The organism is Francisella sp. Scap27 (genome assembly GCF_013394105.1).
GTDB lineage: Bacteria > Pseudomonadota > Gammaproteobacteria > Francisellales > Francisellaceae > Francisella > Francisella adeliensis.
Window position 1 is genome coordinate 692,057 of sequence record NZ_CP041326.1, and the last position, 57,671, is coordinate 749,727.

The window sequence follows — 57,671 nt, forward strand, 5'->3', positions numbered from 1 at the left end:
ATCAATATTAAATGTTTTTTCATCAACATCAACAAATATTGGTTTAATATTGTTTGCTACTAACGAGCTCGTAGTTGCAACAAATGAAAATGGTGTGGTAATAGCAAACCCTTTAATTTCCAAAGCCCTATAAGCTATCTCTAATGCTATAGTTCCATTTGACACTAAAATTATATTCTTAACACCGAGATGTTTTGCCAAGCGATGCTCTAGCTCCTCAACCAATTGCCCCCTATTAGTAATTTGCCCAGAATCATATATTTGATCGATATATTCCTTATATTTTTTAATACTCGGCAAATATGTTTTTGTTACATTTATCATTCAGAAGCTAAAAACCTTTTTTTAAACAATTAATCTTATGCATTAATTTTATCACTTTCTAATCAGTATAGCTAATTACTTCAAAAGCTTTGTTACTCTTGATTTAACAATTCTTAACAAACTTCTACTCTTCTCTGCCTCTAATAATCCTTCAAGTAATTTTATATATTCATTACACTCTTTAATAGTAGAGTCTCGAGACTCTATTTCAATATCTTTTGATTTAATATTTTTGGCTATTGGGCTTTCGTCACTAACAACAACTTCAGCTAGCATACTTATAATTTCCTGAGCTTCTTCAACCTTATAGTTATTCAACAAAAGGCTTGAAAATTTGATAGGAGAAATTTTTTTCACATTTTCATAAAACATCTCATAAAATTTTGACCTATACTTATCATCTAAAATATTTGCTGTTTTAGATGAAGCTGCTAAGTTTTGCATAACTTGCACATCACTTGAGTTCTTATGCCACTCTCCCTGCTCATTAACTCGCCACACTGACATTACTTCATCAAAATACTTAATGGGCCCCAATGTCATAAAAACTAATGACATATAAACATCTCCCCCACATTTCTTATAAAAGTACTTATCAATCAAACACCTAACGTTAGTGTCATAACGGTAAACCCAAGAACTTGTCTGAAAATAACAGCTACCTAAATATTCTTCAAATGTATACTCTGTCTTCCCTTCAGGTGGAACTGACACAAGTTCTGCCACCTCACTACCTCTAAGATATCTACTTGCATGTGCAGAACCCATGAATACTGGGTTTTGCTCAAGAAAATCTATTTGCTTTTGAAGCTTATAAGGAGTTGTCCAGTAATCATCTCCATCACAAAAAGCTATATATTTAGCTACACGGCCTTTCATAACCTGAGGCAATTTCCCAGGAATCATTCCAAGCCCCTTAGTCATTTGATTCTCTATTTCGTATATGGGTTTAATAATTCTTGGATATTTCTCCTGATATTCTCTAATAATTTCAGCAGTGCCGTCTGACGATGCATCATCTCTTATTATCACCTCAAAAGCAAAGTTTGTCTCCTGCATGAGCAGACTGTCCAAAGCATCTCTTATGAAGTTTTTTTGGTTATATGTTTGACACAGTATAGATACAACGACCTCTCCACCCCAATTTTTAACAACATCTTTCTCTCTTTTAAAAGCCAATTCAACACCTCCTCTTACCTATCACTAACCTGAGTTATTTGGTCCACCTACCAATTGCTTGCCTTTATTTACTATATTATTGATCAAATTATGAGTTCAACATCCAAGCTTCACAAACCTACTATATGACTATTTTCTAACAAATGAATCTCATTGCTATCAACCTAAACAACATCCTACAATAATACATAAATAATTAGAACTAGTATAGGCTTTAAATGATTAGTATAGCTGATAAAAACTGACTAAACACCAAGTATTATTTAGACAATAAGGATGATTTTACTAATAAAAACTAGTATTATTTACTCTATAAAAGAGATGAGTTTGCAAAAAACATTACTTTCTGCAATTTACAAGCGCTTTTGATAAAGCTAAGGTATAAAATATCATGAAAAAAATAGCTATTTTACAGTCAAACTATATTCCATGGAAGGGATATTTTGATCTTATAAATATGGTCGACGAATTTATTCTATATGATGATGTACAATATACTAAAAATGACTGGCGAAATCGAAATAAAATAAAAACATCTCAAGGACTGCAGTGGCTCACTATCCCAGTCTACCATAAAAACTTAGAGCAAAAAATAAATGAAACACAAATAGCAAAAAATAATTGGAGTAGAAAACACTGGAACACAATAATAAACAATTATTCAAAAGCAAAATACTTCAAAGATTATAAAGATATATTTGAAGATTTTTACATGAACTGCAATGAAAACCACCTAAGCCAAGTTAATTATAGATTGATCACTATAATTAATAAAATACTCAGTATCAAAACTAAAATAAGATGGTCAAGTGAATTTAACCTTGCTGGTGGCCAAACTGAAAGACTCATAAACATATGCAAACAATGTGAGGCTGATATCTATATAAGTGGTCCAGCAGCTAAAGATTATTTTGAAGAAAATCTGGCTCAAAAAGAAAACATAAAAGTCGAATGGATGAATTATAGTAGATATAGGGAATATCAACAGCTACATCCACCATTTGAGCATGGAGTAAGTATTCTTGATTTAATTTTTAATGAAGGTGATAATGCTAAGAGCTATTTAAAAAGTTTCGATTTGGAATATAAAAATGATAAATTTTAACATACCATACTCATTTGAAAATAATTTTGATGAGAAGCAAACCTGTGGTGACAATAAGTTTACTAAGCTATGCCATAAATGGTTTGAAAACAACTTTAAATGCAAAAAAACTCTACTAACAACATCATGCACTCATTCTCTAGAAATGGCAGCTATTTTACTAGACATAAAAAAAGATGATGAAATAATTATGCCTTCATATACCTTTGTATCTACCGCAAATGCATTTGTCTTACGAGGTGCGAAAGTGGTGTTTGTTGATATTCGTCCAGATACCATGAATATTGACGAAACAAAAATAGAAGCAGCAATTACATCAAAAACTAAAGTTATTGTCCCAGTTCATTATGCTGGAGTTGCTTGTGAGATGGACATTATCATGAATATAGCTAAAAAGCATAATCTCTTCGTTGTTGAAGATGCTGCTCAAGGTGTTATGTCTAGCTACAAAGGTAAAGCATTGGGCACTATAGGAGATATTGGTTGCTATAGTTTCCATGAGACAAAGAACTATTCTATGGGTGAAGGTGGCGCGATTATCATCAACAATGATAAATTCATTGAACGAGCTGAAATCATAAGAGAAAAAGGAACAAATAGATCTAAATTTTTTAGAGGCCAAGTTGATAAGTATAGCTGGGTTGATATAGGCTCGTCTTATTTACCAAGCGATATACTAGCTTATTACTTATACACTCAACTTCTAGTAGCTAATCAAATTAATGATAAACGCTTACTATTATGGGAAAACTATTACAATGGTCTATCGCCTCTTAGTGAAAAAGGATTCATTCAATTACCAACTATCCCTTCTAGTTGTATTCATAATGGACATATGTTTTACATAAAAGTAAAAAAAGCAAAAATAAGAAATAAATTAATCAAATATTTGAAAGGTAAAAATATAACAGCTCCTTTTCATTATATTCCACTACATAGTTCTGAATATGGTAAAAAACTGACTACATTTGCTGGTGAAGACATTTACACAACAGTAGAGAGTGAAAAATTATTAAGACTCCCTTTATACTATGACCTTAAATCACAAACGATCAAGTGTATAATTAATCAAATAGAGAGTTTTTTTAGCTAAATAAAAACCTAATTCACCCTATACTTGGAACAGTTTTGAATCTCATTTTTTATTATACCTTCAAGCTGATTTGGAGTTATACAGTTAGTGATAGAATATTTACTTTTGTTATTATACAAAACCCAATATACTCAAACATTTGAAATTTCAACTGGATTTTTTTATAAACTCTACTAGTTATCTTTTTCACCCTATTTCTTTATCTTTTCTCTGACATATTAAAAAGATTGTTGATTTAATCATTTATTTCTGATAGCTTCTAACATTTTAAAATAGTAAGCTTTCATTAAAGCTTATGCATGAACTTTTACTGTAGAGAAGTAACTAGCTCTAGAAAAATTAAACTTTCTTTTTAATGTAGCAAGCACCTTTCAACTTTGTACCTAGTTTTTGAGATGAGTATATTTCTTCGTTTTGCCTTTTAGTAAGAGGTTTATTCCTTTGTGCTTTTTGTAATCTACGACTCCTAATCTTTAGTGCTTTTAGCATTCTTTATTTGCTTTAATGTCATAAGCTTTATAGCTAGTATAGAAGCTGCATCCATATTGTTTAACATAGTTTTGAAGTCTATGAGTTTCATAAGCTTCTGCTGACTCCGTATGTACTATTTGTATAAACCCATGATTATCATCAGCACTTGTAAATACTTGATAGCCATAATGGCTTTTTTACCTTTTTTAATCCACTTAGCACCTTTATATTCACCGTATAAAATATCTGATGTACTGCCTTGATCTTCAGTTCTATCTTCTAAAGGGTTATCTAGATACTTATTCGGACGACCAGCCGACTCTACCAATCTAGCATCTATAATTACTCCCCTAGTATTATCTATGCATAAGCCTAATTCATTAAGCGGCTTATTAAATGTCTTGAATAGTTTCTTAAGCTTATTCTTTTGAATTAGAATATTTTTATTTATTTATAGTATTACTGTAATCAGGTAGATCATCCGTAGGAGCAAAGCCTGTGAAATAAAGGAACTCTAATCTTAGTTTACGCTACTTGCTAGCTCTCTATCACTTAAGCTATACCATTGATCTAATAACACAGTTTAAAAATCACCAAACTGTTATAACTAGGCTTTCCTTAGTTCGTTATATCTTGTATGTAAGTACCTTTAACTATTTTATTGAACTTACTAAAGTCTAATAACTTATTTAATTTCACAAACTTATTATCATCACCAAGAGATTCTTCTAAGCTTAAAAAGAAAAAATCCATAATATAAAATATAAATATTTACCAGCATAGATTATTGTAAGGAAATTATACTTAACCAACTTTAGAAAAACACAATTATCATAGAAATATAATGAAGTCATCACAAATAAAAATCAATAATCTGCTTAAACATTTTCTACAATTTTGTGTTTACATAATGAATCAAAGATGTCAAAGTTTGTACTTGCTCTATATCAGTATCTGGAATTTTAATATCGTATTTTTCTTCAACTAATAGAAAAACTGTAACTGCATCCAAAGAGTCAAGGCCCTGCTCTTCTAAACTCAAATCATCAACTACATTTTCTAGATCAAACATTACATCTGCTTCTTTTATTACATTTATTATATCTTCTCGTGTTACCATATTATTTATTCCTTATATTTTTTTAATTATAGCACTAGCCCATGAAAGGCCAACACCAAAGCCTGATAGAATTATCAGATGATTATTACTATCAGTTATTTCTTCCTCTAAAATTATAGGTATCGATGAAGATATTGTATTACCATAATTATCCATACTAAATGGCACCTTAAAGGCATCAATCTTCAACCGTTTTTGTATTGTATCAACTATATACTTACTACCTTGATGAAGTATATATTTGCTAACATCTTCATCTAGAATGTTATTTTTATCCATTAGAGATTTAATATGTCTTGGTATCATTGTAGCAGTAAATGTAAAAACAGCCCTACCATTCATATACAACCTATCATTACAACATATCAGCTCCTTATAGTTACTACCGTCGGTGCCAAACATAACATCACCTAAAGAGTACTTAGGATTTTCACTAACATATGTAACGGTCGCAGCATCTCCGAATAACAATGCTGTATTTTTATCATCTTGGTTGACTATTTCAGAATATGGATCAGCTGTAAATAATAAGCCATTCTTTAGATTATTATTTTTCATAAATGAAATTATATTAGACAACCCATATACATAACCACTACACCCTAAAGAAATATCAAAACAAGCGCAATTCATCGATAAACCTAACTTATTATGAACTATAGCTGATGTGTGAGGAATATTGTAGTCAGGGTTTTGTGTCACCACAATACAGCAGTCTATTTCACTTTTATCAATACTATTTTTTTCCACCAATGCTTCAAATGCTTTAACACACAAGTCTGATGATTTTTCATCCTCATGTTTAACACTATGATACTCAACACCTATTTTATCTACTATAAATTTATCATCTATATCAAATTTTTCTTTCTTGTTGTAGTTTGATATTCTTTGATTAGGCACATAGCTTGCAATTTCTTCAATTCCTATCATACAGTATTCCTTTTATACCAAACTAAAATATATAAACCCTACAGATATATTATCTATAAAAATTTCCGTCTTAATAAGCTTAAAGTTAAAATTACTTCTAAAACACAACTTAATTTCACCATCAGAGACTATAGCTTTATTCAACTGAAGTCTAGAAAAATACCACTTCCCATGAGCATCTAAATAAATGTTTTCTAGTAAATGCTTATTTAGAGCAACTATATTTTCTATAAAAGAGTAACCTGTTATTTTAGATAGTATTATCTCTTTTTTTTGCATCACAATATTTGAAGCTTTACATATAATACTTTCATCATATTCATATTTACAGTTTATATCTATATTATTCTCAAAGCCATAGTATATATATGTGTGTTGACTATCTTTGAGTTTAAATACAAACTTTATATCATCTTTATTATCTGGCATCACTTTTGAAATTGATAAATTTCTCTCAGAAATCCCATGAAACGATACATCCATACCTTCAAAGTCAATATCAAACATACCGCAAACTTGATTGAAAATATCCGTACCATGCACATACTTTCTATTCCCTTTAAAACAAAATTTTAAATCGTGTTTTTTCATTTTAGACTTTCCCTGATAAAATTACGTATTCTTTTGGCATGGCTATATGCAAAATTCCCAGAAACTACTTCATTTTCTTTTACATCCTTAACTACAACACTCCCTACCTTTATATTTGCATTGCTCCCTATAGTTACATAATCTGCAATTACGGAGGATGTACCAACCCAACAATTATCACCTATACTTGACCAACCTGCAACCTGCACCTTACCTGTTATAATATTATTTTCCCCAATTTTACAGCTGTGCCCAATATTAACATTTACACTGATTTTAGTTCCACTACCTATTGTTGTAAATTCAGCATCATGAGCTCTTTGAACCATACTTCCTGTCATTATCTCTACATTTTTATGCAAATGCACACCACCCGCATGTAAAAACTTAATAACTTCTCCATTTTTCTTTCTTCGAAAGTAAAAACCCTCACACCCCAACACTACATTATCACCAATTATACAACCATCTTCTATTATTGTATATTCGTGTATAATCACATTTTTCCCTATAGTGACATTGTTACCAATATAGCACTTTGAACTAATAAATGCACTTTTATCTATTATGGCCGATTTACTTATTTTGTAGCTCATAAAGGGCTTAATCAATCCTTTATTTATAAAAACATTAAGAATTTCGCCATACAAGAAAACTGGCTCGTCACACATCGCAACGGCTTTTGTACATCTATCTTTTAGGTCTTTAGTTGTGATAATTGCCGAGATATTGCTATTTTCCTCAGCTATTTCCAAGAACTTGGAGTTTGAGGCGTAACACAGAACATTATCTCTGTCTTTTATATTAGCACTTCCTACAGTTTCGAAAACGCCATCTTTTATGATTGCTGAATTATCAACAAACTCACTCAACCTATATGTTTTTCCCATACTCCAAGCCCTAATTCACTTTATTTAGTATTTACTCTTTTAACAACACAGCGACATTTATATAAATTTTTCAATCTATTTTTTTGTTGATATAAAACTCTATAGTTTGCTTAAACATCTTCTCAAAATCTTGAGATGGCTTCCAGCCTAACTCATTTTGGATTTTACTATTATCAATAGCATATCTCCAGTCATGTCCTTTTCTATCTTCAACAAAGGATATTAAGTTTTTATGCGGAGCATTTTCAGGTTTATACTCATCCATTAATTTACAGATTGTATTGATTAATGTGAGGTTATCAACCTCATTGATACCACCAACATTATAAACTTCACCTATAACACCTTTCTCTACAACTGTTTGAATAGCGTCACAATGATCTTCAACATATAACCAATCTCTTATATTAGAACCATCACCATATACAGGGATTGATTTTTGATTAATACAACTACCAATAACTACTGGTATCAACTTCTCTGGGTGCTGATATGGACCATAATTATTTGAACAATTTGATATAGTCACAGGTAGTTTGTATGTATGTAAATATGCTCTAACTATATGATCAGAGCCTGCTTTACTAGCTGAGTATGGTGAGTTTGGCTCATAAGCTTTATCTTCTGTAAACGCTGGATCATCCTTTTCAAGAGTACCATACACCTCGTCTGTTGACACATGGTGAAATTTACAACTAGTATGATCTAAACCCTGCTCATCTAACCAATATCTTTTAGCTTGATTAAGTAAATTAAATGTACCAATGACATTTGTCTCTAAAAACACTTTAGGATTAGCAATAGAGTTATCAACATGTGATTCAGCTGCAAAATGTACAACCGTATCGATATTATGACCTTTTAAGGTTTCATAAACTTGTTTTTCATCACAAATATCACCTTTCACAAATGTATGGTTAGACTCGTTATTTAAATCTTTCAAATTTTCTAAGCTACCAGCGTATGTGAGCTTATCGTAAGAGACTATTTTCACATCATCGTATCTAGTCAACATCATACGCACATAATTACTACCAATAAAACCAGCTGCACCAGTTACTAATATATTTTTAGCTTTATAACTCATTTTATAAATCCTTTTGTAATCTTTTTAGACAATCTTCTAGTGAATCTTTCCAATATGGAACATTTATACTGTAGGAATCTTTTATTTTCTTCTTATTAAGTAAACTATAATGGGGTCTTTTCGCTGGTGTTTGATAGTCAGAAGTTTCTATAGGATTAACTACACAATTTATTTGTGCTATACCTATAATTTCTTTAGCAAAATCATACCACGATGCTACACCCTCATTTGAATAATGGTAAATCTCAACTGCTTCATTACTTATCTTTGGCAAAATATCTAATATAGCTACTGCTAAATCTCTTGCATATGTTGGAGTACCAACTTGATCAAATATAACACCTAAAGAATCTCTTTCTTTACCGAGTCGAAGCATCGTTTTCACGAAATTTGAACCAAAACTAGAATAAACCCATGATGTTCTAATTATTATAGAATTTCTAGGATTTACTTTTAGCATAACATTATCACCAGCTAACTTAGTTTCACCATATACACCTTGAGGATTTGTTACATCAGACTCAACATATGGTTTATAGTTTTCACCATCAAAGACATAATCAGTCGAAATATGTATAAGCTTTATATTTAACTCTTTTGAAACTATAGCTAGCTTCTCTACTGATTTTTTGTTTATCAGGTCTGCATTCTCAACATCAGTTTCTGCTTTATCGACAGCTGTATATGCTGCACAATTAATTATTGTATTAATCTTATTAGATTCACAGAAGTTTTTTATACTATCCTTAGAAGTAATATCTATATTTGTTCTATCTGTAAAAAAGAAATTATAAAAACATTTCTCTTCTAACTCTCTTATTTCACTTCCTAGTTGACCATTTGAGCCTGTTATTAATATATTAAATACACTATTAGGCATAATAATCTACTCCAAAATCAAATATCTCTTTGTCATCAGTTATGCTAAATAGTTTCGGCTGCTTTTTATCTTTTTCAGAAAGTTTTAGACTTTCAGTATCAACCTGCCAATCGATACCTAAGTCTATATCGTCAAATGCTATCCCTCTATCACACTCTGGTGAATAGTAGTTATCAACCTTGTATGCAAATATTGTATCATCCTCTAAGACCACAAATCCATGTGCAAAGCCTCTAGGAACCAATATTTGTTTTTTATTTTCTGCGCTTAACTCAACTGCTACATGCTGACCAAAGGTAGAACTCCCTTTACGAATATCTACAGCAACATCTAAAACCTTACCTTTAATAACTCTAACTAATTTTGTCTGAGCGTGAGGGGCTAATTGATAATGCAATCCCCTAAGAACACCTCTTAAACTTTTAGACTCATTATCTTGACAGAAGTTAACTTTATACCCAATATAATCAAATAACTTATCTTCACGAAAAGTCTCAACAAAATACCCTCTATCATCTCCATGTACCATTGGATCGCAGATGACTACGTCTGGTATTGATGTTCTTATAAATTTCATCTTTTAACAACACCTTCACTAGCTCTTTTAATTAAGTATTGTCCATACTGATTCTTTTTGAGTGGTTGAGCAAGCTCCAATAAATGTTGTTTAGATATATAGTCCATTTCATAAGCTATCTCTTCTAAGCAAGCAACTTTTAATCCCTGTCTATCCTCTATAGTTTGTATAAAGTTACTAGCTGCTAGCATACTCTCATGAGTTCCTGTATCAAGCCATGCGTAGCCTCTACCCATTGTTTTAACTTTTAGTCTTGATTCTTTTAAATATATTTCATTTAAAGTAGATATCTCCAACTCACCGCGCTCTGATGGCTCTACTTGCTTAGCTTTCTCTACCACATCATTTGGATAAAAATACAAGCCTACAACTGCATAATTAGACTTTGGTTTAATAGGCTTTTCTTCAATACTGACAACATTACCTTTGCTGTCAAAATCAGCCACGCCATATCTTTCAGGGTCATTTACATAATAGCCAAATATACTTGCACTATTATGTTCCGTTACATTGCGAATACTTTTGGCAAACATTTTAGGAAGATCATGTCCATAAAAAATATTATCTCCCAAAACTAAACATGCTGAATCACCATCAAGAAAATCTTCTGCCAATATAAATGCTTGAGCAAGACCATCAGGACTTGGTTGAACTATATATTCCAAATTAATACCAAGATCTGAGCCATCACCTAACAAACTCTTAAAGCTTGGTTGATCAACCTCTGTAGTAATTATCAATATATCTTTTAAACCAGCTAACATAAGAACCGATAGTGGATAATATATCAAAGGCTTATCATAAATAGGAGTAAGCTGTTTACTAACTCCTTTGGTAATTGGATAAAGTCTAGTACCACTTCCACCAGCTAGTATTATTCCTTTCATAAAAAGCACACTCTCATAAATATTAAAACATATCTGTCAATTATAGAGGATATAAAACAAAGGTTAAAGTAATTTATTATAGATAGGGGGAGTTAGAAACAAATATTTGAAGTTAAGAATGAGTGTTTAGATACCATTGATAAATCTTATTAACACCCTCTTCAAGCTCAACTTTATGCTTCCAACCTAAACCATGAAGTTTTGATGGATCCGTAAGCTTAACCATTGTGCCATCAGGTTTATCAGCATTAAACACCAACTCACCTTTAAAACCAACCACAGTCTTAATAAGTTCAGCGAGTTCTTTTATTGATATATCAACACCTGTCCCTATATTAATATGTGTATTTCTTACCTCTGGAACATCGTTTGAATAAGTATCTTTAAAATCTCTATTTTCTAATAGAAATACACATGCATCCGCCATATCCTCAGAATACAAAAACTCTCTTCTTGGTTTACCCGTCCCCCATATCTCTACAGAGTTTTCAGATACACCAAAATCTCTCAAATACTCTAAAGCTTCTTGCTCAGAAGGCATGTCAAGATTAGCAACAACATCAGTTACCTTGCCTTGATTCAAAAGCTTAGCTAAGTGAATTTTTCTAATTAATGCAGGTAAAACATGAGATTTTTCTAAATCAAAATTATCATTAGGGCCATAAAGATTAGTAGGCATTACAGATATAAAATTAGTGCCATATTGAAGATTATAACTTTCACACATTTTAATACCTGCAATCTTTGCTATTGCATAAGGCTCATTAGTATATTCTAAAGGACTTGTTAGTAAACAATCCTCTGGCATTGGTTGTGGTGCATTTTTAGGATAAATACAAGTGCTACCCAAAAATAGAAGCTTTTTAACGCCATAAACATAACTCTGATGAATTACATTATTTTGAATCTGAAGATTATCATATATAAAATCAGCTCTATAAGTATTATTTGCAACAATACCACCAACTTTAGCAGCTGCTAAAATCACATATTCCGGTTTTTCAACTGCAAAAAAATCTTCAACCGCTATTTTATCTGTTAGATCTAGCTCTTTATGAGTCTTATAAACAAGATTAGTATAACCCTTGTTTTGAAGATTTTTAACTATCGCAGAGCCAACCAAACCTCTATGGCCAGCCACATATATTTTACTATCTTTATTCATTACAATCTCTCTATTCAAAGTAGCTCATAGTTTTGTAACCACCCTTTTGAAGGTAAACATCTTTAGTCATCATTTTTAAGTCAGATTGCATCATATCATCAACTAAATCTTTTAAATCATACTCCCTATTCCAACCAAGTTTAGTCTCAGCTTTTGTTGGATCACCAATCAAAAGATCAACCTCTGTAGGTCTAAAGTATCTAGGGTCTACAAGCACAACTGTTTGACCAACTTTCAAGTGTGATAAATCAAGGTTAAGCTCAGATGCTCTAGCATTATCAACAGATGCTACAACACCAGTCTCATCAACACCTTCACCTTCAAACTTTAACTCTATGCCTGCGTAGTTAAATGCCAGTTTAACAAAATCCCTAACCGTCGTAGTTTGACCTGTCGCAATAACCCAATCTTCTGGCTGTTCTGCTTGCAAGATCATCCACATCATTCTTACATAGTCCTTAGCATGACCCCAGTCTCTTTTAGCATCTAAGTTACCAAGATATAATTTATCTTGTAGATTAAGAGCTACTTTAGAAGCTGCTCGCGTAATCTTTCTCGTTACAAAAGTCTCACCCCTAACAGGTGATTCATGGTTAAATAAAATACCATTACAAGCATACATACCATAAGCTTCTCTATAGTTAACTGTGATCCAGTAAGCGTACATCTTTGCTACAGCATAAGGAGATCTTGGATAAAATGGCGTAGTTTCAGTTTGTGGTATTTCTTGAACTTTACCATAAAGCTCTGAAGTACTTGCTTGATAGATTCTAGTCTTTTTCTCTAAACCTAAAAGTCTCACTGCTTCAAGTACTCTCAAAGTACCAGCGGCATCAGCATTACACACATACTCAGGTGTTTCAAAACTCACATGAACATGGCTCATAGCAGCAAGATTATAAATCTCATCAGGCTGAGTATCCGCTATAATTTTAGTTAGATTCATAGAGTCTGTCATATCACCAAAGTGAAGAATAAAATCAGCATTTTCAACATGAGGGTCTTGATATAAATGATCTATTCTATCCGTATTAAAAAGTGAGCTTCTTCTTTTCACACCATGAACAACATAGCCTTTTTTTAATAAAAACTCTGCTAAATAAGATCCATCTTGACCCGTAATACCTGTAATTAATGCTACTTTTTTTTCCATTTCATTCATTCCTTTTGTTTTAGATTTTAAAATAAATATTAAGCTCTATTATAATCATCTTCTAAGCGAACAATATCATCTTCGCCAGTATATTCACCAACTTGCGCTTCTATTAACACTATTGGTATTCTACCATTATTTTCCAGCCTATGAATATCACCCATTCGTATATAAACAGACTCGTTAGGTCTCACCGTAGTAATCTCATCACCATTGGTTACTGTTGCAGTACCTGACAAAACCACCCAATGCTCACTTCGATGAAAATGTTTCTGTAGTGATAACCTTTTACCAGGCGCGACCTCAATTTTCTTGATTTTGTAACCAGGCTTATCTTCTAATACAGTGTATGACCCCCAAGGTCTATAAGCCTTCAAATGAATATTTTTCAGTCCATCATCAAGCATACTCACAACTTCTTTTACCCTTTGTGAACTACCTTTCTTAGATATTAAAAGAGCATCTCCTGTATCTACTATTATTAGATCATCAACGCCCACTGTAGCAATTTTTTTCTCGCCACCGTAAATAAGGTTATTACTACTATCTATACATATGTGATTATCATTCAATGCATTACCATTCTCATCTTTAGACATATGATCATAAAGAGAGTCAAAACTTCCCACATCACTCCATGTAATATTTGCAGCAACCATCTTAATTTTATCGGATTTCTCCATCACAGCATAGTCAATAGAGTCTTCAGGAATATTAGCCATATCTTCTAAACTAACATCTCCATCAATAGCTTTAGCATTATCAAATGCAATTTTAGTTGCATTGTAAATCTCAGGAGAGTGCTTTTTCAACTCATCAAGAAAAACTCCTGCTTTAAACATAAACATTCCTGAATTCCAAAAATATTTACCACTATCAAGGTATTTCTGTGCTTTATCTAATGTCGGCTTTTCATGAAAACTTTCAACACTATTGTTCTTGCCTGCCTGGATATATCCAAAACCAGTGTTTGGATGATCAGGCGTTATCCCAAATGTTACTAAACCACCATCTTGAGCTAGCTTCTTAGCTTCAAGCATGACCCTTTCATACTCATCATCACAATCAATAATATGGTCTGCTGGTGTTATAAATACAACATCGTCACTCGCAGCTTCCATACAGGCCAAAGCTACTGCTGGAGCAGTGTTACGCCCAACAGGTTCAACTATAAAGGTTCCTGTGTCTGATTTATTAAGATCACACAATTGATCTTTAGCTAAAAATAATTGTTCCGTGTTAGATACTATATAACTACCAGAGCAAAATTTTGCATTTCTTTTAACAGTAAGTTGAAAAAGCGATTCATTATCAAACATTCTCACAAACTGTTTAGGCAATAACTTCCTACTAATTGGCCAAAGCCTAGTCCCACTACCACCACATAAAATTACGTTTATCACGCTGTTTCTCACTCTGACTTTAAATAATCACTATAAATATAGTATATTATTTTTTAAAGTGTTTCTCTAGATATTTGATTAGTAAAACACTTTTAATATACTTACTTTTTATAAATTAAGCTACCAAACATTTTCCTTAGCATAACCACTTTCTTAGAAGCTATCCTGATAAAAGGATTAAAAACACTAACTAACAATGTTTTTTTCCCTAAAGTAGCCCGATAATCTTTAATAAATTGAGATGTACAAAAATAGTTTTCATCTTGAAGGTTAAATAAACCGTTTTGATTTTTGAGAATTATTTCTCTTAACTCTTGAGATAACTTATCTATATGCAAAACACTTCTTTGGTTTTTAATATTAGGAAATATTAGTGAATATTTTGCAAGTTTTACCAGTTTAGAATAGTTCCCTTTCGAGCCTTCACCATATATCATCGGAGGTCTAATAATAGCTATTTTAAATTTAGTATCTTCGATAGATTTCAAGTCATTTTCAGCTTGTAGCTTGCTATCACCATAAAAATCATCTGGATTTGGTTTTGTATCCTTATCTATGACCTTTGTAGTACCAACAGGTGAATTATTATCACCGTAAACTATTATACTACTTAAAAACACGAATTGACTAACACCATCTCGCTTAGCCTTTTCAGCAATCTTAATCGTCAAATCAACATTCACATTATAGTAAAGACTTTCAAGATTTGCATTTCTAGATGTATGAGCTATACCTGCTACATGCAAAATACTATCATACACAGAAAAATCTAGTTTTTGCCAACCACCATCTCGAAGAGATATTTTCTCAACAGTAAAATCATCTTTGCAAAACTCTGCGAATGAGTTACCTATATAACTACTTAACCCTGTAACTAGTACTTTTTTCACTTTAAATCCTCTTTTTCACCTAAAGATCCTGTACCACCTTCAACCACACCTTTTTTAGCAAACACTGAAAATGCTGTCAAAAAAATACATTTCATATCTAACCAAGTGCTTTTATTTTTGACATAATCGCCGTCAAGCTTAGCTTTATCTGGTATCGGTAATTCATCACGACCATTTATTTGAGCCCAACCAGTTAAACCAACAGGGACATCGTTAGCATTATACTTATCACGCTCTGCAATTAAATCCTCCTGGTTCCACAAAGCAGGTCTAGGCCCAACTATACTCATATCACCTTTTAGAATGTTGATAATCTGAGGCAATTCATCCAATGAGGTTTTGCGTAAAAATGCACCTACTTTTGTAATACATTTTGTAGGATCTTCTAAAAGATGAGTTGGCATATCTTTAGGAGTATCAATATACATTGTTCTAAACTTGTATATATAAAAAAAACTCTTATTAATACCGTAGCGTTTTTGCTTAAAAAATATCGGTCCTCGTGAATCAAGTTTTATAAACAGAATCACCAAGATAAAAATGGGAAGTAATAAAATGCTTCCAACTAAAGACAACACTATATCTAAAAATCTTTTAAAAAAAACATACATAACAACTACCCATTTAACCTATGTTCAAACTCTGGAACAATTTTCTTTAACATATCTATTGGACTATTTTTCTCAGAAAGTAACTTTTCAATATCTATTGCTAGACTCTCAATTTCATAAAATGTTTTACGGCCAACAAAAATATCTTTATAAATTGTTCTTGCATCAGTTTTTTCTATAAGAAGCTCTTCATAAAGTTTTTCACCAGGTCTTAAACCTGTTATTTTTATTTCAACATCTTCTCTCCCACAAAGCTTTCTAAACTGTTCAGCTAAATCTAAAATTTTAACTGGAGCACCCATATCTAAGACAAAAACCTCTGAGTTCTTTGCTATTGCACCTGCTTGTAAAACAAGCTCACAAGCCTCGGGGATAAGCATAAAATACCTGGTAATCTCTGGATGTGTCACAGTCAATGGGCCACCTAATTTCAGCTGTCTCTCAAACTTAGGTATCACACTACCACTACTACCTAAGACATTCCCGAATCTTACAGCTGCTAGCTTAGTAGATTTAGGATCTACATTTTGCAAGTAAAGCTCACAAACCCTCTTAGTTGCTCCCATAATATTAGTAGGACGAACGGCTTTATCAGTTGAAATTAATATAAACGACTCAACATTTTTTTCTATAGAAACATCAATTACATTTTTTGTTCCCAAAACATTATTTTTTATAGCATTTACAGCATTACCCTCTACAAGAGGAACATGCTTATAAGCTGCGGCATGAAATACCACGCTAGGCTGATACTTATCGAAAATTTTACGAATTTTATCAATATCACATACAGATGCTAATTTATAACGAAGTCCATCTAGACCAAGCTCCTCAGAAACTTTATATAAATTATATTCACTATGATCAACTAGAATGATTTTTTTAGCCTTATATTTGGTACATTGCCTAACAATCTCAGAGCCAATACTCCCCCCACCTCCGGTAACTAATACAGTTTTATCTTTAATAAATCCAGAAATTGCTGTTTCATCTAAACTTTTAGAGTCTCGAGAAAGTAAGTCATATAACGATACTGGTTTTAATTGCGCAGTATAACTTTCATCTTGAAGCACATCCTCTAAGGGTGGCATAATCTTAATTTGTTTAAAATCTTTCTGAAAACTTTTATAGGTTTTTTTTATTCTCTTGTTTGCTTCTTTTGGCAAAGCAATAATCAACAAATCATATTCGTTGGTTAAAAGCTTATGCTTAAGCTGAGCTACTGATAAAATCTTCCTGCCATCTACACTTCTCTTTTGTAAGGTTGAGCTATCATCAACAAAATATTTAACCATATACTCGGTATTATAAAGCTCTTCCGCTATCTTAACCCCTGCAACACCTGCTCCATAAACAATTGCCTTCTTAGTTTTTTGTACTCTACTTTTATTTGTAGCATACCAATAACAATAAACACTAAGATTTAATAAAAGTAAGTATGACAAAAATTCAGAAAATATAAGAGCAAATCTAATTTCACCATAAAAGCTAATAGCAACTATTACAAACACAGGAATATTGACAAAAACTTTGCGCAAAAAAGTCTTCTGTGTCGATTTCCGCCAGCTTGCCATATAATCCCGTAACAAGGAAAATGAAGATATGCATCTAAGGGCAATCACAATAGATAGAAAGCTTAGACTTACATCTTCTTTAAAGATATAGAAAGTCCAATTGACTGAGATTATAGTTATAAAAATTATAACTAAAAAATTCAGAAGTCTTTTGTCGTAAAGTCTTTTTAACATTTAAGATAAAATCATAAAAATAATTAAAATTATAACAAAGTATACGAACCTTAACTATAATTCTTTAATATAGCTTGAGATTTTCTTCATTGATACAGACTCAATAGTTTTAACACTTTGCAAATACCAAGAAATCCATAGCTCTTTTATCAGAAATTTAATTCTCACAACAGACTCGGACTTATTATCTAAATGCTTACTCGATATTACTTTGCTAAGCTTTGCTTCTAACTCTTCAACCTCAATCTTAAAACCTCGATCTTTTTGCAAGTTTTGTTTTGCTTTTTCAAGTCGAGTATCAAATGCCTGTACATAGTATTTAAATCTCTGCAAATAAGTATAAGGAACATTTAGATAGTTAGCTTCAAAAAGTTTTTCCAACTCAACTCTTATATCAGCAAAAAGCTCAATAAAGTTTAGAGGTATTTTCTTTTGTGATAACTTTTTATCAAGCAGCTTTTTATATTTAGATATTTCTTCAACGAGCTTTTCTATATTTGCTCTATTATACATAAAGCTTTGCAAACCATTTTCATAAAACTTTTGATAATCTACTTTTGTAAATGGCAATGATTGGAGGTTATTGAAAAAACTCAATTCAATCGCTTTATTTACAATCATATCTTTTGAATCATTTAGTTTTAGAGCTATTGATAGACTTGCTAAATCATTATTTTTTGAACTTTTTAGCATATCTTCTTCAAGCCTAATTTCTACTAATCTAGCTAAAGCTACTTTCATTGATTGAAACGCCTCTTTTTCAGTAGCTTTGTAACTTAATTTCACTCCATTCTTATAAATCTCAAGGCAATTATAGACTTCTACAGTTACACCGTATTCTTTTATTTGTTGAGTTTTCGCTATTCGATCCCATTGCCATTCTAAAACCTCTTTTTCTTGAATTTGGCTTTTAGGTTTTACAACTATTTGCCCAAGCTTTTCTTTAAGCTTACTAATATCTTTATCAACACCTAAAACCTTACCATTAGCATCTACTACTTTAATGTTTAATATAAGATGTTTATCTAAACTTTCATCTTGCCAAATAGTTTCATCTACAGGCATTCCGATAATACGGGTGACTTGCTTGGCAACTATACTTTTTAGAGAAATAAATCTATCTTTCTCAAAATCTATTGATTCAAATATAGCTTGAGCATAAGTTGGTACAGGAACACAACTCTTACGAATATTTTTTGGTAATGCTCTCAACAATCCAACTATTTTCTCATATAAAAAGCCATAAACACCCCACTCTAAAACTATCGGATTAATATCATTCAGAAAGGCTAGTGGTAAAGTTAAAGTCGCACCATCATTTTCAGATAATGGATCAAACTCATACTCTAGAGGCAGATGCATATTACCGACACTAAAAGTATCTGGATACTTCTCTTGTGTAACATCATCAGCATTGTGTTGCATTAGTTTATCTATATCGAAAAGCAATGACTGTTGTTGGCTTTTATCAAGTTTTTTAGCCCACTTTTCAAAAGTTACTTTACTACAAACATCTTCCGGCATTAAAGAGTTGTAATGATCGAACATCGCCTGCTCATCAACAAGAATATCTTTGCGACGAGATTTATTTTCTAAATCTTCAATATCTGTTATTAATTTAAGATTCTCATTAAAAAAATATGCTTTAGTATCAAATTCACCATTAACCAAAGCCTCCCGAATAAACATCTCTCTTGCTAATTCTTCGTTTATTTTAGCAAACTGTATTGATCTTTTAGCAACTATCTCAAGACCATAAATAGAGACTCTTTCATTAGCTACTACAACACCTCTTTTTTTACTCCAAACAGGCTCATCATGATTTTTCTTAATAAGATGAGATGCTAAGCTTTCAATCCATTCAGGTTCAATTTTAGCAATATTTCTTGCAAAGACTTTTGTTGTTTCAACAATCTCTGAGCTAAACATCCATTTAGGCTTCCTCTTAAACTGTGATGACCCTGGAAATATAAAAAACTTTAACCCTCTAGCACCTAAATATTCTGTAAGCTCATAGTTAAAACCAATATTACCTATAAAACCACTTATTAATGCTTTATGGAGTTTTTCATAACTCACACCTAAAGAACTACTTCCATATACATTCTTACTATTAGGCTTTAGGTCAGTACAAGAAGTGGCAGAGGTGCTATTAAGCTTCCATTTAAATTTATGAACAACCTCTATTATTTGCCTATAAATGTCGTTCCATTCATTAAACCTCACGGGTGAGATAAAGTTCTTACGAAAATAATCTTTTTTCTGACTATTAGTCAAATCTTTTAAATCACTAGTAAGCCTATTTGCCAAATTTAAAATAGTTATAAAGTCTGAATTTTTATCTTTATCAACAGCATGTGCTGTATCTGATTTTTGCTGATAATTTAATGGTCTTTCCCTAGGATCTTGAATACTCAAAAAACTAACAATAGAAATAGCCTCTTTTAAACACCCTTGTCTTTGCGCTTCAATAACAATTTTGGCAAGTTTTGGGTCTAGTGGCATTGTCGCCATTTTTGAACCATCTTGTGTTATAGTAGCTTTTGAGTAGTTAAGCTCTGATATAGCTTTTAATTCAAACAAAAGCTTGTAGCCATCTCGAACAAACCTAGTATCAGGCTCATCTATAAATGGAAAATCATCTATACTTCCAAGTCGCAAAAATAACATTTGTAAAATCACTGATGCCAAATTTGTGCGTAAAATCTCAGGATCAGTAAACTCTTTACGATTATTGAAATCCTCTTCACTGTAAAGCCTAATACAAACTCCAGCTGATAATCTACCACAACGACCTGCTCGCTGATTTGCACTTGCTTGAGATATTTTCTCAATTGGTAAGCGCTGAACTTTTGTTCGATAGCTATAACGACTAATCCTGACAAGTCCAGAATCTATCACAGATTTAATGCGTGGCACAGTTAAAGAAGTTTCTGCTACATTTGTTGCTAAGATAATTCTACGAATACTACCTTCTGGGTTAAATATCTTATTTTGATCTTTATTTGAGAGTCTTGAAAAAAGCGGTAAAACTTCTGTAAAGCGTAAATCTTGTTTATTTAGATAAGCTAGCGTTTCATGAATATCTCGTTCAGTTGGCAAAAAAACTAATACATCACCACACCCTAGTTCATCTATTGCATAAAGAATTCTTTCCTGCATTGAAAAGCTTTCAAAATCAATATCATCTTGATAGCGAATCTCTACAGGATAAGTTCTACCTGATACTGTTATATCTTTAGCATTAGCGAAATAACTGGTGAATTTATTATGATCGATTGTTGCTGAAGTTATAATAATTTTCAAATCTGGGCGAAAAGGCAGAATCTTTTTGATACAACCCATTAAAAAATCAATATTTAAACTTCTTTCATGTGCTTCATCAATAATAATAACTTCATATTGTGATAAAAATCTATCGTTTTTAATCTCTGATAGTAATACTCCGTCAGTCATTACTTTAACCAAAGTATTATCATCAGTTTTATCAGAGAATCTAATCTTATAAGACACCTTTGACTGATCACCAATCTCACTAGCAACTCTACTCGCTATAGATCTAGCTGCTAACCTTCTTGGTTGAGTATGCCCAATTAGGCCTCTTTTACCCAAACCCATATCAAGACAAATTTTAGGAAGCTGCGTTGATTTCCCTGAACCTGTTTCCCCAGCTACTACTATTACTTGATTCTCAGAGATAAGTTTTTTTATATCATCAACTTTTTCAGCAACAGGCAGGTCAGGATAAGATATTTTAGGAAGTTTTTTTGTACTTGCTTCATCTGCTAATAACTCTAACTCAAGAAACAAATCCTCTTTAGATATTTTATTATTACGAAAAGCAGGAATGTATTTACCACGAAACTTAGTTGGTATCTGATTTAAAAGTAAATCAAACTGTAATTTAGAATTCTTCATAAGATTTAAGAATGTTTTTTTGAGATTATGTCATCGGTTCAGAAGAAGACTTTTTAAGTCCTAACAACTTAAAAATTTTATTTATCAACCTTAAAACACCAATAATAGCCTTACTCACAAAAACATAAATAGCCACCATAAAAAGAACACCTATATGGATAACTATATCAACAGCAAGAGCTAGTAAAGAAATAACGCTTTTAATTTTCATATTTTCAAATGATTTCAAAATGAATTAATTAGATAGATTATAGCACATTGGCTATTATTTATTATTGTAGTTTTTTATAACTGATATCACGCACTAAACACAAACTTGAGTGGTACAAGTTGCATTGAAGTGCTAGGCAGTAAGGTGTAGGAGCTACTAGTAGCTTCAAATCTTACTAACAACGCAATTTGATGTAAACTATAACATCCTTTTAAGGACAAATAGAAAATGCATCATCTGACTGCGTTAGAACTTTACCACCATAGCCACTGCTATGCTGATAAAAACCTGCCTTGCATATAACGCATTCTCTTTTTGCTCAAATTGTGTTTAGCTCGTAACATCAGTTAATAATTAGATTTTAGCTAAGATAGAGTTTAATGTTTTGCTTGGTTGCATAACACTTTTAAGTTTTTTCATATCAGGATAATAGTATCCACCTATATCAACTTTTTTACCTTGAACAGTTGCTAGCTCTTTAACAATTTTATCTTCATTCTCTGCTAACTCGCTATATATAAGAGAAAATTTATCTTTTAGCTCTTGATCACTAGTCTGGTTAGCTAATGCTTTAATCCAATAGAAAGCTAAGTAAAAATGGCTTCCTCTTGTATCAAGCTCACCAATTTTACGGCGAGGTGATTTATCATTATCTAAGAAATCTTTGTTTGCTTGCTCTAAACATTCAGCTAAAACTTTGACCTTAGCGTCTCTAGTTTTAATAGCTAAATCTTCAAGTGAAGCACCTAATGCTAAAAACTCACCTAATGAATCCCACCTTAAGTGGTTTTCTTCGATAAGCTGTTCTACATGCTTAGGAGCAGAACCACCAGCACCAGTTTCAAACAAACCACCACCTGCAAGCAATGGTACTATCGAAAGCATCTTAGCAGAAGTACCAAGCTCTAAAATAGGGAACAAATCTGTAAGATAATCTCTTAAAACATTACCTGTAACTGAGATAGTATTTTTTCCTTCTTTTACTCTCTTTAATGAGTACTTAGTTGCTTCAATTGGCGATAAGATTTGAATATCTAAGCCAGTAGTGTCATGATTTGCAAGGTATTCTTGAACCTTTGAAATAAGGTTTCTATCATGAGCACGATTAGAGTCTAACCAAAAAATTGCAGGGTTTTGAGTTATTCTAGCTCTATTTACCGCAAGTTTAACCCAATCTTTTACTGCCACATCTTTTGTTTGACATGCTCTCCAAATATCACCTGCTTCTACAGTATGCTCCAAAATAACTTTACCATCAGCATCGATAACTTGAACCTTACCTTCAGCAGCTATTTCAAAAGTTTTATCATGTGAACCATATTCTTGAGCTTTTTTAGCCATTAAACCTACATTTGAAACATCTCCCATAGTAGATACATCAAAAGCACCGTTTTCTCTACAGAAATCTATAGTAGCAGCATATACACCTGCATAACATCTATCAGGAATTATAGCTTTCATATCCTGAAGCTCGTCATTTTTGTTCCACATCTTACCAGAAGAACGAATAGCTGCAGGCATAGAAGCATCAATAATCACATCACTAGGCACATTTAAGTTTGTAATACCTTTGTGAGAATTAACCATTGCAATATCAGGCTGTTTAGCAAATACTTTTTCAATATCAGCATTGATACTATCTTGTAAATCTTGAGGAAGTTGCTTGATTTTTTCAACAACATCTCCCCAACCGTTACGAACATTCACACCTAACTCTTTAAACTCTTTCGCATACTTTTTGAAAACATCTGCAAAAAATATCTCAACGGCATGACCAAATAAAATCGGATCAGAAACTTTCATCATTGTTGCTTTCAAATGAAGTGAAAGAAGTGTACCTTCTTTTTTAGCATTAGCAATTTCAGTTTTATAGAAATCTCTTAACGCTTTTACTGATATTTTCGTAGCGTCGACTATTTCTTTAGCTTCTAAAGCCAAACCTGCTTTTAACACTGTTTCATTACCAGCTTTATCAGTATGAACGATATTTACAGTAGTTGCTTTTGGTACAATATATGATTTCTCATTTGCATAAAAATCATCATCAGACATACTAGCTACATGAGACTTAGAGTCTTTTGACCACTCGCCCATAGAATGTGGATGTTTTTCAGCATATTCTTTAACTGCTGCAGCAACTCTACGATCTGAATTACCCTCTCTTAAAACAGGATTTACTGCACTTCCTAAAATCTTACCGAAACGAGCTTTAACTTCCTTTTCTTCATCATTTTTTGGTTCTGCTGGATAACTTGGGATAGCATATCCCTTCGCTTGAAGCTCTTCTATAGCAGCCACAAGTTGCGGAACTGATGCACTAATATTTGGTAACTTAATAATATTAGCATCTGGAGTCTTTGCTAAACTTCCTAACATTGCCAAATCATCAGATATTTTTTGATCTTCCTTAAGGTAATCACTAAAATTAGATAATATTCTAGCTGCTAAAGAAATATCTTTAGTCTCAACAGAAATACCTGTTGTTTTAGTAAGTTTTTCTACCATTGGTAAAAAAGAGCCCGTTGCTAATGCTGGTGCTTCATCTGTAATTGTATAAATAATTTTTTGCATAAGAATATCTCCTAATAGATAAGTTTAACTTGCCAAATACTAACTCTACGCTAGTAGGTATTTAAAATTTCAGTAATTTTTTCATCAGACCTTGCAACTACTGCAAAATCTTTATGTTCTATAATCGGTCGCTCCAACAGTCTTGGATTATCTGCTACTATCTTAATAAGTTCTTGATCACTATATACTCTATCTTTAAAGTTTTCTTTCCAGATAGCCTCTTTAGTGCGAATAATATCTTTAATATTCAAACCTAACTTGCCCAATAAACCCTGTAAATCTTCTTGTGATAAGGGATCATCCAAATAAAGGTGTGTAGTGTAATCTATAGATTTCTCATCAAGGTTTTTTTTTGCTTGACGCGACTTCGAACATTTTGGATTATGGTATATTTTCATTGAGAAGTAATATTATGCTGTTTATTAATGACTCAATTATAAATGATAAATATAGTCGTATACATAGTTTTTTTCGCATAAGCTACAAATTATAAAAAACCATACACTTATTTTCATAGTTCCTCGCAACAATCATAGATAAAAGTCATTAATTCTAATATAATTGAAATATTAGCTATCTCTTTTCTTTAGAGTTAAGCTTGTTAAGGAGAGTTATATGAATAATTCAAATAACAACAGTAATTATCCTGATGAAGTTACTAGTAATATTGAAATTCCTAACATTACAATACGTGATTTACTCAAGATGTCTACAAATGATTTTTCCTCCAAAGAAGCTTTAAGCTGCCATGGTGAAAAACTAACTTTCTGTGATGTAGATATATACTCAGATCACTTAGCTGGGTACTTTCAAAATAAGTGGCAATTAAAAAAAGGGGACCATATTGCTATAGTCCTACCTAACCTACTCCAGTTTCCAACAACTATTTTTGCTCTTATAAAGTTAGGATGTGTCTTTGTAAATATTAACCCATTATACACTAGCACTGAAATTAGAGGTATTTTAAAAGACTCTAAGGCAAAAGGGGTTATTGTCCTTTCATCACTAGCTCACAATGTTGAAGCAATTGCTGATGAATGCGATGATCTTAAACATATGATGATTACAAATATCTCAGACCTATATTCACCTCCAAGAAAACAAATAGTTTCATTTGTAGCAAAATATATTAAAGGTATGAAATCAAACTATTCGAAGAGTAAATTTGAGAGTTTCAAAAACGCACTCTTAGAAAAACATATTCCGGATTACTCCCAAATCATAATATCTCCAGACGATATGGCTGCTTTACAATACTCTAGTGGAACTACAGGAACACCTAAAGGCACTATTTTACTGCATCAAAACATAGTAGCGAACATATATCAAATAAAAGCTTGGACAACAGGTTTTTCTATTGAGCCAAGTAAACAGATAGCTATAAATGCTTTACCTATTTACCACATATTTAGCCTAACAGCGAACCTCTTCCTTTTTTATTTTTCAGGAGCTTTACAGGTTTTAATTCCAAACCCACGAGATACCTCTTCACTAATCAAAGAAATGAAGAAAAGCAACTTCACTACACTTTTTGGAGTTAATACTTTATATGCTGCTTTATTGAAAAACAAGAAGTTCAAACAAAGTAAGTTTCCCGATTTCAAGCTCTCTATTAGTGGCGGAATGTCGACCATAGACTCTGTAGCTAAGCAATGGAAAGATTTAACTGGTGTTGAAATAAAAGAAGGTTATGGTCTTTCTGAAATGTCCCCAGTAGTAACTGTAAACTCTCTTAATAGTGAACCTTTTAATGGTACTGTAGGTTTTCCTCTACCAAACACAGGTATTGCGATATATGACGATAAAGGTAATGAGGTTCCTCAAGGTGAAAATGGTGAGATATGGGTTACTGGACCTCAAAAATCTCCAGGTTTTTGGAATTTACCTGAAGTTAATAAAGAGCATTTCTCTGATGATGGTTGGTTAAAAACTGGTGATATTGGCTATTTAGATGATCAAGGACGATTGGTTATCTCTAGTCGCATAAAACATATGATTATAGTTTCTGGATTTAATGTATTTCCTAAAGAGATTGAACTGGCTCTATTTGCCAGAGAAGAAATAGAAGATGCTGCCGTAATAAAAGCTCCTTCAGAAGAAACTGGTGAAATGCCTGTAGCATTTGTAGTGCTAAAACAAGATCAAAAATTAACTGAAAAAGAAATCAAAGCATATTGTGCTACTAGGCTTGCTCACTATAAAATCCCTGAGAAAATCATCTTTAAAGATGAGCTTCCTAAAAATACTGTTGGAAAAATAGATGTAAGTTCTTTGCAAAAAGAATATGCTAATAAGTATGGACAATAATAATTAAACAGCTCTCTACTTAAGGAGCCATCAAAATGTTCGATAAAATTTATAAAACAGCGAAAAAATCAACTCCTGCAATCTCAAAAACTGAGCAAACTGCTTTAGATGCTGGTGAAAACTGGTTTGAACAAGAGCTTTTCCAAGGCAAGCCTGATTTTGACAAACTTCATAATCTTAAAAAATTTGAGTTCTCTGATGAAGAGCAGGCATTTTTAGATAATGAAACTACCGAGCTTTGTAATATGATTGATGATTGGAAAATCAATTATGAAGATAAAGACTTAACTGTAGAAGCTTGGAATTTTATTCGTAAAAAAGGTTTTTTAGGATTAGTAATAGATAAAGAGCATGGTGGTAAAGGCTTCTCTGCTGCCGCCCACTCTGAGATCGTAATGAAACTAGCGACAAAAAGTGTCACTGCAGCAATTTCTGTAATGGTACCAAATTCACTCGGTCCAGGGGAGCTTCTAGCACATTATGGTACAGATGAACAAAAAAAACACTATCTACCAAGGCTTGCAGCTGGTGACGAAATACCTTGTTTTGCTTTAACAGGACCAACAGCAGGATCTGATGCGACTTCACTTCCTGATAAAGGCGTTGTTTGCTATGAAAATTTCCAAGGTAAAAAAACTCTAGGTATCAAACTAAAAAACATTAATAAGCGTTATATCACGCTAGCACCAATTGCGACTCTAGTTGGCTTAGCGTTTCAACTACAAGACCCTGATGGGTTATTAGCAGAAACTGGAGCTGAGGGTATCACTTGTGCTTTACTACCTCATGATCATAAAGGTTTAGAAATCGGTAAAAGAGGTTTCCCTTTAGCTCAAGCATTTATGAATGGATATATTAAAGCTAATGATGTCTTTATTCCTATGGACTGGATTATCGGTGGACAAAAGATGACTGGCGAAGGTTGGCGTATGCTAGTTGAGTGCCTATCTATTGGTAGAGCAATATCTCTACCTGCTTGCGGTACAGCAAATACGCTGATGTCAAGTGTTATAACTTCAGCTTATGCAAGTGTTAGAGAACAGTTTAAAGTCCCAATTGCACACTTTGAAGGTGTCCAGGAAAAACTAGCCGAAACTGCAGGGCTTGCATACATTGCTAATGCGACACGCCAATTTACAGTAGCTGCTGTAGATAGTGGTATTCGCCCTTCTGTTGCCTCTGCAATTGCAAAATATCATCTAACAGAAATGGGACGCACTACGATTAATAACTCTATGGATATCCATGGTGGTCGTGCGATTATTATGGGGCCAAATAACTACTTAGCTATTCCATATATGGCTACACCAATTGGTATTACTGTAGAGGGTGCAAATATCATGACTCGTAATCTTATGATATTTGGTCAAGGAGCTATGAAATGCCACCCTTATATTCGCAAAGAAATAGAAAGTCTAATGAATGATGATGAAAAAAAATTCACAGACAATTTTAAAGGTCATTTTAAATACATGGCTCATAATGGTGCGCGTACTTTATGGTATGGTCTAAGTGGTGGTTTTACAGCTCCTAGCTATAATTCAAAATTTAAACGCTACTATAGATATATTTCACACATGAGTACCGCTTACTCTTATGTTAACGATATTTCAATTACAGTACTTGGTGCGGGTATAAAACGCAAAGAAAGACTATCTGCTAGACTAGGCGATATTATGAGTTATCTATATATGGGATCAGCCATTTTAAAATATTACAAAGATGCTGGTGAGCCTGCAAGCGATGATATCTTTGTTGATTGGGGTATTCAACACTGTCTATATCAAGCTCAACAAGCAATGCTAGATTTATTCAGAAACTTCCCAAACAGGTTGTTTGCAACAAAAATGAAGCTTTTTGTATTTCCGTATGGTAAAAAATTTAGAAGACCATCAGATAAGCTTGAAGCACAAATATGTAAATCATTAATTTCAAACAGTGAAACCCGACAAGCAATGAAAGCTCAATGCCATATCCCTAACGATGATAATGACCCTGTAGGTAGAGTTGAAAATGCTTATTTAGCATCACTAGAGATTGCAGATATTAAGAAAAAAATCATCGAAGCAATAAAAGTTGGAAAACTTCCTAAAGCTAATTGGTCAAACTGTGTTGATGACGCTATGGAAAGCAAAATCATCTCAGAAAAAGAGGCTTCAAGTGTCAATGAGATGTTAGCTAAGGTTAATAGTATTATCCAAACAGATGAGTTTGATGATTATGCTCTAGGACCTAAAAATGCTCAACCTGAATGGCAGGAAAAAATACGGGAGAATAATTAATATATCGACTCTCAAGGAGACAATATGACAGAACTAGAGAAGAAATTTGAAGAAATGCTAACGGCTGTTAAAGACGCTACGATAGACTTCAACCCCGACAATAGCCAAAAGCTAAAGCTCTATGCTTTTTATAAACAAGTTAAAGAAGGCGATAACGATACAAAGAAACCTTCTGCAATAAAGATGGTTGAGCGTGCTAAATGGATGGCTTGGGATGCTATCAAAGGTATGTCAAAAGAAGATGCTATGCGTGGTTATCTAAAAGTTTTTGGTGATGAATACCTTCCTGAAGGTGAAGATGATAACCAAAAACCTGACATAGCGAAAAAACTAGAACCTGTAAAACGAGAATCACAACGCTTAAATAAGCGTGAAGCTATTGATAAAATTGCTGTATTAGGTGCTGGGATAATGGGCGCTCAAATAGCTGCTCACTTTGCTAATGCAAGATTCCCTGTTGTGCTTTTTGATCTAAAATCTGACAAAGACAATCCAAACTCGATAATAGAAGAATCTCTAACAAGTCTTGAAAAGCTCAACCCGGCCCCTTTTGGATCAGAAAAATCAATAAACTATATTACACCCGCGAATTATGAAGATAATCTAGAACTTTTAGAAGATTGTGATCTAGTTATTGAAGCTGTAGCTGAACGTTTAGATATTAAAGAAAGCTTGTATACAAATATTGCAGGGCATATAAAGGAAAACGCTATATTCGCATCTAATACTTCTGGTCTAAGTATCACTAAATTAGCTGGCGTTTTACCTGAAAACCTAAAAGTTAACTTCTGTGGTATTCACTTCTTCAATCCTCCCAGATATATGCCATTAGTTGAGCTAATACCTCACAATAATACTAACCTTGAGATTTTTGATACGTTAGAAACTTTCCTAGTGGAAAAACTTGGTAAAAGTGTTATAAGAACAAAAGATACTCCAAATTTTATAGCAAATAGATTAGGTGTATTCTCAATGCTTATAACTTGCTACTACACTGAAAAAATGGGCATCCCATTAGAAATAGTAGATGAGCTTACCGGTAAAAAATTAGGTCGTGCTAAGAGTGCTACCTATCGGACCGCTGACTTAGTTGGGCTAGATATACTCTCTCATGTAGTAAATACAATGAAAGACAACTTAGATGATGGCTGGGAAAATTTCTATGAAACACCAAGCTGGATTCAAAATTTGATCGATAATGGCTCACTAGGGCAAAAAACCAAAAAAGGCTTATACATAAAAGAATCAGATGGTATAAAAGTTCTTGATTTAGATACCAAAGAATATCGCCCTTCTGATAAAAAAGCTGACGATGAAGTTTTAGAAATCTTAGCTGAAAAAGATTGGGCTAAAAAGCTTGAAAGTTTGCGTAATTGTGACAATACTCAAGCTCAATTTTTATGGGCAACATTTAGAGAAATGTTTTTATATGCAGCTCACCTTGTTGGTGATATTTCTAACTTTCCTAAAGATATGGATTTAGCAATTCGTTGGGGTTTTGGCTGGAAGCAAGGTATATTTGAGATCTGGCAACTAGCAGGTTGGCATAAGGTTGCTAAATGGTTAAAAGAAGATATTTCTGCAAGTAAATCTTTATCTGAAAACACTTTACCAAATTGGGTAGATGAGCTAGATATCGGTGTATATCAAGATAACAGAGAGTTTAGCTTTACAGATAACGAGCTTATATCTCGAGATAAACTCAAAGTATACGATCGTCAACTTTTCCCTGATACTGTAATTGAGCAAACAAATACTTTACAAACTGAAATCCTTTATGAAAATGATGGTGTTAAATTATGGCAGGTAGATGACTATCAAGGTATTGGTATATTGTCATTTAAAAGTAAAATGTGTTCTATCGGTGATGATGTTTTAGATGGTATTTATGACGCTATAAACTATGCTGAAGAAAAACTAGATGCAATAGTTATATGGCAATATGATGATGTGTTCTCAGTTGGTGCTAACCTTGAAGAGTTTGGTGTTAAATTTACAATGAATGGCGAGGCTGCTATTGAAGAAGTTATTCGCAAAGGTCATCAAATAATCTCTCAAAAACTTCGCTATAGTAAAATCCCTGTGGTTACAGCTGTAAAAGGTTTTGCCTTTGGCGGTGGCTGTGAAACTATCTTACATAGTGATGCTGCTGTTGCTGCTCATGAAAGCTATATTGGCTTAGTTGAAGCAGGTGTTGGAATTATCCCTGGTTGGGGTGGCTCTAAAGAAATGGCTCAACGAGCGTCTAATGCACAAGATCCATGGAAAGATTTTGAAAAACGCTACAAAAACTTAGCCCTCGCACAAGTTGCAAAAAGTGGTTATGAAGCACAAGAAATGGGGTTTTTACGCGAAAGTGATACTATTGTAATGAACACTAAAGAAGTGCTTGCAGTTGCTCTTAAAAAAGCTCAACTACTTGCTTTCAGTCAATATCAGCCGCCAATAAAACAAAACATTAAAGTTTTTGGAGAAACTGGCATTGCAACAGTTAAAGCACTACTTGTAAATATGCGTGATGGTCAGCAAATATCTGAACATGACTATAAGATAGCTGTAAACCTAGCTAATGCAATGTGTGGTGGAGAGATTGAAAAAGATACACAAGTTTCTGAAGATTGGCTTCTAGAAAAAGAATTAGAAAACTTCACAGAACTAGCGATGTCTGAAAAGACTGAAGCAAGAATGAAACATATACTAGAAACTGGTAAACCACTGAGAAACTAACAAGGAGCAGACAATGAGTGAAAATATATATATAGTCGCTGCAAAACGCTCAGCGGTAACAAAAGCTAAGAAAGGTGGATTTGCAAAAAAACGCCCTGATGAACTACTTGCTGAAATCTTAAAACAAACAATTTCTGAGTCAGGAGTCAATCCTGAAGATATTGGAGATATTGTCGTTGGCTGTGCCATGCCAGAAGCTGAGCAAGGCATGAATGTCGCAAGGATTTCTACTCTACTTGCAGGATTACCAAATAAAGTCCCAGCCTTTACAATCAATCGCTATTGTAGTTCTGGATTGCAATCTATTGCTATTGCAGCAAATGAAATAGCGCAAGGTAATATGAATGTAGCAATTGGTGCTGGTATTGAGAGTATGAGCATGATCCCTATGGGTGGCAATAAAATTTCTTTTTCTAAAGAGGTTTTTTCCAAGGATGAGAATGTAGCTATTGCCTATGGTATGGGAATCACCGCTGAAAACGTAGCTAAAGACTGGAATGTCTCTCGCCAATCTCAAGATGAATTTGCTCTAAAAAGTCATCAAAAAGCTATAAACGCAATAGAGAATGGTTATTTTGATGATGAAATATTAGCTGTAGAAGTTGATCACTGTTTACCAGATGAAAATACAAATAAAATAGTAAATCATAAACAAACCATCACAAAAGATGAAGGTGCAAGAAGTGATACATCTTTAGAAGCTCTAGCAAAATTAAAGCCTGCCTTTGCTACTAAAGGTTCTGTTACTGCTGGTAATAGCTCACAGGTTTCTGATGGAGCTGGTGCTGTTGTATTAGTAAGTGAATCATACCTAAAAAAGCATAACCTAAAACCTTTAGGTAAATTCTTAGGATTTGCTGTCGCTGGCGTTGATCCTCGTATTATGGGTATTGGCCCTGTTGAGGCTATCCCTAAAGTACTTAAACAAACAGGCTTAACAATTGAAGATATTGATTGGATTGAATTAAACGAAGCATTTGCTGCTCAATCTATAGCTGTAATTAACGATTTAAAACTTGATCAGACAAAAGTAAATCCTTGTGGTGGAGCTATTGCACTTGGACACCCTCTTGGTGCAACTGGTACAATACTCACAGTCAAAGCTCTTCACGGTTTGCAGCGTACTGGTAAAAAATACGGGATGATTACAATGTGTATAGGTACTGGTATGGGTGCTGCTGGTATTATTGAAGCTTGTTAAAATTAATAACATGGATTTAAAATGATAGATTTAGATGATTATACTCCTATTGATTTTCCTTGGGATTTCACTTGTTTTAGTAGCAAGGATAAAAACCCTATTGGCATACAACTTCCCTTGTACCATATAGCTGATCATATGTATACAAAATTCAAATGCTTACCAAATCATGTAGGCTGGGAAAATGTTATACATGGTGGGATTATAGCCTTAATATGTGATGATATTCTTGGTAAACATGTTTTAATGGTAGCAAAGTCATTTTGCGTAACACGCAATCTCAATGTAAAGTATTTAAAACCCATGTATAGTAAATGCTTCTACACATTCAAAACTACAATCATCCGTAAAAGCAAAACAACTGTTTGGATAAAAGTTGATATTTATGATGAGAAAAACAGCTTATGTGCTTATGCCGATGCTGACTTTGCGATTATAAGCGAAGAAGATGCTAAGAGCAAAAATATAGCTAGTTACGATATCACTGAATTAGCATCAAAAGTTTAAAAAATTCATAGAATAATCAGTGCTATCTTGATCAAGAATTTTCTTCATTAGAACTGTAAATAATACTAATCACTATATAATTTGTATTTCTCATCTTTTTTAAACCCTTTGATATCAATCTGGTAATTGGGATAATTAATTTGACATAGAAGAAATTACTAATGAAATTAAAGATATGTTTTTATAACGGGTAAAGTTTCAAAATAAGTTTTTATATTTTTTTCCATACACCACTATTGGCTGGGCTATTACCTTTAGTCCACCACTTAGCTTGATATTTCTCACCTTGATAAGAAACTACTTGACCACTTGTATAGCTATCAGATATTTTCCATTGAGATCCAGCTACATATGGTTTTGACCAAGCACTACTGCTTTCAGGGTTTTGTCCTTGACTCCACCATTTTGCAGTATATGTAATACCATTTACAACAACCTTATCTCCAGTATTATATATCTTCTGAGCAGTCCAAGCTTGATTAACTACAGGGGTATCTTGATTATCCGAAGGATTATCTGTACCTGTGTCTGCATTATTATCACCATTTTGGTTAGGATCTACACCTAGTTGACGCCAAACACCCCATTGCCCTGAGTCTGAAGGATTTTCACCTTGAGTCCACCATTGAGCCTCGTAAGTTTTACCATCTATAATAACAGTATCACCTTTATTATAGACTCCATCTGTAGTCCAACTACCATTAGTAGTAGGTTCTTGATCTTCAGTCTGCTGATCATCTTCATTTGACTGATCTTGTTGATTCTGATCATCTGCTTGATCTTCTTGATTTTGATCGTCAGATTGATCTTGGTCATCGACTGGATCTTGTACATCTTCAACAATTGCACCTAATGTTTCAAATACAAGACTATCCTCTCTAGTGGCTAAAGTATTTCCATTAGAAGCAGTAGCTATAACTTGTACTTGGTATTGCTTCGCCTTGTCAAGATTCGTTAATACATATTCCTGACTAGTAATATTTTCAGCGACAACTTCGCCATCAAGTACAACCTTATATGTAATAGAACCATCAAGCTCAGGCTTATTCCATGAAACTTTAGCTGAGGTTTCAGTTACACTGTTTACTGAAGCATTGATAGTATCAGCAGCATATACTTTTGCAACAGCATTAATTAGAGATTTATTAGGATCTACAGAATCGTTATCTGCCTGCCAAAACATTGTTCCACCAAGATTTCTACTCTTAGTGTATTTAGTTTTTTCACTAACTGACCAAACATCATCAAAAGTTATAAATGATTTTGTTGACGGACTATATGCCCATGGTTGCATAGCCTCTTTACCATACTTGTTAAAGATATCAATATTTGAACTAGTATCATAGAAAACTAAATCAGACAATGCACTAATAGGTTTTGCCGTTCCACATCCTGTTGCAGGATCATTTACTGGATTCACTAAACATTTATAGTCAAAAACACCTTTTTCATAATCGCCAATACCAGGTGCCGTAATAGTTTGGAATAAACCACCATTAGTGTCATTATCTACAGTCATTGATCTAGCATACAATGGCAAACCTACAATTAGCTTTTTAGCTGGAACACCAGCTTCAATATATGCATCCATTGAATCTTTAATCGACCAACCACCTTCTTTACCAATAGCTTGATCTAGCGAAACTCCACCAGTACCGGCATTAGTGACATTGTCTTGGGCATCTACTGGAGAAGCTCCTGCCGTATATATTCTATTTGAATATGGTGTTTGATCAGGGAAGGTTGTAGATGCTTGGAAATATGCAGGGAAACCTGTACCCCAGCCACCCTGATAATCATAGTTCATCACATTGATCTCATCCATCAGCTCACCAGTTTGCTTCCAAAAATCTGGCACTCTATTAACATTACTAGAGCTTTCCATAGCTTCAATACGACTTTTCGCACCATTAACTGCTATTGCTAAGTAGTACTTTTTACCATCTTCTTTTCCAGCTTTATCAAGCTCAGCTCTTAACACTTTAAAGAAGGCTAACATTTTCTTAGATGGTGCTTCATTATCGCCATAATCTGACCACCACTCCCAGTCAATATCAATACCATTAAAGCCAAGCTTACGCATTAACTCAATAGACTGTTTAGCAAAATTTTGCATACTTTGCTGACTTGAAGCTAGCTTTTCAAACATTGGAGCTGTAGTTATACCATTATTTGTCCAACCTCCGAATGATAAATATGATTTCAAGTAAGGATACTTTTTAGCTGCTCTAGCTGCTGCTGAAAGTCCCCATGAATCTGCAGATGCATCAAGAGTTTTGATATTACCTGTATTCTTATCAAAACCTATGAAAGCATATATGATAGTATTTAACTTATCGTATTTAAAATCATAAGGGTTGTATTTTCTACCCCAAACAGCCCATTGAGCATAGTAAGAAGCATTAGTGTAGCCTGGTGCAGGATCTTCACAAACATTATTATCACATGGTCTTTCGATTGGTAACTCTTTGCCATCAACCTTAACACTATCAACCAAAGGCACTACCACTCCTGGTAATACAATAGCATTTCCGGAATCAGTTCCCATAATATCGCATGATTGAGATAAATCAAAAGTAGACTCAGGATCTTGTAGAGTCATTTTAGTTACATACTGACCTTTAGAGTTCTGTGATGTAACATAGTTAACTAAATCTGCTCTCGTTCCGAAACAAGTACCCCAACCTGTTTTAGGCTTGAAATTACTTACAAATTCAATAGTCTTTGCAGTTGATGCATTATTTATTTTAAAAGTTATCTTATTATTATAATCTTTAAAAGGAGCTTTAAAATCGTAGCTCTCAACATTATTAGAAACATCTGCAAAGCCAAAGCCACTCATTCCCATAAGTGCACATATAGTCGCTGATATTAATCTAGTTTTATTTTTCATGTGATTATTTCCTCATAAGTATATTTATCACCTAGTAAACTTACTCAAAGATCTTGATGATAGCTAAAATCATGTATTACTTCGAGTGATATAGATATTAACAGAATTAGTTTTGATACGAATTATCAAAAATTAATGACACTATTTAAAAATTAATAGGTATTGTAGAGCAACAAAACAATCATCTATAGAATGCCTATTCATATAGGGTAAACGCAATAAAACCATTAAATCAAAAGTATGACGCTTAAAAAACACTGGCAACTATGAATTTATTAACGGCTTTAAAGTTATAAATGAGAAACCCACTAAGATCAAGCTGTACTGGATTACAGCATAAATCTATCAAAGAAGTTCTTTATTTGTCATCTCGGGTAAGAATTTATATACCATAAATATAAAAATAAGCGTGCAAATTCCCATAAAGTAAAATATCGGTGCAAAACCATAACCATTAGTAAGCTCTAAGAAGCTTGATATAAACATACTTTCAATTAAAGCCTTAGATACTAACGCTATTGATATCCCCATTGCTCGTATTTGCACGGGTAAAACTTCTGAAAGAATAAGCCAAATACCAACACCTGGACCCACTGCACCACCAAATACGACAAATACTAGTAATACCAATGTTATGCTACTATTTCCTCCAATCTTAATATAAGCAGCAAATATAATGGATATAAACGAGATAACTAATCCTCCTATAATAAGCTTACGGCGACCAATAACATCAACTAAAAGTAATCCTATAACAGTAGCAATAAGGTTGACTAATGTCATTGCAGTCCCATAATAGCTAGCTCCACACTGTGTGCATCCAGATAATTCATCAAATATAGTAGGCCCAAAGCTTATGAATGTATTTATACCAACAAAGCCATTTAAGACTGCCATTGCACTTATCATAGCAATAGATAAATAGTACTTATTTTTGAACACTACTCTGACTAGTTCCATAAAGCCTATTTTGTCTTTAGCTATTGGCGAACTAATATTTAAAGCCAATTGCTCGCCTATACTTAGAGCAAGCTTGCTACGGCCTTTTAACATTAACCATGACGGTGAGAATGGTGCAAATAAACTTACAATAAACAATCCTATAGAGAAAGGTAGAGCACAGCCAAATATAAATCTCCAGCCAAACTCATATACAAACATACTAGCAAAGACATTTGCAATAAATATCCCTGAAACTAAAGATAGTTGAAATATAGCAATCGCTCTACCACGAAACCTAGCAATACTTGTTTCTGCTATATATATTGGCACAACAGTTAGCAAGAAGCCTATAGAAACACCCTGTAAAAGTCTTGACAACATAAGTGTTGTAAAAGTATCTGATAACATCATCAAAACCATAGACACTGAAAACACAAAAGAACCAATAGCTATAACATTTTTTCTACTTAAAAAATCCATTAAAATGCCTGAGACTAGTTTTGATATAAGTGCACCAAAAAAAACAATTCCAGCTATCTCTGATAATTGAACATAGTTTAAAGAAAGCTCTTGTTTTATCGCAGGTAATGTCCCAGATATAACACCTATATCGAATCCTGAGCACACACCGGTTAAAACGATAAGTGCCATTACTAACTTCTGGTATCTTGTTTCTAACATCTTGAGTTTTGAAAATAAATAAAGCTATTCTGATACTAACATTAAATACATTATTTTTATATCAAAACGAATAATTTTTTCATTATGAATTTGGTAGCGTTATATCACTCAGTTAAGTTAATAATACCAAACGCGTATAATTAAAGATTATACATAATATTTGTTGAGGTAAGAGTGTTTATATTTTCCTTACCTGGAACTACCAATGTTGTACCGTTTAACTGAAATGTAAGTTGTAAACTAAAGTTTTTATATAACTCAACAGATAATGCTGAAATACTTTGATAAACAGATCTATTTTTCTGATCATAGTTATATAAAAGGTTTTGCTTAAAGTTAGACTTATCTGTGAAGTTCCAAACATAATCAAAAGTAGCCTGAAAACCAGGCTCACTTGCTTGAAAATCTTTTCCAGTAATTCTACTTTGCATAAAACTAGGGCCAGCAGATATATCAATATACATAGTTTTCTTTTCATTATCAAAAAGTCTTCTTTTATAACCTACGGACTCAGTGAAAATATAATCATAAGAACTCAATTCATCATTTAAATAAGTTAATCGCCCATAAGCTCCATTTAATTTTGTAAAATCCCAAGATGTTTCAGCTCTCACTTGAGCTTTATTAATTTTCACAGCTCTTGTCTCAGCACGGTTATCTCTACTATAAACATAGTTAAAAAATAGCTTATTATTCCACTTTTCCATTGGTTTATAGTTAACATTAGCAAGAGCATTAATATTTGTTGTAGCACTGTCGCCTGTTGCTATAGTTCCACCAAGACCAAAATTTGTTCCTTTCCATGGTTCAGTAATAGCATCTGATACTATTTCTTTTGGTGTAGACACCTCTTTTTTAACTGGTTCAATTGGTTTCTTTTCTGTGGCTTTATTTTCTACAGCCTCTTTAGACTCAGCTTTTGAAGTTTTAGCAGTATCTTTTTTATTTGATTCATCTGCTAACTTTTGATATTTTTCATATAGTTTCTTATATTTTTCAGCTTCTTTTTGGTAATCAATATTCTGAGCATCACTATTTGTATCAGCACTTACAAAACCATAGCTTAAAAAACATCCAACAAATAATATTATTTTTTTATTTGAAAAAAACATTTAGTAGCTACCCTAATAAAAAAATGCTTACACTATAAAATAAATGCTTTAGTGCATCTATCCTTTCCATTAAGGTCTTTGATAGTTTGTATATTACAAAAACCATGCTGAGCAAATATCTCCCTAACTGCTTTAGCTTGCATATATCCATGCTCTATATACAGGCTCCCTTTTTGCTTCAAATGAAAAGCTGCTCCTTTAACTATAGTTATAATATCAGCTAAACCATCATCCTCTGAAAACAATGCCTTCGCAGGCTCAAAAGCTTCCACACACTTATCAATATCCCCATCATTTATATCGATATATGGAGGATTTGATACGATAACATCAAATTTAGTATTCTTCAAACTTTCGTACCAATCACTTTGAATAAACTCAACATTTGGTAAGTCATTTTTTACTGCATTTTTCTTAGCTACTGCTAAAGTTTTAGATAAATAATCAACAGCTATAATCTTAGCATTAGATAATTCTCCTGCGAGTGCTAAAGCTATAGCTCCTGTACCTGTACCAAGGTCAAGTATCTTTAGTTTAACCTTTTTATCGCCAATATCACTTAAAATAGCTTCTATAATAACCTCAGTATCTGCTCTAGGTATAAGAGTATCTTGCGTTACAAAAAGTTTTTGATCCCAAAAATACTTATATCCTAATATATAAGCTAAAGGCTCACCTGATTCCAGTCGAAAAATCTTTAATTTCAAACTATTAACAATATCACTGCTAAGAATTTTATCCGCATTAATATATAAATAGGTTCTATCGACATCAAGCTCATCACAGATTAGAGTTTGTATATCTTGTTTTAATGTAGCTTTTGAGGAAGCTTCCGAACATTCAAAATTATCAACGGAAGATTTAATAAATTGAGATATTGCGAGGTTACTCATCAGACATTGTAGCTAAAAGATCTGCTTGATGTTCAAGTATTAGTGGTTGAATTATACTGTCAACAGAACCTTCCATAACCTCATCAAGCTTATAAAGAGTAAGATTTATACGATGATCTGTAACCCTACCTTGTGGGTAGTTATAAGTTCTGATTCTTTCAGACCTATCACCACTACCGACTAAGCTTTTTCTAGCATCTGATTGCTCTTGGTTTTGCTTATCAATCTGAGCTTGCATAAGTCTAGATTTAAGCATCCCCATTGCCGCTGCACGGTTTTTATGCTGAGATCTTTGATCTTGACACTCTATAACCACTCCTGTCGGAATATGTGTGATACGAATTGCAGAATCTGTTTTATTGACATGCTGTCCACCAGCCCCCGAAGCCCTAAAAGTATCTACTTTAAGATCAGCTGGATTTATATCTATGCCTTCTACTTCATCAACTTCTGGCATAACAGCTACAGTACAAGCTGATGTATGAACCCTGCCTTGTGATTCTGTTGCTGGAACACGTTGCACCCTATGGGCTCCAGATTCAAACTTAAGCTGTGAATAAGCTCCATCTCCATTGATTTTAGTTATAACTTCTTTATAACCACCGTGCTCACCTTCACTAGCCGAAATCACCTCAATTCTCCAACCTCTTTGTTCTGCATATTTTGTATACATCTTAAATAAGTCACCAGAAAAAATTGAAGCCTCATCACCACCAGTACCAGCTCTTATCTCTAAAAACACATTCGCATCATCATTAGGGTCACGAGGTAAAAGTAGCACTTGCAATTCTTTTTCAAGGTTTTCAATAGCTTCATTAGCAAACTTCAGTTCTTCTTTAGCCATTTCAACCATTTCAGCATCATTTTCTCCCATCATTTCAAGAGCTGCTGCTTTATCATCAATCGCTTGCGTATAGTCTTTAAAGGCCTTAACTATAGGTTCTAAATTAGAGTACTCTTTTGATAGCTCTCTAAATTTGTTTTGATCAGTAATTACATCAGCATCACTAAGTAAAGCACTTACCTCTTCATGTCTTTCGACTAAGCTTTGTAATTTTGCTTTTATAGAATCTTTCATTTATTTTTCCAAATTTAAACCAAACATGCGCTTCATACACACTAAGCATTCATTTCTACCTTGCTTTGAGGCTTCTTTCATTCCTACTATTGGGTAATGTAAAACTTTCTTCTTAATCTCGTGAGCAAATCTTTTCATTATTTCTTCTGCATCTTTGCCATTTCTGATCTTAGTCAAATTTTTCTCCAATGAAAAATCAACCATATTATCAGCCTTCTGAAAAAGTTCATATATAGCGTTGTTAGAAATAATCTCTTTTTCTTTTTCGAGATACTCTTCAAGAGATTTTACGATTATTTTGTGTGCTCTTTTACTCTCTTGCTCCCTTCTTCCCTTGCCTTCTTCTACAGCATTATTAATATCATCAACACAGTAGTAAATACTATTTTCGCTCAATGCAGGGTCTAATACTTGAGGAATAGATAAATCAATAAACACTCTAGCTCTATCCCCAGCATTTGCTGGTGTGACTATATATTCATTTAAAGATACTGCAGCAATCACAATATCAGCATCATTAATTAAATCATTCAAGATATCAAGGCTATAGCTTTCAGCATTCTTAAAATTACTGGTGATTTTTTCAGCTTTTTCAATACTTCTATTAGCTAGCATTATTCTTTTAGGGCTCAAGGCTGTGATATGTCTAAAGAGTAACTCACCTGTTTGACCAGCCCCAATTATCAATACATTTTTAGTATTTATATGTTCAAGCTGTTTCTTAGCTAATGAAATTGCAGAAAAAGCTACAGATACTGGACAATGGCCAATCTTAGTCCCACTTCTTACAGCTTTAGCTGTTGAAAACACCTTTTGAAAAACCCTATCCAATTCTTTACCAAGTGCTTCATTCTCTTTACTTTGCGTATATGAGTCTTTGACTTGACCAAGTATTTGAGGTTCACCTAATACCATTGATTCAAGTCCGCAGGCTAGTTTCATAAGGTGCTTTATAACCTCTGTACCTTGACGAAGTTTAAAATAATCTTTTAATAAGTGTTTTGTCTTGCCGACTCGGTCTTGCCACCATACCAACACATCATCCACAACTCGCAAATCTGCTATTTCAAGATAGATTTCTGTACGGTTACAGGTAGAAAGTATCACAGCATAATCAACATCTTTAATCTCTAAAACTGATGTATATAAGTCTGCGACATTAAAACTAGACAGAGCAAACTCGCTTCTTACTTCTGTTGCTGATTTTTTGTAGTCAATTGCTAAAGATATTAATGCCATAATAATAATTTAATTTGTAGTAATTTCAGTAATTTCAACTAGGAATGAGAAGAGATATTTTAACATAAAAGTTATTGGTTTTATATCATAAATATTTCTAGCACAGGCAGAATCGCTGTAACAATAAAATTTAACATCGAAAATACTTTTATGATAATATGTTGTAAGTTTATATAAATTAAAAATAATTCTCGAAATGAGCATAAAAGATTTATCACCTAAGCACAAGCAAGCTGTCTATTTAGTATTAATAATTGTAGCTGTTGCTATAATTATAGTAGGCATACTTCAATATTCTAAATCTAAAAATAGTGAAAACATGCTTGAAGCTTCTTCACTATACCAAAAAGCTTTAATTACAAATGAAAACCCTAGTATTTCAAATTCTCAAAAAATAGCAAGTTTTGATAGCGTTACGACAATGTACCCTAATACTAGCTACGGGATTCTTGCTAGCTGGCAGGTTGCCGATCTCTACATAACAGCAAAAAGATTAGACTCAAACAGACCTGTTTCAAAGAATGATTATAACAAAGCTATATTAGCACTAGTCAATAGTGCTAACAACAATCCAAAAGATAATTTGACTAATATTACAAATACGAAGTTAGCTAGTCTTTACATACAAACTAACCAGACTGATAATGCAATTAAAATATTACAAAACATTCCTGATTTAGATAATAATGCTTATCCTCTTATGATACTAGGCCAAGCCTATGCTCAAAAAGGAGACAAATCAAAGGCGTTGAAAGTCTGGAAAGAAGCTTCTCAAGATCCAAACAGTACTCCAGAATTTAAACAAATCATTTCTCAGCTTATAAACAATACTAATTAAATATGAAAATAATTCGTTTTTGCTTAATTGCTTCTCTCTTAGCATTTTTAATAAGTAGTTGCTCAAAGAGTAATGTACCACCTCCAACTCCTCTTGATAAGTTTCCTCCTCGTGATGTTACAGTTCATGTAAAATGGCGAACTAAAACAGGAAATGGAAATGGTGGACTTGCAAACTATCAAGTAGCTCCTGTCTTTAAAAATGATACTGTCTTTGTACCTAATCAAAATGGTCAAATCTTTGCTCTTGGCATAACAAATGGTAAAGTTATATGGCAGAAAAATGTTGATATGAATATATCTGCTCAACCAAACACCATTGCCAATGCTCTAGTATTTGGCTCAATAAAAGGTGATTTAGAGGCTTTAGAAATTCAAACAGGTGAAACACTATGGCATACAACTATGCCAAGTAGCTTGTTTGCTCAACCAACCATCTATGATAGTGTTATTTACACTCATACTCATGATGGTTCAGTTGCTTCATTTGATGCTAAAGATGGTAGTAAAAACTGGAGTGTTTCAAACAATGTCCCAGAGATTTCACTTCCAGGCAACTCTTCGCCAATTGTATTAAACAACACAGTGATGATTGGTTCTGAATTTGGTACTGTGCTTGGCTTTACTGTAGATGAAGGCGATAGAACTATAAACATACCAATAGCTATAGCTCACGGCTCCTCTCCTGCTGATAAAATGGTAGATATAAATGCTAACCCTATGCTATACGGCGACTATCTTATATTCGCTACTTATCAAGGAGCTATTGTCGCTTTAGATAAAGATAACGGTAAAATGTTATGGGCTAAAAAATCATCTATCATAAATAATATGGTTATAAATGATAATGTGATTTTCTCCACTCAAGCTGACAGCCTCTTGAAAGCTTTTGATATCGAAAATGGCAAAACGATTTGGACAAATGATACTTTAAAATGGCGCAAACTAACGGAGCCTGTTTATTATAAGGGTTTAATTGTAGTTAGCGATTATCAAGGCTATCTACATTTTTTCAACTCTCTTAATGGTGAGTACTTAGGGCGTTATAAGCTAACCCCTAAAAGCAAAATATTTAACCATGGGATATCAGCTAAACTAGTTCCTACTGAAAAAGGAATCATTATCCAGTCTGATAATGGCAACGCATATTTAGTTGATGCCTATAGTGATAAAGTAATATATGATACTATATTAGGTGATTATAAAGTTGACAGAGGTTCTGAAATTAAACATATAAATCAAGCCAAAGAATTTATATCTAAAAATCCTATTCCTGTGACAAAAGATAAAGTCAAAAGACTTAAAAAAGCAACTATAGTAATCGGTGATTTCACTAAAGATGACAAGTAGAGGATAAATGTATAAAGCAGCAAAACCATCGATTTTCATTTTAATTTTAATGGTTTCATTGGGTCCATTTGGAGACACTATTTATGCACCTGCTCTGCCTGAACTAAAAAAAATACTTGCTACAGATTATTCGCATGTACAGCTTACAATTACATCTTATTTGGTTGGATACTCAGTAAGCCAAATACTATATGGACCTTTATCTGATAGGTTTGGACGTAAGCCTCTTATCTTGATTGGCTCTGCACTTTTTATTTTAAGTTCTGTTATTTGTATCATAAGCCCAAATGTTGACACTTTAATCTACGCAAGGCTTCTACAAGGATTCGGAGCTGCTGCTGGAGGTGTAATTGCAACAGTTGCTGTTAAAGATGTTTTTAAACTCAAAGATCAAGGTTCTGTATTCGCAATTATGAATATAGCATTTGCTCTTGCACCTGCCGTAGGAGCTATTTTAGGCATATTTTTAACTCCAGAATTAATCTTCTGGGTTTTATTTGCTGCTGCAACAATGTTATTTATAAAGGTTTCTATTTTCTTCCCAGAAACTATTCAAGAAAAGAACTATGAAGCCCTAACACCAAGAAACTTATTCAAAACATATCTATCTCTATTTAAAGATCATCAATTCTTTTTTGCAACATTTGTTTTAGGAATAAATATTAGTGTAATTTATGCTTGTCTAATAGAGGCTCCAGATATATTTGTCAATATTCTTCGGTTAGAAAAAACAAGCTTCTTATACCTGCTTATTATAATGGTTGTAGCTGTAGTTCTTGGTTCACTTTTTTGTGCTAAGATAAGTAAAGTAGTCCGTTATAAATTCCTAATAAACTTTGGTATGATCTGCACTCTTATTTCTGGGATACTTTGCGTCTATGCGTTCAAGTTACTTACAGGAACAGAACTTTCAATAGCCTTAACATTCATACTATCATTAACTTTCATAGGAGTATCTTTTAGTGTTCCTTTACTAACACCTATAGCATTAGAGAATTTTTCAACTACTGCAGGAGCGGCTTCTTCTATAATGGGTTTTATGCAAATGGGCATAGCTTCTATAACTACAGCCATCATGAGCCAACTCAACTTTGGTAGTGAATTTTGCTTAGCTTTTGCTTTTGTAATACTACCAACTATTGGCCTAGCGATATTTTTACCCTACAGTTGCTATTTTTTAAAAAAATAGACTTTAAACTTTATTATCTTTAAGCCAAATAGATTGATATTACCTATAACCAATATTCTATGATAAAATTTGATTCATAAATATTTATCTGCTTAAATTTTAAAAATGCAAAATTATAATGCTAAATCTATTGAAGTTTTAACGGGTCTTGATCCAGTTAAAAAAAGACCTGGTATGTACACTAATACTGAAAGTCCAAATCATTTGGTTCAAGAAATAGTTGACAACAGTGTTGATGAAGTTTTAGCAGGTTTTGCAAGTAACATTGAAATAAATCTTTATGAAGACAATAGTATTGAAGTTATAGATAATGGTCGAGGAATGCCTGTTGATATCCATCCTGAACACCAAATTTCAGGAATAGAACTTATCATGACTAAATTACACTCTGGTGGTAAATTCAATAATAAGAACTATACTCACTCTGGTGGTTTACATGGTGTTGGTGTATCTGTAGTAAATGCTCTTTCATCAAAACTTGAAGCTGAAATAAAACGAGACGGCAAACTTCACCATATAGTTTTTGAAGATGGTATCAAAACTCAAGAATTACAAATAATAGGAACAGTTGGCAAAAAAAATACAGGAACAAAGGTAAGGTTCTGGCCAGATAAAAAATATTTTGATGATATTAAAATAAATATTAAAGCATTAAAGAATTTATTAGAAGCAAAAGCCATCCTTTGCAAAGATTTGACAATCAAGTACTCTAACATTGCAAAGAAAGAGAAAATAACTTGGCATTTTAATGCTGGGCTAAAAGGATATTTAGACCATAAGTTAGATGCTGCAACTTTACCTGCAGAACCTTTCTTTATCGACAATTTCTCAAATGGCGAGTCTTTTTTAGATGCTGTATTTTGCTGGTGTGATGCCCCTCTTGAACAAATTAAAAACAGCTATGTAAACCTTATTCCCACCCCTCAAGATGGTACGCATGTTGCTGGTCTTAAAAATGGTGTTTACGATGCCATTAAAACATATATTGATAAAAACTCTTTAGCTCTTAAGAATATTAAAGTCACAGCTAATGATTCTTTTGCTCAACTAAACTATGTAATTTCTGTAAAAATCACTAACCCTCAGTTTGCTGGTCAAACCAAAGAAAAACTTTCTAATAAGGATGTAACAGCATTTGTAGCAACTACAGTTAAAGACTTACTTACAATATGGTTAAATCAGCATCCAGATGAAGCTACAGAAATAATTGAAAACATCAACAAAATTGCTCAAAAGCGTGTTAATGCTGATAAAAAAACTGCACGTAAACGTATTATGAACACAACCATTCGTTTACCAGGGAAACTTACTGACTGTATTAGCTCAGATATAAACTCTACTGAGCTTTTTATCGTTGAAGGAGACTCTGCTGGAGGTTCAGCAAAACAAGCTCGTGATAAAAATTTTCAAGCTGTAATGCCTTTAAAAGGCAAAATACTAAATAGTTGGGAGCTTGATGCTGATACTATCATGAACTCTCAAGAGGTGCACAACATTGCAACTGCAATTGGAGTTGACCCTGATAGTGATGACACATCAGGACTTAGATATAATAAAATTTGCGTATTAGCCGATGCTGACTCAGACGGGCTTCATATAGCAACACTCCTGTGTGCAATGTTCTTAAAGCATTTTAGAAAGCTTATAAAGGAGGGGCATATTTATATCGCTCAACCTCCTTTATTTAGAATCGATATTGGCAAAAGTACCTTCTATGCTCTTGATGAGTTAGAAAAAGATAATATTCTTAGAGAAAATTCTAAGCTTACTGGTAAGATAAATATTATGCGTTTTAAAGGTCTAGGTGAGATGAATCCCACTCAATTGCGTGAATCTGCAATGGATGTGTCATCTCGTCGACTTCTACAACTAACATTATCTGCAGAAGATAATGATAATGAAACTCTTGATAGACTTTTAGCTAAAAAACGCTCTAAAGATCGTCGTGATTGGCTAGAAGTACATGGAGACAAAGCTGAAATTGAATAGCTTATAACTAAGACAATGGCTTAAAAATCATTGTTGATGGGTCTGACTTAAACTGATTGTAAAGTTCTATAATATACCTATCTGTCATCGAAGATATATAATCACTTATAATCCTAGCTTTCACTTGCGGTGTTTTAGCACTATAAAATATAGCTCCAATGTCATCAGGCAACAAACTTTCTGATGGTGTTGATTCTATCAAAATATCAAAGATTTCTGAGATTATCTCTCTACCCCGGTAACGCAGAACATTAAGCTTTGGTGACTTTATAACTTTAAAAAGAATATATTTTTTAAGCACTTCAACTTGTTTAGAGATTTCATCACTCAAATAAACCTTAGAAAGTATTGGTTCTTCCTCATTGAAATCAAAAGAGATGTTTTGAATACAACTATCAACAAGCTTAGATGTAAGCTTTGTTCTTAAAAGACTATTATTTGCAATATTTTTAGAAGCTTGATAGATATCTCGACAATCTCCATCAAAATCTATTTTTTCGGCGAAAATATTTTTTAAAATATTTTTTACATCCTCTGCTGTGATGTTTAAATTATCCGGCACAGCATCTAATATTTTAGCTATAAGCTTATCATCAATACTCGCCATAGATAATGGGTCTATAAAGCCACCTTTTAATGCATCTTCGACATCATAAGTTGAGTAAGCAATATCATCTGCTACATCCATAATATAACACTCTATAGTCTTAAAACTTTTATCAGAAGCTATACTTTTATTTGAAAGCAAACTCTTCTTGATACTCTCAACTAGTCTTAATTCTTCTTGATAATACCCTTTTGTGACTTTACCAGCTTTCTCTGGAATTAAATTATCATACTTTATAGTTGCAGCAAGAGTTCTATAAGTAAGGTTTAAACCAAAACTTTGTTTCTGATCAATATCTTTTTTTGCAGTGTGAGAAATAAGTCTTAGAGTCTGTGCATTACTCTCAAAGCCACCAAATTTTTTCATTTTTTCATTTAAGGCAACTTCGCCATTATGTCCAAATGGAGGATGCCCAATATCATGACAAAGTGCAGCTGTCTCAATCAAATCATAATCTAAGTTCAAACCATAGTCATAGTTAAGTTTAACAGCTATTGATTTCGCTATTTGTGCAACTTCTAGAGAATGAGTTAGCCTATTACGAAAAAAATCATTTTCAAAACTTGGGAATATTTGTGTTTTTGATTGTAATCTTCGAAAAGATGATGAATGTATAACTCTTGCGTAGTCACGCCTAAAAGGTGAGAAATTTTCCTTTACCTTAATATTATTATCTTGTCTAAGATAGTCATTTTCGTAATACAGATCTATAGTCATTACATTAGTTGAACATAAGTTAGCATAGCTATATTATAACTGTTATTAGACAAATATTTGACTCTTATATTAGAAATATAAATTAAGCCTTATCTGCTATACCTAAAATGAGCAAAACTTGAAATATTTGTTTCAAATGTTAGCCTATGTTATCTATTTAAAAATAATCTGGAGAAAACTTAGTAGTTCAGCAGTATAAGAAATAACTGTTATTTATAAATCAAAATACTTTGATTCATTTTCAAACTACAATTGTTATGTTCAAACAAATCAAAACAACCTTTAAACACTCATTTGGCAATATTATTGAATGGTATGACTTTTCATTATATGGCTATTTTGCAACAATCATTTCTGTGCAATTTTTTCCTAACTCTAATCCTTTTATAGCACTAATCGCGACTTTTGGTGCTTTTGCTGCTGGTTTTGTAGCAAGACCAATCGGCTCAATATTCTTTGGTAGACTCGGTGATCGGCTTGGTAGACACTACGCAATGAATCTAGCTATCATCATGATGGCTGTGCCAACAGTCGTAATGGCTTTTTTACCTGATTATAACCTGATTGGTATTTGGGCTCCAATATTACTAATAGTAGTGAGAATATTCCAAGGACTTTCAGCTGGTGGTCAGTTTGGTAATTTAATGACTATAACATCCGAAGAAGACAATCAAACACACACCGGCTTTAATCTTGCAATTGCTTACTCGACATCTGTAGTTGGGTTTCTACTAGCCTCTGGTGTTAGCTTTCTATCTATAAACTTACTACCAGAAAATCTACAATACTATGCTTGGAGAGTTCCTTTTGCCTTAGGCTTTTTACTGTTGTTGTTGCACTTTTTCTTTAGAGAAGACGATAAAATTCAAGAAGAAATAAAAGAAGATGAAAATAGTACTCTTGAAATTAAGCCTATGCAAGAACTCCTCAAACATTATCGTTGGAGACTTTCATTAATTGTAGTTTTATCTACAACCGCAATGATTTTATACTATCTAGACATAACATATATGGTTACTTATATGGAGCAGGAATTAGGCTTAAGTCTGTCTACAGCTCTCGCGATAAATACTATAAGTATAGTTGCGATGTGTATAGTTATGCCTATTTTTGGGTATCTGTCAGATATATATGGTAGAAAACTAACTCATATAATTGGCTACCTATTATTACTTATATTTACTGTTCCGATGGTTATGCTAATGCAACTACAAGGAGTTTTCATAGTAGCTAGTATGGTTATATCCATGGCAGTTCTAACATCTATTATACAAGGTGTTTCTACACCGTACTATACTGAGATTTTTCCACCCCGAGTAAGAGCCACAGGTTGCTCTATTGGGTTTGGATTCGGCGCATCACTTTCTGGATTTGCCCCAATGATTGCAACTATAATTATGGGATACACATCTGCTACAGTCGGCTTATGTATTCTTTTAATCACTGTTGGAATTATCGGTCTAATAATTGCAATAATTATTCCTAATGCCCAAGTAGAAACAAGAAGACTCAATAGTCTAACAAATGACTAAAGCATAGTAGATAAGGTCATAATTCTTCTATCTAAGATTTAACATAAACAAATCTTTCAACTAGTATTTTTAGGAAAAATTCTTATACTTAATACTAGTTCTTTATGATGGATTTAAAATTGCTTTTTAAAATACTTTCAGCTACAACAGACTCACAGTTCTCACTAAAAAAAGAATGTCTTGGTGGAATAACCACATTCCTCTCAATGATGTATATAATAGTTGTTAACCCAATGATTTTATCTCAAGCTGGTGTGCCATATGATGGAGCCTTAACTGCTACACTTTTAGTATCTTTTATAGGTTGTGTATCAATGGGAATTTTTTCAAACAATCCTATTGCTGTTGCTCCGGGAATGGGAATTAATGCTTTTTTCACTTATGCTATTGTTCAGCACATGAATGTTAGCTGGCAAATAGCACTAGGGGTTGTTTTCTGGTCAGGCATATTATTTACACTGATGTCACTATCAAATATTAGAGCTATCCTAATAATGGCTATTCCAAAACAGATAAGACATGCAGTTGTCGTAGGTATTGGTCTATTGATTGCTGTAATTGCTTTAAAATCTGCAAATATAATATCATCAGACCCTGTAAATATGATTCAAATGTCTAAACTCAATATTTCATTTGCTTTATTTCTAGGTGGATTATTATTCACTGGATTCTTAATATATTTAAGATACTCAAGTGCAATGATTTTAGGTGTTGCTCTTATAACTATTATTTATTTACTAATAGATTTTCTATTTCCAAATCTAGCTCTTTCAACTCATTTTAATGGCATTTTATCGATGCCAAACTTCTCTACATTTGCTCAACTAGACCTTATCAACTCTCTATCCATTGCTCTTTGGCCAGCAATATTTGCTTTCATTTTTACAATTTTGTTTGATAGTATGGCAGGAGCTATAGGAGTTTGTGAGGCTGGTGGACTAGTAGATAAAAATGGCGACCCAAGAAACTTCAAGGAAATACTAGCTGTTGATGGTATTTCAGGTGTCATATCAGGTATTCTGGGTACTAGTTCAGCTATAGGCTATATCGAGTCTGTTGCAGGTATTGAGGTTGGGGCTAGAACAGGTATTAGCGCTATTGTTACAGGTTTTTTATTCCTTCCATTTTTATTCTTATCACCTCTACTTGCTTTAGTTCCAGCTGTAGCTACGGCACCTGTACTTTTTATAGTAGGTATACATATGGTAAAAACTGTTCGAGATATTGAATGGGAAAATATCCAAGAAGCAATACCTGCATTACTCACTATCTTAATAATCCCCTTAACGGGGTCTATAACTCACGGAGTTATTTTAGGGTTACTACTTTGGAGTGGATTTAGAATAATGACTGTCGGCATTAAAGGTGTTTCTAAAACTCTTTTAGTTATAAATATTTTATCTATAGTACTTCTTGCATTAGATGTTATATCTTAACCTAGAAATTTATATGCTTAGATCACGACCTTACTATATATCACAGCAACTTTTTTCCCACAAAAAACACAAAATTTCGTTATAATATAGCAATTAAAATATAAGACTTATAGTTTATGATTTTTTATAACTCTCTTTCTGGTAAAAAAGAAGAATTTAAACCCATAAAACCTAACAAAATCAGCATGTATGCTTGTGGTGTAACTGTTTATGATGATTGCCATATTGGTCATGCCCGTACTTACATCGCTTTTGATGTAATTAACAGATACTTCAAATACCGTGGTTATGATGTAACTTTAGTACGAAATATCACAGATATTGATGACAAAATCATCAAAAGAGCTAACGAAAATGGCGAGTCTACAGAAGCACTAGTTACTAGAAATATCAAAGCTATGCATGATGTATTTGCTAGTTTAAATATTCTAGCTCCAGATCATGAGCCTAAAGCTACCGAAACAATTTCTGAAATGGTTGAGATGATTGAAACCCTAATAAATAAAGGTTTTGCATATCAAGGAGCTAATGGTGATGTTTTTTATCGTGTAGATAAGTTTGATGGCTATGGTAAGCTTAGCAAGCAAAATATCGAAGCACTTCAACAAGGTGCTAGAGTCGAAGTATCTGATATCAAAGAAAATCCTATGGACTTTGTTCTTTGGAAAATGGCTAAAGAAGGTGAGCCTGCTTGGGACTCTCCATGGGGAGCTGGCCGCCCAGGTTGGCATATAGAGTGCTCTGCAATGTCTAAAAAACTACTTGGCGAAACTTTTGATATTCATGCAGGTGGTTCTGATCTTAGATTCCCACACCATGAAAATGAAATAGCTCAATCAGAAGCTTGTAATGAATGCACATTCGCTAATTATTGGCTACATTCTGGTATGGTGAAAGTGAATGCTGAAAAAATGTCTAAATCACTAAACAACTTCTTCACTATTATTGAGGTTTTAAAAGAGTATCATCCAGAAGTTGTGAGATACTTTTTAGCATCAAATGTATATAGAAGTGAGATTAACTACTCTCAAGAAAATCTTGATAATGCTAAAGCATCGATTGAAAGACTATTTACTGCTATGCGTGGTGTTGAACCAGTAGAAGTAAACTTACCTGAAGATGCGAGTGAGTATGAAGATAAATTCATCAAAGCAATGGACAATGATTTCAACACTCCTGAAGCATTAGCCGTGTTATTTAGCTTAGCAAAAGAGATTAATACCCTAAAAACCACAAACAAATTCAAAGCTAGTGGTTATGCCTTTTTATTGCGTAAATTGTGTGATGTTTTAGGCATATTGTTTACGGATGTAGAAGAATATTTCACTCAAGATAATAGCATTGATGCTACTGAAATCGAAAAACTTATCACTGAACGAGCACAAGCAAAAAAAGATAAAAACTATGCTCGAGCTGATGAAATTAGAGATGAATTAACTGAGCAAGGTATCATCTTAGAAGATAGTGCAACAGGTACAATTTGGAAAAAAGGTTAGTAAATGTATAGTATAGAAAAACAACAAGATATTTTAGAAAATCTACACACAATTAGAGATTTCATTCGTTGGACAATGACAGAAATGACTGCTGAAAAAGTTTATTTTGGACATGGTTCTGACAGTATGTGGGATGAGGCTGTACATTTAGTGCTTTCAGCAATACATATGTCTCATGATATAGATACAAGCATGGTAAGTGCAAATCTTCTTTTAGAAGAAAAGAAAGCCATAGTTAGCTATGTATATCAACGAGCTCATGAGCGCAAGCCACTTTCATATATCCTAAAAAAGGCTTGGTTTGTAGATATGGAGTTTGACATAGATGAAAGAGTAATTATACCTCGTTCTCCTATTGCTGAACTTATTCGCAATGATTACTCTCCTTGGGTTAGTGATATTGATAGTGTCAGAAATGTGCTTGATCTTTGCACTGGTAGTGGCTGTATTGGTATAGCTTCTTCTTTTGTATTTGAGAATGCTGATATTACACTGGTGGATATTTCTGATGATGCTTTAGAAATAGCCAATCATAATATTAAAAAACACCAACTTAGTGATAGAGTAACAGCAATTAAATCTGACTTGTTTAACAGTCTTGAAGGTAAAAAATTTGATGTAATAATTTCAAATCCTCCCTATGTCGATAGCCAAGATTTAGCAAGCATGCCTACTGAATACCATTTTGAGCCAAAACTAGCTCTTGAAGCTGGCAAAGATGGGTTAGATTTAGCAAAAAGAATAATCTTAGAAGCTGATAAGCACCTTACAGAAAATGGTGTATTAATTGTTGAGGTTGGCAATAGTCAATATGCACTAATGGAAATGTGTCCAGATATTCCATTTACATGGTTAAGCTTTGCTGAAGGTGGTGATGGCGTATTTTTACTAACTTATAATGAGCTAGTTCAATATAAAGATTTATTTAAAAAATATTTTAATAAGTAAAACCTTCCTATTATTATCTCAGTACCTTCTTACTAGATCACTTATTTATAATATCATCAATATAGATAGAAAAAACTCGATGCGAATATGAGGTTGGGTGTACTTGACCTTCAAAAAGGTATTTATCATATATTCCTGAAATATAATTTTTAGGAATACACATTAAAGAATTATCGCCATAAAAATCACATGCTGATTGAGTTACATTTAAAAATGAATACTTAGTGCTATTTATTTTTATAGCCTTGTTTTTTACAATTCGATCAAAAAACTTTTCAGCATCAATAATATGTGCATTAGTTTTAGAAATATCATTTTGTAACTGTTGGTTAAACGCTTTTGATAGCGATTCAAAAAGCTTAACTTTAAAACTATTCATATTTTGCCCATTATCTGTAGCTTCTGGAGTTACACCTAAATTGGGTAAATTAATGATATAGATATTATTAGCGTTTGCACCATGCTTCACTAGATACTCAACATCATAAGCTATATCGTCTGCTGCACTCTGCATTTTAGAAATTTCTTGCACTGGAGATACTTTATTAACTATCAAGTATTTGGCAAACAGATATAGTTTGCTTAATGTGGAAGTATTATTAGAGAAATCTCCAAGAGCTAGAAATGCATTATTAGCTCCACCCCATATTATGTATATAGTCTTTGAGTTAGCCTGATTATTATTTTGATTTAAGTAACTATCTATTTGATTATGTTCTTGAATACTAACTTCACTTTCATCACAGTACTCTCCTTTTCGCAATGGTCCTATTGGAGGAGGAGCATAATCACCATCTTCGCCAATCCCCTTACAAACTGTAGCTGAACCTCCAGCCGCATAATTATTCCCTATAAGTTTTGGTATTACAGATTGATTTATATTTAGCTCAGGCGTATTAATATTGTTTGAGATACCGATGTTCCCATTTCTGTACTTTAGGGCTAAAAACTGAGGCCATACAGTTTCTCCAACCTTCGGGCTTGTGTATGTAGCCTGCTTAATAATAGTAGGGGTTTCTGGTATATCTGGCCAATTCTTTTTTATTTTATGGAAATTATTTGCATAACCGACATCACTTAAACTATCTCCAAAAATCACGATATCTTTAGAAGTGACTGTAGAATAACCAGTTTTGATACCACTAAATAAAACCAAAAAAATACCAAAGAAAATAACATATATTAGTGATAATGATTTTTTCATTTTTAGAAATTATCTACTATTTACTAATTTGATATTTATAAAGGATACACATCTAAACTAGAATTATAAACATTATTTTTGTAAGCAAAACATATTCGATAAATCCACCTATATACTGACAATCTTATTTTGTTTTCTCTCTGTATAAATAAGCAACGTCAAAACAAATATCAGCAATATATTCATAAATATAATTACAGTAAATACGCCTGTCCAAGAATAACTAACCTTAACTAATGCAATTGGTAAACCTGCCATTGCCGCACCTAAATATGTAATAAACCCCTTAAGCCCTGTTGCAGCCCCTGCAGCATTTTTATGAACTGACTCTATAATACCTAAAGCAAACAATAATTGTGGGCCATATATACCTGCACCAATAGCCATAAAAATAAGAGATGTTAATAGGTATGATGTAGCTATAGCAAACGGTAATAAAATAAAACTGATAAAAAGAATTAACACATATACAGTACAGCTAGTCCACCTATTTGATTTAAAGAAAATATCAGATATAAAACCACCTAATAAACCACCGACAATACCACCAACCTCAAACCAGAAATTAAGAGAATTTGATTTATCTAACCCCCAATGGGCAACTTGAGTAAAATAAATAGCAGACCAGTCATTTACAGAAGTTCTAACGACATATATACAAAGGTCACCAAAAATGGCAAATAAAACTACAGGGTTTAATAAAACATATTTTATAAACATCTGCCAAGTAGACATAATGACTGAGCTTTTTGCTTCCACTTGAATTTCAGCCTTATCCTGCTTCCACTGCCCAATCGAAGGTAACCCATACTTTTCAGGCCTATCTTTCATAAAAATCAAGGCCGTAATACCCATAGCAATTGCAATAACTGCAGGAACATAAAATGCCATTCTCCAATTACCAGTCATCACAATAGCTTGACTAGCAATCAACGGTGCAAGTGCTCCACCAATATTGTGAGATGAGTTCCAAATACTATACCACATCCCCCTTTCCTTCTTAGAAAACCAAAAATTTAAAGATTTAGCTATTGGTGGAAAACCTGAGCCTTGAAGTATTGCAGTAAGCCAATATAAACCAGTCAGTATAATAATACTAGACGAGCTGCCTAACAGAATATTCACTATACCGATTAAAATAAGCACAGGGCCCAACATAAAGCGTACATTTACATTATCGGCAACAAAACCACTACCAAACTTAGAAAATCCATAAACAATATAAAATCCTGAAGACATAAGCCCAAACTGAGTATCAGTCATACCTATACTACTCATAAGAGCAGGTGCTGCAGCTGCAAAATTTTTCCTCGCAATATAAAATACTATGTAACTAAAAAAAGTAATACTAATTACTTCCATTCGCATTTTTTTATATGAGGCATCAACTCTTGATAGCGCGTTACTTTTCATAGCAAAAATATTTGAAAAATAGAGATAAATTAATTTTAATAAAATGTCACAGAAATAACCACAAAAAAACCTACTTTAGAGTTCTTTTGAAGTTTTATAAGAATTAAATTTTTTTTGAGAGATTTATCAGAAAAATTTAGAGAATTACTTCTTCTTTCTTTGAGGAGGAAGATCTGTTGCAGTTCCTTCAAATACTTCTGTCGCCATCATTAAGCTTTCAGAAAGTGTAGGATGCGGATGTACTGTAAGAGCTATATCTTCAGCATCACAACCCATTTCTATAG

General features: G+C 33.1%; 47 protein-coding genes (2 of these 47 running past the window's edge). 15 read left to right on the forward strand and 32 right to left on the reverse strand.

Annotation, left to right across the window (positions count from 1 at the left end):
- Together FLM55_RS03340 and FLM55_RS03345 are read right to left on the reverse strand one after the other, a co-directional pair.
- Positions 1-324 carry the 5' portion of a DegT/DnrJ/EryC1/StrS aminotransferase family protein gene (locus tag FLM55_RS03340; RefSeq protein ID WP_178948013.1) on the reverse strand. 750 nt of this gene lie to the left of the window's left edge, so 324 of the gene's 1,074 nt are visible here — the first part of the coding sequence; its start codon is at positions 322-324; the stop codon falls past the left edge of the window.
- Between the two features lie 75 nt (positions 325-399).
- The gene (locus FLM55_RS03345) at positions 400-1,503 is read right to left on the reverse strand and encodes a glycosyltransferase (RefSeq protein ID WP_178948015.1); all 1,104 of its coding nucleotides are present in this window, start codon (positions 1,501-1,503) and stop codon (positions 400-402) included.
- Between the two features lie 391 nt (positions 1,504-1,894).
- On the opposite strand from FLM55_RS03345, the gene FLM55_RS03350 reads away from it, so the two are divergent.
- Both FLM55_RS03350 and rffA read left to right on the forward strand, forming a co-directional pair.
- Positions 1,895-2,608: a WbqC family protein gene (locus FLM55_RS03350; RefSeq protein ID WP_178948016.1), complete on the forward strand. Its 714-nt coding sequence runs from the start codon at positions 1,895-1,897 to the stop codon at positions 2,606-2,608.
- Complete coding sequence (gene rffA / locus FLM55_RS03355; RefSeq protein WP_178948017.1) at positions 2,595-3,701, forward strand: dTDP-4-amino-4,6-dideoxygalactose transaminase; 1,107 nt, start codon at positions 2,595-2,597, stop codon at positions 3,699-3,701. The genes FLM55_RS03350 and rffA overlap by 14 nt, the downstream gene beginning before the upstream one ends.
- A 604-nt stretch (positions 3,702-4,305) precedes the next feature.
- Here rffA and FLM55_RS09475 read toward each other — a convergent pair.
- The 20 genes from FLM55_RS09475 to FLM55_RS03450 all read right to left on the reverse strand — a co-directional run bounded on the left by FLM55_RS09475 (position 4,306) and on the right by FLM55_RS03450 (position 25,205).
- Complete coding sequence (locus FLM55_RS09475) at positions 4,306-4,500, reverse strand: hypothetical protein (protein ID WP_256868912.1); 195 nt, start codon at positions 4,498-4,500, stop codon at positions 4,306-4,308.
- Between the two features lie 290 nt (positions 4,501-4,790).
- Positions 4,791-4,925: a hypothetical protein gene (locus FLM55_RS09480; protein WP_256868913.1), complete on the reverse strand. Its 135-nt coding sequence runs from the start codon at positions 4,923-4,925 to the stop codon at positions 4,791-4,793.
- 136 nt (positions 4,926-5,061) lie between these two features.
- On the reverse strand, positions 5,062-5,292 hold the full coding sequence (locus FLM55_RS03365; RefSeq protein WP_178948019.1) for an acyl carrier protein: 231 nt from the start codon (positions 5,290-5,292) through the stop codon (positions 5,062-5,064).
- A gap of 12 nt (positions 5,293-5,304) precedes the next feature.
- On the reverse strand, positions 5,305-6,225 hold the full coding sequence (locus tag FLM55_RS03370; RefSeq protein WP_178948020.1) for a ketoacyl-ACP synthase III: 921 nt from the start codon (positions 6,223-6,225) through the stop codon (positions 5,305-5,307).
- Between the two features lie 12 nt (positions 6,226-6,237).
- On the reverse strand, positions 6,238-6,816 hold the full coding sequence (locus FLM55_RS03375) for a hypothetical protein (RefSeq protein ID WP_178948021.1): 579 nt from the start codon (positions 6,814-6,816) through the stop codon (positions 6,238-6,240).
- Positions 6,813-7,706, reverse strand: a complete 894-nt coding sequence (locus FLM55_RS03380; RefSeq protein WP_178948022.1) for a hypothetical protein — start codon at positions 7,704-7,706, stop codon at positions 6,813-6,815. Before FLM55_RS03380 ends, FLM55_RS03375 begins: the two co-directional genes overlap by 4 nt.
- Positions 7,707-7,776: 70 nt before the next feature.
- Positions 7,777-8,793: a dTDP-glucose 4,6-dehydratase gene (gene rfbB, locus FLM55_RS03385; RefSeq protein WP_178948023.1), complete on the reverse strand. Its 1,017-nt coding sequence runs from the start codon at positions 8,791-8,793 to the stop codon at positions 7,777-7,779.
- Between the two features lies 1 nt (position 8,794).
- A complete protein-coding gene (rfbD, locus tag FLM55_RS03390; RefSeq protein ID WP_178948025.1) occupies positions 8,795-9,673 on the reverse strand; it encodes a dTDP-4-dehydrorhamnose reductase in 879 nt (292 codons plus the stop codon).
- A complete protein-coding gene (gene rfbC / locus FLM55_RS03395) occupies positions 9,666-10,250 on the reverse strand; it encodes a dTDP-4-dehydrorhamnose 3,5-epimerase (protein ID WP_178948026.1) in 585 nt (194 codons plus the stop codon). Before rfbC ends, rfbD begins: the two co-directional genes overlap by 8 nt.
- A complete protein-coding gene (rfbA, locus tag FLM55_RS03400) occupies positions 10,247-11,137 on the reverse strand; it encodes a glucose-1-phosphate thymidylyltransferase RfbA (RefSeq protein ID WP_178948027.1) in 891 nt (296 codons plus the stop codon). The genes rfbC and rfbA overlap by 4 nt, the downstream gene beginning before the upstream one ends.
- A 112-nt stretch (positions 11,138-11,249) precedes the next feature.
- Entirely contained in the window at positions 11,250-12,302 is a 1,053-nt protein-coding gene (locus FLM55_RS03405; RefSeq protein ID WP_178948028.1) for a GDP-L-fucose synthase, read from the reverse strand.
- A gap of 10 nt (positions 12,303-12,312) precedes the next feature.
- Positions 12,313-13,455: a GDP-mannose 4,6-dehydratase gene (gene gmd, locus FLM55_RS03410; RefSeq protein WP_178948029.1), complete on the reverse strand. Its 1,143-nt coding sequence runs from the start codon at positions 13,453-13,455 to the stop codon at positions 12,313-12,315.
- A gap of 38 nt (positions 13,456-13,493) precedes the next feature.
- Positions 13,494-14,858, reverse strand: coding sequence for a mannose-1-phosphate guanylyltransferase/mannose-6-phosphate isomerase (locus FLM55_RS03415; RefSeq protein ID WP_178948030.1), 1,365 nt, complete (start codon positions 14,856-14,858; stop codon positions 13,494-13,496).
- A 101-nt stretch (positions 14,859-14,959) separates the two neighbouring features.
- Complete coding sequence (locus FLM55_RS03420) at positions 14,960-15,748, reverse strand: NAD-dependent epimerase/dehydratase family protein (protein WP_178948031.1); 789 nt, start codon at positions 15,746-15,748, stop codon at positions 14,960-14,962.
- Positions 15,745-16,359, reverse strand: coding sequence for a sugar transferase (locus FLM55_RS03425; protein ID WP_178948032.1), 615 nt, complete (start codon positions 16,357-16,359; stop codon positions 15,745-15,747). Before FLM55_RS03425 ends, FLM55_RS03420 begins: the two co-directional genes overlap by 4 nt.
- Positions 16,360-16,364: 5 nt before the next feature.
- The gene (locus FLM55_RS03430) at positions 16,365-18,107 is read right to left on the reverse strand and encodes a nucleoside-diphosphate sugar epimerase/dehydratase (protein WP_178948033.1); all 1,743 of its coding nucleotides are present in this window, start codon (positions 18,105-18,107) and stop codon (positions 16,365-16,367) included.
- Positions 18,108-18,161: 54 nt separating this feature from the next.
- Positions 18,162-22,025 (reverse strand): ATP-dependent RNA helicase HrpA, encoded by a 3,864-nt coding sequence (gene hrpA, locus FLM55_RS03435; RefSeq protein ID WP_178948034.1) that lies wholly within the window; start codon positions 22,023-22,025, stop codon positions 18,162-18,164.
- 25 nt (positions 22,026-22,050) lie between these two features.
- Entirely contained in the window at positions 22,051-22,236 is a 186-nt protein-coding gene (locus FLM55_RS03440) for a hypothetical protein (RefSeq protein ID WP_178948035.1), read from the reverse strand.
- A gap of 354 nt (positions 22,237-22,590) precedes the next feature.
- Complete coding sequence (locus FLM55_RS03445; RefSeq protein WP_178948037.1) at positions 22,591-24,807, reverse strand: NADP-dependent isocitrate dehydrogenase; 2,217 nt, start codon at positions 24,805-24,807, stop codon at positions 22,591-22,593.
- 50 nt (positions 24,808-24,857) lie between these two features.
- Positions 24,858-25,205: an ArsC/Spx/MgsR family protein gene (locus tag FLM55_RS03450; protein ID WP_178948038.1), complete on the reverse strand. Its 348-nt coding sequence runs from the start codon at positions 25,203-25,205 to the stop codon at positions 24,858-24,860.
- A gap of 217 nt (positions 25,206-25,422) precedes the next feature.
- Here FLM55_RS03450 and FLM55_RS03455 point away from each other — a divergent pair, with 217 nt between their 5' ends.
- From FLM55_RS03455 to FLM55_RS03475, 5 genes are read left to right on the forward strand one after another with little or no spacing between them, the layout of a single operon-like run.
- Positions 25,423-27,114, forward strand: coding sequence for a long-chain fatty acid--CoA ligase (locus FLM55_RS03455; protein ID WP_178948040.1), 1,692 nt, complete (start codon positions 25,423-25,425; stop codon positions 27,112-27,114).
- 35 nt (positions 27,115-27,149) lie between these two features.
- On the forward strand, positions 27,150-29,396 hold the full coding sequence (locus FLM55_RS03460; RefSeq protein WP_178948041.1) for an acyl-CoA dehydrogenase: 2,247 nt from the start codon (positions 27,150-27,152) through the stop codon (positions 29,394-29,396).
- Between the two features lie 24 nt (positions 29,397-29,420).
- A complete protein-coding gene (locus tag FLM55_RS03465) occupies positions 29,421-32,123 on the forward strand; it encodes an acyl-CoA-binding protein (RefSeq protein ID WP_178948042.1) in 2,703 nt (900 codons plus the stop codon).
- A gap of 13 nt (positions 32,124-32,136) precedes the next feature.
- Entirely contained in the window at positions 32,137-33,324 is a 1,188-nt protein-coding gene (locus FLM55_RS03470; RefSeq protein WP_178948044.1) for an acetyl-CoA C-acyltransferase, read from the forward strand.
- Between the two features lie 21 nt (positions 33,325-33,345).
- Positions 33,346-33,831 (forward strand): PaaI family thioesterase, encoded by a 486-nt coding sequence (locus tag FLM55_RS03475; RefSeq protein ID WP_178948045.1) that lies wholly within the window; start codon positions 33,346-33,348, stop codon positions 33,829-33,831.
- 211 nt (positions 33,832-34,042) lie between these two features.
- Here FLM55_RS03475 and FLM55_RS03480 read toward each other — a convergent pair whose 3' ends face one another.
- The 6 genes from FLM55_RS03480 to FLM55_RS03505 form a co-directional block, all read right to left on the reverse strand.
- Positions 34,043-36,724, reverse strand: a complete 2,682-nt coding sequence (locus FLM55_RS03480) for a glycosyl hydrolase family 18 protein (RefSeq protein ID WP_256868914.1) — start codon at positions 36,722-36,724, stop codon at positions 34,043-34,045.
- 345 nt (positions 36,725-37,069) lie between these two features.
- The gene (locus FLM55_RS03485; protein ID WP_256868915.1) at positions 37,070-38,317 is read right to left on the reverse strand and encodes an MFS transporter; all 1,248 of its coding nucleotides are present in this window, start codon (positions 38,315-38,317) and stop codon (positions 37,070-37,072) included.
- 170 nt (positions 38,318-38,487) lie between these two features.
- The gene (locus FLM55_RS03490; protein WP_178948048.1) at positions 38,488-39,459 is read right to left on the reverse strand and encodes a YdiY family protein; all 972 of its coding nucleotides are present in this window, start codon (positions 39,457-39,459) and stop codon (positions 38,488-38,490) included.
- 32 nt (positions 39,460-39,491) lie between these two features.
- Positions 39,492-40,352 carry a peptide chain release factor N(5)-glutamine methyltransferase gene (prmC, locus tag FLM55_RS03495; protein WP_178948049.1) on the reverse strand — a complete coding sequence of 287 codons (861 nt, stop codon included), beginning with the start codon at positions 40,350-40,352 and terminating at the stop codon, positions 39,492-39,494.
- Complete coding sequence (gene prfA, locus FLM55_RS03500; protein ID WP_112869540.1) at positions 40,345-41,430, reverse strand: peptide chain release factor 1; 1,086 nt, start codon at positions 41,428-41,430, stop codon at positions 40,345-40,347. The genes prmC and prfA overlap by 8 nt, the downstream gene beginning before the upstream one ends.
- Entirely contained in the window at positions 41,431-42,669 is a 1,239-nt protein-coding gene (locus tag FLM55_RS03505) for a glutamyl-tRNA reductase (protein WP_178948051.1), read from the reverse strand.
- A 202-nt stretch (positions 42,670-42,871) separates the two neighbouring features.
- Here FLM55_RS03505 and FLM55_RS03510 point away from each other — a divergent pair, with 202 nt between their 5' ends.
- From FLM55_RS03510 to parE, 4 genes are all read left to right on the forward strand, one after another.
- The gene (locus FLM55_RS03510) at positions 42,872-43,507 is read left to right on the forward strand and encodes a tetratricopeptide repeat protein (RefSeq protein ID WP_178949055.1); all 636 of its coding nucleotides are present in this window, start codon (positions 42,872-42,874) and stop codon (positions 43,505-43,507) included.
- A 2-nt stretch (positions 43,508-43,509) separates the two neighbouring features.
- A complete protein-coding gene (gene bamB / locus FLM55_RS03515) occupies positions 43,510-44,856 on the forward strand; it encodes an outer membrane protein assembly factor BamB (protein WP_178948053.1) in 1,347 nt (448 codons plus the stop codon).
- Between the two features lie 7 nt (positions 44,857-44,863).
- Complete coding sequence (locus tag FLM55_RS03520; protein ID WP_178948055.1) at positions 44,864-46,045, forward strand: multidrug effflux MFS transporter; 1,182 nt, start codon at positions 44,864-44,866, stop codon at positions 46,043-46,045.
- A gap of 105 nt (positions 46,046-46,150) precedes the next feature.
- Positions 46,151-48,034, forward strand: coding sequence for a DNA topoisomerase IV subunit B (parE, locus tag FLM55_RS03525; protein WP_178948057.1), 1,884 nt, complete (start codon positions 46,151-46,153; stop codon positions 48,032-48,034).
- Positions 48,035-48,041: 7 nt separating this feature from the next.
- On the opposite strand, the gene FLM55_RS03530 is transcribed toward parE, so the two are convergent.
- Positions 48,042-49,358: a deoxyguanosinetriphosphate triphosphohydrolase family protein gene (locus FLM55_RS03530; protein ID WP_178948059.1), complete on the reverse strand. Its 1,317-nt coding sequence runs from the start codon at positions 49,356-49,358 to the stop codon at positions 48,042-48,044.
- Positions 49,359-49,615: 257 nt separating this feature from the next.
- Here FLM55_RS03530 and FLM55_RS03535 point away from each other — a divergent pair, with 257 nt between their 5' ends.
- From FLM55_RS03535 to prmB, 4 genes are all read left to right on the forward strand, one after another.
- Positions 49,616-50,890 (forward strand): MFS transporter, encoded by a 1,275-nt coding sequence (locus FLM55_RS03535; protein WP_178948060.1) that lies wholly within the window; start codon positions 49,616-49,618, stop codon positions 50,888-50,890.
- A gap of 104 nt (positions 50,891-50,994) precedes the next feature.
- Positions 50,995-52,326: an NCS2 family permease gene (locus FLM55_RS03540; protein WP_218644484.1), complete on the forward strand. Its 1,332-nt coding sequence runs from the start codon at positions 50,995-50,997 to the stop codon at positions 52,324-52,326.
- 116 nt (positions 52,327-52,442) lie between these two features.
- Entirely contained in the window at positions 52,443-53,822 is a 1,380-nt protein-coding gene (gene cysS, locus FLM55_RS03545) for a cysteine--tRNA ligase (RefSeq protein WP_178948062.1), read from the forward strand.
- Between the two features lie 3 nt (positions 53,823-53,825).
- Positions 53,826-54,770, forward strand: a complete 945-nt coding sequence (gene prmB / locus FLM55_RS03550) for a 50S ribosomal protein L3 N(5)-glutamine methyltransferase (RefSeq protein WP_178948064.1) — start codon at positions 53,826-53,828, stop codon at positions 54,768-54,770.
- A gap of 37 nt (positions 54,771-54,807) precedes the next feature.
- On the opposite strand, the gene FLM55_RS03555 is transcribed toward prmB, so the two are convergent.
- From FLM55_RS03555 to lpdA, 3 genes are all read right to left on the reverse strand, one after another.
- Complete coding sequence (locus FLM55_RS03555; RefSeq protein ID WP_178948066.1) at positions 54,808-55,974, reverse strand: SGNH/GDSL hydrolase family protein; 1,167 nt, start codon at positions 55,972-55,974, stop codon at positions 54,808-54,810.
- A 108-nt stretch (positions 55,975-56,082) separates the two neighbouring features.
- Positions 56,083-57,387, reverse strand: a complete 1,305-nt coding sequence (locus FLM55_RS03560; protein ID WP_178948067.1) for an MFS transporter — start codon at positions 57,385-57,387, stop codon at positions 56,083-56,085.
- A 144-nt stretch (positions 57,388-57,531) separates the two neighbouring features.
- Positions 57,532-57,671: the end of a dihydrolipoyl dehydrogenase gene (gene lpdA / locus FLM55_RS03565; RefSeq protein WP_178948069.1), read on the reverse strand. It continues 1,270 nt past the right edge of the window; the window shows 140 of its 1,410 coding nt (coding positions 1,271-1,410); its start codon lies off the right edge, out of view; its stop codon occupies positions 57,532-57,534.

Bases quoted from the DNA above. Each gene is read 5' to 3' on its own strand.
- FLM55_RS03350 (WP_178948016.1), top strand. From the start codon at position 1,895: ATGAAAAAAATAGCTATTTTACAGTCAAACTATATTCCATGGAAGGGA.
- rffA (WP_178948017.1), top strand. From the start codon at position 2,595: ATGATAAATTTTAACATACCATACTCATTTGAAAATAATTTTGATGAG.
- FLM55_RS09480 (WP_256868913.1), bottom strand. From the start codon at position 4,925: ATGGATTTTTTCTTTTTAAGCTTAGAAGAATCTCTTGGTGATGATAAT.
- FLM55_RS03365 (WP_178948019.1), bottom strand. From the start codon at position 5,292: ATGGTAACACGAGAAGATATAATAAATGTAATAAAAGAAGCAGATGTA.
- FLM55_RS03370 (WP_178948020.1), bottom strand. From the start codon at position 6,225: ATGATAGGAATTGAAGAAATTGCAAGCTATGTGCCTAATCAAAGAATA.
- FLM55_RS03375 (WP_178948021.1), bottom strand. From the start codon at position 6,816: ATGAAAAAACACGATTTAAAATTTTGTTTTAAAGGGAATAGAAAGTAT.
- FLM55_RS03380 (WP_178948022.1), bottom strand. From the start codon at position 7,706: ATGGGAAAAACATATAGGTTGAGTGAGTTTGTTGATAATTCAGCAATC.
- rfbB (WP_178948023.1), bottom strand. From the start codon at position 8,793: ATGAGTTATAAAGCTAAAAATATATTAGTAACTGGTGCAGCTGGTTTT.
- rfbD (WP_178948025.1), bottom strand. From the start codon at position 9,673: ATGCCTAATAGTGTATTTAATATATTAATAACAGGCTCAAATGGTCAA.
- rfbC (WP_178948026.1), bottom strand. From the start codon at position 10,250: ATGAAATTTATAAGAACATCAATACCAGACGTAGTCATCTGCGATCCA.
- rfbA (WP_178948027.1), bottom strand. From the start codon at position 11,137: ATGAAAGGAATAATACTAGCTGGTGGAAGTGGTACTAGACTTTATCCA.
- FLM55_RS03405 (WP_178948028.1), bottom strand. From the start codon at position 12,302: ATGAATAAAGATAGTAAAATATATGTGGCTGGCCATAGAGGTTTGGTT.
- gmd (WP_178948029.1), bottom strand. From the start codon at position 13,455: ATGGAAAAAAAAGTAGCATTAATTACAGGTATTACGGGTCAAGATGGA.
- FLM55_RS03425 (WP_178948032.1), bottom strand. From the start codon at position 16,359: ATGTATGTTTTTTTTAAAAGATTTTTAGATATAGTGTTGTCTTTAGTT.
- FLM55_RS03430 (WP_178948033.1), bottom strand. From the start codon at position 18,107: ATGTTAAAAAGACTTTACGACAAAAGACTTCTGAATTTTTTAGTTATA.
- hrpA (WP_178948034.1), bottom strand. From the start codon at position 22,025: ATGAAGAATTCTAAATTACAGTTTGATTTACTTTTAAATCAGATACCA.
- FLM55_RS03440 (WP_178948035.1), bottom strand. From the start codon at position 22,236: ATGAAAATTAAAAGCGTTATTTCTTTACTAGCTCTTGCTGTTGATATA.
- FLM55_RS03445 (WP_178948037.1), bottom strand. From the start codon at position 24,807: ATGCAAAAAATTATTTATACAATTACAGATGAAGCACCAGCATTAGCA.
- FLM55_RS03450 (WP_178948038.1), bottom strand. From the start codon at position 25,205: ATGAAAATATACCATAATCCAAAATGTTCGAAGTCGCGTCAAGCAAAA.
- FLM55_RS03455 (WP_178948040.1), top strand. From the start codon at position 25,423: ATGAATAATTCAAATAACAACAGTAATTATCCTGATGAAGTTACTAGT.
- FLM55_RS03460 (WP_178948041.1), top strand. From the start codon at position 27,150: ATGTTCGATAAAATTTATAAAACAGCGAAAAAATCAACTCCTGCAATC.
- FLM55_RS03465 (WP_178948042.1), top strand. From the start codon at position 29,421: ATGACAGAACTAGAGAAGAAATTTGAAGAAATGCTAACGGCTGTTAAA.
- FLM55_RS03470 (WP_178948044.1), top strand. From the start codon at position 32,137: ATGAGTGAAAATATATATATAGTCGCTGCAAAACGCTCAGCGGTAACA.
- FLM55_RS03475 (WP_178948045.1), top strand. From the start codon at position 33,346: ATGATAGATTTAGATGATTATACTCCTATTGATTTTCCTTGGGATTTC.
- FLM55_RS03480 (WP_256868914.1), bottom strand. From the start codon at position 36,724: ATGAAAAATAAAACTAGATTAATATCAGCGACTATATGTGCACTTATG.
- FLM55_RS03485 (WP_256868915.1), bottom strand. From the start codon at position 38,317: ATGGCACTTATCGTTTTAACCGGTGTGTGCTCAGGATTCGATATAGGT.
- FLM55_RS03490 (WP_178948048.1), bottom strand. From the start codon at position 39,459: ATGTTTTTTTCAAATAAAAAAATAATATTATTTGTTGGATGTTTTTTA.
- prmC (WP_178948049.1), bottom strand. From the start codon at position 40,352: ATGAGTAACCTCGCAATATCTCAATTTATTAAATCTTCCGTTGATAAT.
- prfA (WP_112869540.1), bottom strand. From the start codon at position 41,430: ATGAAAGATTCTATAAAAGCAAAATTACAAAGCTTAGTCGAAAGACAT.
- FLM55_RS03505 (WP_178948051.1), bottom strand. From the start codon at position 42,669: ATGGCATTAATATCTTTAGCAATTGACTACAAAAAATCAGCAACAGAA.
- bamB (WP_178948053.1), top strand. From the start codon at position 43,510: ATGAAAATAATTCGTTTTTGCTTAATTGCTTCTCTCTTAGCATTTTTA.
- FLM55_RS03520 (WP_178948055.1), top strand. From the start codon at position 44,864: ATGTATAAAGCAGCAAAACCATCGATTTTCATTTTAATTTTAATGGTT.
- parE (WP_178948057.1), top strand. From the start codon at position 46,151: ATGCAAAATTATAATGCTAAATCTATTGAAGTTTTAACGGGTCTTGAT.
- FLM55_RS03530 (WP_178948059.1), bottom strand. From the start codon at position 49,358: ATGACTATAGATCTGTATTACGAAAATGACTATCTTAGACAAGATAAT.
- FLM55_RS03535 (WP_178948060.1), top strand. From the start codon at position 49,616: ATGTTCAAACAAATCAAAACAACCTTTAAACACTCATTTGGCAATATT.
- FLM55_RS03540 (WP_218644484.1), top strand. From the start codon at position 50,995: ATGATGGATTTAAAATTGCTTTTTAAAATACTTTCAGCTACAACAGAC.
- cysS (WP_178948062.1), top strand. From the start codon at position 52,443: ATGATTTTTTATAACTCTCTTTCTGGTAAAAAAGAAGAATTTAAACCC.
- prmB (WP_178948064.1), top strand. From the start codon at position 53,826: ATGTATAGTATAGAAAAACAACAAGATATTTTAGAAAATCTACACACA.
- FLM55_RS03555 (WP_178948066.1), bottom strand. From the start codon at position 55,974: ATGAAAAAATCATTATCACTAATATATGTTATTTTCTTTGGTATTTTT.
- FLM55_RS03560 (WP_178948067.1), bottom strand. From the start codon at position 57,387: ATGAAAAGTAACGCGCTATCAAGAGTTGATGCCTCATATAAAAAAATG.